The organism is Mycobacterium sp. 1465703.0, from assembly GCF_001672975.1.
Lineage (GTDB): Bacteria > Actinomycetota > Actinomycetes > Mycobacteriales > Mycobacteriaceae > Mycobacterium.
Genome location: NZ_LZKU01000163.1, coordinates 1 through 57,671, shown reverse-complemented (window position 1 = coordinate 57,671; position 57,671 = coordinate 1). Strand labels below are relative to the sequence as shown.

Annotated in this window: 54 protein-coding genes (1 of these 54 running past the window's edge); 22 read left to right on the top strand and 32 right to left on the bottom strand. The window is 65.7% G+C overall.

What is annotated here, in order from left to right; all coding sequences use genetic code 11:
* Positions 1-7: the start of a cytochrome c oxidase subunit I gene (gene ctaD / locus A5625_RS14385; RefSeq protein ID WP_066994818.1), read on the bottom strand. Its footprint begins 1,739 nt before the window's first position; the window shows 7 of its 1,746 coding nt (coding positions 1-7); it begins with the start codon at positions 5-7; its stop codon lies beyond the left edge, outside the window.
* Positions 8-384: 377 nt separating this feature from the next.
* Between ctaD and A5625_RS14380 the strand changes: the two genes are divergently transcribed.
* Complete coding sequence (locus A5625_RS14380; protein ID WP_197516108.1) at positions 385-1,464, top strand: iron-siderophore ABC transporter substrate-binding protein; 1,080 nt, start codon at positions 385-387, stop codon at positions 1,462-1,464.
* 118 nt (positions 1,465-1,582) lie between these two features.
* Positions 1,583-2,623: an NAD(P)-dependent alcohol dehydrogenase gene (locus A5625_RS14375; RefSeq protein ID WP_066994724.1), complete on the top strand. Its 1,041-nt coding sequence runs from the start codon at positions 1,583-1,585 to the stop codon at positions 2,621-2,623.
* Positions 2,624-2,638: 15 nt separating this feature from the next.
* On the opposite strand, the gene A5625_RS14370 is transcribed toward A5625_RS14375, so the two are convergent.
* Complete coding sequence (locus A5625_RS14370) at positions 2,639-3,064, bottom strand: DUF3349 domain-containing protein (RefSeq protein WP_066994720.1); 426 nt, start codon at positions 3,062-3,064, stop codon at positions 2,639-2,641.
* Positions 3,065-3,318: 254 nt separating this feature from the next.
* Entirely contained in the window at positions 3,319-4,293 is a 975-nt protein-coding gene (nrdF, locus tag A5625_RS14365) for a class 1b ribonucleoside-diphosphate reductase subunit beta (RefSeq protein ID WP_197516102.1), read from the bottom strand.
* A 183-nt stretch (positions 4,294-4,476) separates the two neighbouring features.
* Here nrdF and A5625_RS14360 point away from each other — a divergent pair, with 183 nt between their 5' ends.
* Positions 4,477-4,923, top strand: coding sequence for an SRPBCC family protein (locus A5625_RS14360; RefSeq protein ID WP_066994717.1), 447 nt, complete (start codon positions 4,477-4,479; stop codon positions 4,921-4,923).
* Positions 4,907-5,461, top strand: coding sequence for a TetR/AcrR family transcriptional regulator (locus A5625_RS14355; protein ID WP_066994714.1), 555 nt, complete (start codon positions 4,907-4,909; stop codon positions 5,459-5,461). The genes A5625_RS14360 and A5625_RS14355 overlap by 17 nt, the downstream gene beginning before the upstream one ends.
* 15 nt (positions 5,462-5,476) lie before the next feature.
* Here the strand turns inward: A5625_RS14355 and A5625_RS14350 are convergent, their stop codons facing one another.
* The 4 genes from A5625_RS14350 to A5625_RS14335 all read right to left on the bottom strand — a co-directional run bounded on the left by A5625_RS14350 (position 5,477) and on the right by A5625_RS14335 (position 9,911).
* Positions 5,477-7,018, bottom strand: a complete 1,542-nt coding sequence (locus A5625_RS14350; RefSeq protein ID WP_066994711.1) for an NAD(P)/FAD-dependent oxidoreductase — start codon at positions 7,016-7,018, stop codon at positions 5,477-5,479.
* A 149-nt stretch (positions 7,019-7,167) separates the two neighbouring features.
* On the bottom strand, positions 7,168-7,896 hold the full coding sequence (locus A5625_RS14345; protein ID WP_156748225.1) for a TetR/AcrR family transcriptional regulator: 729 nt from the start codon (positions 7,894-7,896) through the stop codon (positions 7,168-7,170).
* 87 nt (positions 7,897-7,983) lie between these two features.
* Complete coding sequence (locus tag A5625_RS14340; RefSeq protein ID WP_066994706.1) at positions 7,984-8,958, bottom strand: AraC family transcriptional regulator; 975 nt, start codon at positions 8,956-8,958, stop codon at positions 7,984-7,986.
* Positions 8,955-9,911, bottom strand: coding sequence for a TIGR03619 family F420-dependent LLM class oxidoreductase (locus tag A5625_RS14335; RefSeq protein ID WP_066994703.1), 957 nt, complete (start codon positions 9,909-9,911; stop codon positions 8,955-8,957). Before A5625_RS14335 ends, A5625_RS14340 begins: the two co-directional genes overlap by 4 nt.
* 233 nt (positions 9,912-10,144) lie before the next feature.
* Between A5625_RS14335 and A5625_RS14330 the strand changes: the two genes are divergently transcribed.
* Positions 10,145-10,945, top strand: coding sequence for an alpha/beta fold hydrolase (locus tag A5625_RS14330; RefSeq protein ID WP_066994700.1), 801 nt, complete (start codon positions 10,145-10,147; stop codon positions 10,943-10,945).
* Here the strand turns inward: A5625_RS14330 and A5625_RS14325 are convergent.
* The 9 genes from A5625_RS14325 to A5625_RS14285 all read right to left on the bottom strand — a co-directional run bounded on the left by A5625_RS14325 (position 10,923) and on the right by A5625_RS14285 (position 22,253).
* Positions 10,923-11,846 (bottom strand): NADP-dependent oxidoreductase, encoded by a 924-nt coding sequence (locus A5625_RS14325; RefSeq protein ID WP_066994697.1) that lies wholly within the window; start codon positions 11,844-11,846, stop codon positions 10,923-10,925. The two genes, A5625_RS14330 and A5625_RS14325, sit on opposite strands and share 23 nt — an antisense overlap.
* A 114-nt stretch (positions 11,847-11,960) precedes the next feature.
* A complete protein-coding gene (locus A5625_RS14320) occupies positions 11,961-14,795 on the bottom strand; it encodes an MMPL family RND transporter (RefSeq protein ID WP_156748229.1) in 2,835 nt (944 codons plus the stop codon).
* A gap of 20 nt (positions 14,796-14,815) precedes the next feature.
* Positions 14,816-15,259, bottom strand: coding sequence for an MmpS family transport accessory protein (locus A5625_RS14315; protein WP_066994691.1), 444 nt, complete (start codon positions 15,257-15,259; stop codon positions 14,816-14,818).
* A 111-nt stretch (positions 15,260-15,370) separates the two neighbouring features.
* The gene (locus tag A5625_RS14310) at positions 15,371-16,270 is read right to left on the bottom strand and encodes an SAM-dependent methyltransferase (RefSeq protein WP_066994688.1); all 900 of its coding nucleotides are present in this window, start codon (positions 16,268-16,270) and stop codon (positions 15,371-15,373) included.
* 243 nt (positions 16,271-16,513) lie between these two features.
* Complete coding sequence (locus A5625_RS14305) at positions 16,514-17,950, bottom strand: FAD-binding oxidoreductase (protein WP_066994684.1); 1,437 nt, start codon at positions 17,948-17,950, stop codon at positions 16,514-16,516.
* 394 nt (positions 17,951-18,344) lie between these two features.
* A complete protein-coding gene (nrdE, locus tag A5625_RS14300; RefSeq protein ID WP_066994681.1) occupies positions 18,345-20,510 on the bottom strand; it encodes a class 1b ribonucleoside-diphosphate reductase subunit alpha in 2,166 nt (721 codons plus the stop codon).
* On the bottom strand, positions 20,480-20,926 hold the full coding sequence (gene nrdI, locus A5625_RS14295; RefSeq protein ID WP_066994678.1) for a class Ib ribonucleoside-diphosphate reductase assembly flavoprotein NrdI: 447 nt from the start codon (positions 20,924-20,926) through the stop codon (positions 20,480-20,482). Before nrdI ends, nrdE begins: the two co-directional genes overlap by 31 nt.
* Positions 20,927-20,953: 27 nt before the next feature.
* The gene (locus A5625_RS14290) at positions 20,954-21,193 is read right to left on the bottom strand and encodes a redoxin NrdH (RefSeq protein ID WP_066994675.1); all 240 of its coding nucleotides are present in this window, start codon (positions 21,191-21,193) and stop codon (positions 20,954-20,956) included.
* Between the two features lie 505 nt (positions 21,194-21,698).
* Entirely contained in the window at positions 21,699-22,253 is a 555-nt protein-coding gene (locus tag A5625_RS14285) for an NAD(P)H-dependent oxidoreductase (protein WP_066994672.1), read from the bottom strand.
* 90 nt (positions 22,254-22,343) lie between these two features.
* Between A5625_RS14285 and A5625_RS14280 the strand changes: the two genes are divergently transcribed.
* Together A5625_RS14280 and A5625_RS14275 are read left to right on the top strand one after the other, a co-directional pair.
* Positions 22,344-22,952 (top strand): TetR/AcrR family transcriptional regulator, encoded by a 609-nt coding sequence (locus A5625_RS14280; protein ID WP_066994669.1) that lies wholly within the window; start codon positions 22,344-22,346, stop codon positions 22,950-22,952.
* On the top strand, positions 22,949-23,986 hold the full coding sequence (locus A5625_RS14275) for a DNA polymerase IV (protein ID WP_066994812.1): 1,038 nt from the start codon (positions 22,949-22,951) through the stop codon (positions 23,984-23,986). The genes A5625_RS14280 and A5625_RS14275 overlap by 4 nt, the downstream gene beginning before the upstream one ends.
* Here A5625_RS14275 and A5625_RS14270 read toward each other — a convergent pair.
* Both A5625_RS14270 and A5625_RS14265 read right to left on the bottom strand, forming a co-directional pair.
* Positions 23,921-24,853: an SDR family oxidoreductase gene (locus tag A5625_RS14270; RefSeq protein WP_066994809.1), complete on the bottom strand. Its 933-nt coding sequence runs from the start codon at positions 24,851-24,853 to the stop codon at positions 23,921-23,923. The genes A5625_RS14275 and A5625_RS14270 overlap by 66 nt on opposite strands.
* Positions 24,854-24,884: 31 nt before the next feature.
* Positions 24,885-25,520 (bottom strand): TetR/AcrR family transcriptional regulator, encoded by a 636-nt coding sequence (locus A5625_RS14265; protein ID WP_066994665.1) that lies wholly within the window; start codon positions 25,518-25,520, stop codon positions 24,885-24,887.
* Positions 25,521-25,634: 114 nt separating this feature from the next.
* On the opposite strand from A5625_RS14265, the gene A5625_RS14260 reads away from it, so the two are divergent.
* A complete protein-coding gene (locus A5625_RS14260; protein WP_066994660.1) occupies positions 25,635-27,113 on the top strand; it encodes a cytochrome P450 in 1,479 nt (492 codons plus the stop codon).
* Positions 27,114-27,166: 53 nt separating this feature from the next.
* Here the strand turns inward: A5625_RS14260 and A5625_RS14255 are convergent, their stop codons facing one another.
* The 4 genes from A5625_RS14255 to A5625_RS14240 all read right to left on the bottom strand — a co-directional run bounded on the left by A5625_RS14255 (position 27,167) and on the right by A5625_RS14240 (position 31,721).
* On the bottom strand, positions 27,167-27,673 hold the full coding sequence (locus tag A5625_RS14255; protein ID WP_066994658.1) for a homocitrate synthase: 507 nt from the start codon (positions 27,671-27,673) through the stop codon (positions 27,167-27,169).
* A 254-nt stretch (positions 27,674-27,927) separates the two neighbouring features.
* Positions 27,928-28,920, bottom strand: a complete 993-nt coding sequence (locus tag A5625_RS14250; protein ID WP_066994655.1) for a sensor histidine kinase — start codon at positions 28,918-28,920, stop codon at positions 27,928-27,930.
* 131 nt (positions 28,921-29,051) lie between these two features.
* A complete protein-coding gene (locus A5625_RS14245) occupies positions 29,052-30,509 on the bottom strand; it encodes a FadR/GntR family transcriptional regulator (RefSeq protein WP_066994652.1) in 1,458 nt (485 codons plus the stop codon).
* 18 nt (positions 30,510-30,527) lie between these two features.
* Positions 30,528-31,721 (bottom strand): thiolase family protein, encoded by a 1,194-nt coding sequence (locus tag A5625_RS14240; protein WP_066994649.1) that lies wholly within the window; start codon positions 31,719-31,721, stop codon positions 30,528-30,530.
* A gap of 59 nt (positions 31,722-31,780) precedes the next feature.
* On the opposite strand from A5625_RS14240, the gene A5625_RS14235 reads away from it, so the two are divergent.
* Entirely contained in the window at positions 31,781-32,128 is a 348-nt protein-coding gene (locus tag A5625_RS14235) for a Zn-ribbon domain-containing OB-fold protein (protein WP_066994645.1), read from the top strand.
* Here the strand turns inward: A5625_RS14235 and A5625_RS14230 are convergent.
* Both A5625_RS14230 and A5625_RS14225 read right to left on the bottom strand, forming a co-directional pair.
* On the bottom strand, positions 32,125-34,299 hold the full coding sequence (locus A5625_RS14230) for an acyl-CoA dehydrogenase (RefSeq protein ID WP_066994644.1): 2,175 nt from the start codon (positions 34,297-34,299) through the stop codon (positions 32,125-32,127). The genes A5625_RS14235 and A5625_RS14230 overlap by 4 nt on opposite strands.
* A 176-nt stretch (positions 34,300-34,475) precedes the next feature.
* Positions 34,476-35,234 carry an SDR family NAD(P)-dependent oxidoreductase gene (locus A5625_RS14225; protein ID WP_066994641.1) on the bottom strand — a complete coding sequence of 253 codons (759 nt, stop codon included), beginning with the start codon at positions 35,232-35,234 and terminating at the stop codon, positions 34,476-34,478.
* Positions 35,235-35,345: 111 nt separating this feature from the next.
* Between A5625_RS14225 and A5625_RS14220 the strand changes: the two genes are divergently transcribed.
* Positions 35,346-36,875, top strand: coding sequence for an ATP-dependent DNA ligase (locus tag A5625_RS14220; protein WP_066994638.1), 1,530 nt, complete (start codon positions 35,346-35,348; stop codon positions 36,873-36,875).
* An 11-nt stretch (positions 36,876-36,886) separates the two neighbouring features.
* Here A5625_RS14220 and A5625_RS14215 read toward each other — a convergent pair whose 3' ends face one another.
* Positions 36,887-38,164, bottom strand: coding sequence for an ATP-binding protein (locus A5625_RS14215; protein WP_066994635.1), 1,278 nt, complete (start codon positions 38,162-38,164; stop codon positions 36,887-36,889).
* 92 nt (positions 38,165-38,256) lie between these two features.
* On the opposite strand from A5625_RS14215, the gene A5625_RS14210 reads away from it, so the two are divergent.
* The 5 genes from A5625_RS14210 to A5625_RS14190 are packed head-to-tail and all read left to right on the top strand — an operon-like array spanning position 38,257 to position 44,491.
* Positions 38,257-40,521, top strand: coding sequence for a carbon starvation CstA family protein (locus tag A5625_RS14210; RefSeq protein ID WP_066994632.1), 2,265 nt, complete (start codon positions 38,257-38,259; stop codon positions 40,519-40,521).
* A 9-nt stretch (positions 40,522-40,530) separates the two neighbouring features.
* Positions 40,531-42,048, top strand: a complete 1,518-nt coding sequence (locus tag A5625_RS14205; protein WP_066994629.1) for an Hsp70 family protein — start codon at positions 40,531-40,533, stop codon at positions 42,046-42,048.
* A gap of 14 nt (positions 42,049-42,062) precedes the next feature.
* On the top strand, positions 42,063-42,728 hold the full coding sequence (locus A5625_RS14200) for a nitroreductase family protein (RefSeq protein WP_197516106.1): 666 nt from the start codon (positions 42,063-42,065) through the stop codon (positions 42,726-42,728).
* Positions 42,729-42,759: 31 nt separating this feature from the next.
* Entirely contained in the window at positions 42,760-43,638 is an 879-nt protein-coding gene (gene ppk2, locus A5625_RS14195; protein ID WP_066994623.1) for a polyphosphate kinase 2, read from the top strand.
* Positions 43,639-43,657: 19 nt separating this feature from the next.
* Complete coding sequence (locus tag A5625_RS14190; protein ID WP_066994619.1) at positions 43,658-44,491, top strand: oxidoreductase; 834 nt, start codon at positions 43,658-43,660, stop codon at positions 44,489-44,491.
* Here the strand turns inward: A5625_RS14190 and A5625_RS14185 are convergent.
* Positions 44,488-45,444 carry an LLM class F420-dependent oxidoreductase gene (locus A5625_RS14185; RefSeq protein ID WP_066994617.1) on the bottom strand — a complete coding sequence of 319 codons (957 nt, stop codon included), beginning with the start codon at positions 45,442-45,444 and terminating at the stop codon, positions 44,488-44,490. The two genes, A5625_RS14190 and A5625_RS14185, sit on opposite strands and share 4 nt — an antisense overlap.
* Positions 45,445-46,002: 558 nt before the next feature.
* On the opposite strand from A5625_RS14185, the gene A5625_RS14180 reads away from it, so the two are divergent.
* From A5625_RS14180 to A5625_RS14165, 4 genes are read left to right on the top strand one after another with little or no spacing between them, the layout of a single operon-like run.
* Positions 46,003-47,226, top strand: coding sequence for an acetyl-CoA C-acetyltransferase (locus A5625_RS14180; protein ID WP_197516105.1), 1,224 nt, complete (start codon positions 46,003-46,005; stop codon positions 47,224-47,226).
* A 2-nt stretch (positions 47,227-47,228) separates the two neighbouring features.
* Entirely contained in the window at positions 47,229-48,005 is a 777-nt protein-coding gene (locus A5625_RS14175; protein WP_066994611.1) for an enoyl-CoA hydratase/isomerase family protein, read from the top strand.
* Positions 48,002-49,144 (top strand): CaiB/BaiF CoA-transferase family protein, encoded by a 1,143-nt coding sequence (locus tag A5625_RS14170; RefSeq protein ID WP_066994608.1) that lies wholly within the window; start codon positions 48,002-48,004, stop codon positions 49,142-49,144. The genes A5625_RS14175 and A5625_RS14170 overlap by 4 nt, the downstream gene beginning before the upstream one ends.
* Before the next feature lie 3 nt (positions 49,145-49,147).
* A complete protein-coding gene (locus A5625_RS14165; protein WP_066994605.1) occupies positions 49,148-50,443 on the top strand; it encodes an acyl-CoA dehydrogenase family protein in 1,296 nt (431 codons plus the stop codon).
* A gap of 13 nt (positions 50,444-50,456) precedes the next feature.
* Here the strand turns inward: A5625_RS14165 and A5625_RS14160 are convergent, their stop codons facing one another.
* A complete protein-coding gene (locus tag A5625_RS14160; RefSeq protein WP_066994805.1) occupies positions 50,457-51,140 on the bottom strand; it encodes an MspA family porin in 684 nt (227 codons plus the stop codon).
* 168 nt (positions 51,141-51,308) lie between these two features.
* Here A5625_RS14160 and A5625_RS14155 point away from each other — a divergent pair, with 168 nt between their 5' ends.
* Positions 51,309-51,557, top strand: a complete 249-nt coding sequence (locus A5625_RS14155; RefSeq protein ID WP_066994602.1) for a hypothetical protein — start codon at positions 51,309-51,311, stop codon at positions 51,555-51,557.
* An 8-nt stretch (positions 51,558-51,565) separates the two neighbouring features.
* On the opposite strand, the gene A5625_RS14150 is transcribed toward A5625_RS14155, so the two are convergent.
* The 4 genes from A5625_RS14150 to A5625_RS14135 form a co-directional block, all read right to left on the bottom strand.
* Entirely contained in the window at positions 51,566-52,525 is a 960-nt protein-coding gene (locus A5625_RS14150) for a phosphotransferase family protein (RefSeq protein WP_066994600.1), read from the bottom strand.
* The gene (locus A5625_RS14145) at positions 52,526-53,323 is read right to left on the bottom strand and encodes an SDR family NAD(P)-dependent oxidoreductase (protein ID WP_066994591.1); all 798 of its coding nucleotides are present in this window, start codon (positions 53,321-53,323) and stop codon (positions 52,526-52,528) included.
* A gap of 89 nt (positions 53,324-53,412) precedes the next feature.
* Positions 53,413-53,877, bottom strand: a complete 465-nt coding sequence (locus tag A5625_RS14140) for a DoxX family protein (protein WP_066994588.1) — start codon at positions 53,875-53,877, stop codon at positions 53,413-53,415.
* A complete protein-coding gene (locus A5625_RS14135; protein WP_082984407.1) occupies positions 53,874-54,797 on the bottom strand; it encodes an alpha/beta hydrolase in 924 nt (307 codons plus the stop codon). Before A5625_RS14135 ends, A5625_RS14140 begins: the two co-directional genes overlap by 4 nt.
* An 87-nt stretch (positions 54,798-54,884) precedes the next feature.
* Between A5625_RS14135 and A5625_RS14130 the strand changes: the two genes are divergently transcribed.
* On the top strand, positions 54,885-55,208 hold the full coding sequence (locus A5625_RS14130; RefSeq protein WP_066994583.1) for a multidrug efflux SMR transporter: 324 nt from the start codon (positions 54,885-54,887) through the stop codon (positions 55,206-55,208).
* A gap of 54 nt (positions 55,209-55,262) precedes the next feature.
* Here A5625_RS14130 and A5625_RS14125 read toward each other — a convergent pair whose 3' ends face one another.
* Positions 55,263-56,762 (bottom strand): MFS transporter, encoded by a 1,500-nt coding sequence (locus tag A5625_RS14125; RefSeq protein WP_232003688.1) that lies wholly within the window; start codon positions 56,760-56,762, stop codon positions 55,263-55,265.
* 304 nt (positions 56,763-57,066) lie between these two features.
* Here A5625_RS14125 and A5625_RS14120 point away from each other — a divergent pair.
* Positions 57,067-57,671 (top strand): glycogen/starch/alpha-glucan phosphorylase (locus A5625_RS14120; RefSeq protein WP_197516104.1); only part of this gene is annotated, 605 nt, incomplete at its 3' end.

The window sequence follows — 57,671 nt, the reverse complement described above, 5'->3', positions numbered from 1 at the left end:
CTGTCAACAGCTTCTCCAAACATCCAGTCGGACACTGGCCCAAAAATCGGTATTGAGACGAATCTTAGCCGCCGATCATGGCGACGTCAGGGCTGGTCCTACAAACTGTCGTAAATGGCTCACCGGTGCGGCGCGTTCGTCGGCGCGGCGCCGCCACGCTGCCCGAATGGTGGCGACCCGCTTCGCCCGGCTCCGCCGCGCTCCCGATCGCCACGCCGCCCGAATGGTAGCGACCCGCTTCGCCCGGCTCCGCCGCGCTCCCGATCCCCACGCCGGCCGAATGGTGGCGACCCGCTTCGCCCGGCTCCGCCGCGCTCCCGATCGCCACGCCGGCCGAATGTTAGCGTCTGACGCGTGCTGTTCGGCGTGATCAGACCGGCCCGGTTGGCCGCGGCGACGACCGCGGTGACGGCGACCGTCGTCCTGGCCTGCAGCGGCTGCGGGTCCGACAAACCCGCTGGCCAGCCGTCGACCCGTCCACTGATCACGCCCACCACCCAGATCGCCGGTGCCGGCGTGCTGGGGAACGACCGCCGGCCGGACGAGTCGTGCGCGCGAGATGCCGCCGAGGCCGATCCGGGTTCGTCGAAACGGCAGGCCCACAACGCGGCGGGCGTCGACCCGAACGTCGTGCAGGTACCCGCTGATCCGCAGCGCATCGTGGTGCTCTCCGGCGACCAGCTCGACACGTTGTGCGCGCTGGGTTTGCAATCGCGGGTGGTCGGCGCGGCGGTGCCGGACGGCTCCTCGAATCAGCCCGCCTACCTGGGCGGCGCGGTGCACGGCGTCCCCGGTGTTGGCACCCGATCCCACCCCGACGTCAACGCGATTGCGGCGGCTCACCCGGATCTGATCCTGGGCTCGCAAGGATTGACGCCGACGTTGTACCCGCAGCTGAGCGCGATCGCCCCGACGGTGTTCACCGCCGCGCCGGGCGCGGCGTGGCAGGACAATCTGCGCGCTGTCGGTGCCGCCACCGGACGGGGCGCGGCGGCGGACGCGTTGATCAGCGGCTTCTCAAAGCGGGCGACCGACATCGGCGCCCGCCATGACGCCTCGCACTTTCAGGCCTCGATCGTGCAGCTGACGGCCGGCACGATCCGGGTGTACGGCAGCCACAATTTCCCGGCCAGCGTGCTCGGCGCGGTCGGCGTGGACCGGCCGGCTTCCCAGCGGTTCACCGACAAGCCCTACATCGAGATCGGCGCCAGCGACGCGGATCTCGCGAAGAACCCGGACATCTCGAGCGCCGACGCCGATGTGGTGTATGTGTCATGCGCCACTCCGGCCGCCGCGGATCGGGCCGCCACGATCCTGGACAGCAACCCGTGGCGCAAGCTGTCGGCCAACCGGGACAATCGGGTCTACGTCGTCAACGACGAGATATGGCAAACCGGCGAGGGCCTGATCGCGGCCCGCGGCATCGTCGACGACCTGCGCCTGGTGAACGCCCCGATCAACTGATCACGGCCAGCCGATACGCACACATCGTCATAAGGTGATATTCGCCCGCGCATTGGCGGAAGAACTTTTACCTTAGCTAAACTTCTTGATGACGCATCGACTCAAAAGAGGGATATCCATGAGCACAGTTTCGGCGTACGCCGCCACCTCCCCGACCGCACCACTGACCAAGACCACCATCGAGCGCCGCGACCCGGGTCCGCGCGACGTGGCGATCGACATCAAGTTCGCCGGCATCTGCCACTCCGACATTCACACCGCCAAAGGCGAATGGGGCACTCCGGATTACCCGCTGGTGGTGGGCCACGAGATCGCCGGCGTGGTGACCGCGGTGGGCTCCGAGGTCACCAAGTACAAGGTGGGCGACCACGTCGGGGTGGGCTGCATGGTGAACTCCTGCGGTCAGTGCAGCAGTTGTGAGGCCGGCCTCGAGCAGTACTGCAAGCGGGGTACCACGTTCACTTACAACGCCACCGACAAGGACGGCACGACGACGCAGGGCGGCTACAGCCAGGCGATCGTCGTCGACGAGAACTTCGTCTTGCGCATCCCCGACTCGCTGCCGCTGGACAAGGCGGCCCCGCTGCTGTGCGCGGGCATCACGCTGTTCTCGCCGCTGCGGCACTGGAAGGCCGGCAAGGGCACTCGCCTGGCGATCGTCGGCCTGGGCGGGCTGGGCCACATGGGCGTCAAGCTGGGCGCGGCGATGGGCGCCGAGGTGACGGTGCTGTCGCAGTCGCTGAAGAAGATGGAGGACGGGCTGCGCCTAGGCGCCAAGCACTACTACGCCACCGCCGACCGCGAGACCTTCAAGCAGTTGCGCAACAGCTTCGACCTGATCCTGAACACCGTCTCGGCGAACCTGAACCTCGACGACTATCTGAGCCTGCTCGACGTCGACGGCACGCTCGTCGAATTGGGCATTCCCGAGCACCCGATGGAAATGGGCGCGTTCTCGCTGGCGCTCGCCCGTCGCAGCCTGTCCGGCTCGAACATCGGCGGCATCGCCGAAACTCAGGAGATGCTGGACTTCTGCGCCGAGCACAACGTGACGCCGGAGATCGAGGTCATCGAGCCCGACTACATCAACGAAGCCTACGAGCGCGTGCTCGCGAGCGACGTCCGCTACCGCTTCGTCATCGACATTTCGAAGCTGTAGGGCGGCTGACCCGCCCTACAGCGCTACGCCCGGAGCGCTTTTCGGTGCGGCGCTGCGGGCGGCGAGTTCTGCCGCCTCGCCCCACTCGTCACCCGGAATGACCTCGCTGACGTCGATGCCAGCCAGCGGCCATCCCACAGCGGCCAAGGTGGCGGCCACCCGGATGATGTTCTCCGGCCCGGCGTCGTAGTGAGTCATGTCGGAGATGAAATGGGCGATTTCGTCGCGGCCGATCACACCGTCAGCGACGGCGGGAGATCCGTCCGCGGTGATGTTGTGCACCACCTCGGCGATCTGCTCTTCAGTCAGCGGGGTGCTGCGCAGCAGCGCCAGCAGCGGCACGCGGTCTGGCCCGGGGACGCCCTCGGGGTAGCCGGCGCGCAGCCAGCGCAGCACCGAACGGCAGAAGTTGGCGGTCTGTGAGGCGGCGGTATTCGTCACCCCAACAGTGTCAGGGCAGCTGCGTCATCGCCGCCAGCGGGCGGTCGCGCCACACCGACAATTCATGCCCCGTTCATGAACCGCTCAGAGGTCCCGGGGTGGGTTGAAAACGGGAGGTGAATTCACCGCTACGTGGCATTCAGCGGGAACAAAACCGGTCTCGCCGGTGTCGGAACAATTGATCGGGCCGGCCCCAGTCCCTCCCCCCCGACTAGAGCGGCCGGCCCGGTTCCCATTGATGACGGTGCGTGGGTTTAGAAGTCCCAGTCCTCGTCTTCGGTGACGACGGCCTTGCCGATCACGTAGCTGGACCCCGAGCCGGAGAAGAAGTCGTGGTTCTCGTCGGCGTTGGGTGACAGCGCGGACAGGATCGCGGGGTTCACGTCGGTCTCGTCGCGCGGGAACAGCGCCTCGTAGCCGAGGTTCATCAACGCCTTGTTGGCGTTGTAGCGCAGGAACTTCTTGACGTCTTCGGTCAGCCCGACCTCGTCGTAGAGGTCCTGGGTGTATTCCACCTCGTTGTCGTACAGCTCGAAGAGCAGCTCGTAGGCGTAGTCCTTGAGCTCGGCGCGCTTGACCTCGTCCACTAGCGCCAGGCCGCGCTGATACTTGTAGCCGATGTAGTAGCCGTGCACGGCCTCGTCACGAATGATCAACCGGATCATGTCGGCGGTGTTGGTCAGCTTGGCCCGGCTCGACCAGTACATCGGCAGGTAGAAGCCGGAGTAGAACAAGAAGCTCTCCAGCAACGTGGAGGCGACTTTGCGCTTAAGCGGCTCGTCGCCCTTGTAGTACTGCATGACGATCTCGGCCTTGCGCTGCAGGTTGGGGTTCTCCTCGGACCAGCGGAAGGCGTCATCGATCTCGGCAGTCGAGCACAGCGTGGAGAAGATGTTGCTGTAGCTGCGCGCATGCACCGACTCCATAAACGCGATGTTGGTGTAGACCGCCTCCTCGTGCGGGGTCAGCGCGTCGGGAATGAGGCTGACCGCGCCGACGGTGCCCTGGATGGTGTCCAGCAGCGTCAGGCCAGTGAATACCCGCATCGTCATCTGCTTTTCGTGGGCGGTCAGGGTGCCCCACGACGGCAGGTCGTTGGACACCGGCACCTTCTCCGGCAGCCAGAAGTTACCGGTCAACCGGTCCCACACCTCGGCGTCTTTTTCGTCTTGCAGCCGGTTCCAGTTGATCGCCGAAACGCGGTCGATCAGCTTCATGTTGTCGGTCACCAGAACCCCACTTCACACACCGTTTTGGCCGGATTGATCCCAGGCCCCAGACACTACCCCTGGGGTCCGACAACGCCGCGCAACACAAGAGGTTGTGTTTACGTGTCGTGCGCCGTGTCCCGGAAGCCCCGGATTCACGTCCGCTCTCCAGTATCCCGCGTTTTACGATGTACCATTTGGTACATGATTACCGAAGACAGCGTCGAGATCGACGCACCGCCGCAACTCGTCTGGGATGTCTTCACCGACGTCGAGCACTGGCCCGACTGGACCGCCTCGGTGACCTCCCTGGTCGGGCTGGACGGGCCCGTCCTCGCCGTCGGCAGACGGTTCGCGATCAAACAGCCCGGCATGCCGAAGCTGGTCTGGAACGTCACCGAGCTCGACCCGGGTGCGTCGTGGACCTGGGTGCAGAGCTCACCCGGGGCGCGGGTGACCGCCCGCCACGATGTCATTGCGCAGCCCGGCGGTCGCACGCTGGTGCGTCAGCAACTCGATCAGAGCGGTGTCCTGGGCGCGCTCGTCGGTCGCCTGATGATCAACAAGACCAAGCGATTCCTCGACCTGGAGGGCCAGGGACTCAAGGCCCGATCCGAGCAGGCCAGCCGCGCCGATGGCGCGAACTCCTGACCCCGAGCGGCGCCGTCAACTCCTCGACGCACTCGTCGCTGAGTTCTCCACCGGCGGCATCGGCGACCGGTCGCTGCGCGAGGTGGCCGCCGCGGTCGGCACCAGCCACCGGATGCTGTTGCACCACTTCGGCTCTCGAGAAGACTTACTCGTGGCGATCGTCGAGGAAGTCGAGCGCCGTCAGATGGAGCTGTTGGCCGAATTGCCGGCCGATCCGGCTCAGAGCTTTGCCGCGATGTGGGCCGACCTTCGTCGGCCCGAGCTTCGCCAATCAGAGCGGCTCTTCTTCGAGTGCTATGCCCGCGCCGCCCAGGGCGAAAAGCCTTTCGCCCGAATGATTCCCGGCGCCGTCGACCGCTGGCTGGCCGAAGCCGAGGCCCTAAAGTACCTCGCCGACGGCCCGGTCGACCCCGCGTTGGCCCGCCTTGGACTGGCTGTCGTACGCGGCCTGCTACTGGATCTGGTGGCCACCGATGATGATGCCGGAGTGGACGCGGCCGCGCAGGCCTTCGCCGAAATCATCAGGCGCCAAGGATGATACGAGCGCCCGCCGTCAGGAGGCGGCCGCGTGCCGGCCCATGTTCACGCCGTAGAACTGGTATTCGTCCGGCTTGACCGAGCGGGTCGACCGCCAGTACTCCCAGGTGTAGCCGCCCCAGAGCACGGTGTTCTTGCCATGCTCATCCAGATACCAGCTGCTGCATCCACCGCTGTTCCACACCGACGGGCCCAGCCTGCGCTGCAACTCGTCGTTGAACTTGTCCTGAGCGCCGCGGGTGGGGGCCAGCGCCTGCGCGCCGAGCTTGTCGCAGGTCGCGATCGCGTCTGCGACGTAACGGATTTGGGATTCGATCATGAACACCACCGAGTTGTGTCCCAGCCCGGTGTTGGGCCCCAGCAGGAAGAACAGGTTGGGCACATCGGCCACGGTGATCCCGCGGTGCGCACCGATGCCCTCGCGGTTCCAGCGGTCCACCAGGTCCTCACCGTGCAGTCCCTTGATCTGGACGTAGGTGTAGGAGTCGGTGACGTGAAATCCGGTGGCGTACACGATCACATCGGCCTGCCGCTCGGTGCCGTCGACGGTAACGATGCCGTCGGGCGTGATCCGGGCAATGTGGTCGGTGACCAATTCGGTCTTCGGGTCGGCGACCGCGCCGTAGTAGGTGGATGAGTTCAGGATTCGCTTGCAGCCAACGCGGTAGTTCGGGATCAGCTTGCGGCGCAACTCCCGATCCTTGACCGAGCGCCGAATGTTGTACTTGCAGTAGGCCTCGATGACCTTCAGCAGGTTCGGCCGCTTGGTCATGCCGAACGCCAGCGCTTCCTGTCCCCAGTAGATGACGAGACGGACCAGCGCACGCAGGCCGGGGACGTTCTCCATCGCCCCGCGTACCGCCGGCGGAATCTCGGGGTTCGATCGCGGCACCACCCACGGCGGAGTGCGTTGGTAGAGCTGAAGTTCGGCGACCTGCCCGACGATCTCCGGCACGATCTGGATCGCGCTGGCACCGGTTCCTATCACCGCCACCCGCTTGCCGGTCAGGTCGACGCTGTGGTCCCATTCCGCGGAATGGAAAGCGGCACCGCGGAATTCGTCGCGGCCCTCGATGTCGGGCATGGACGGGATGTGCAGGGCGCCGGCACCCGAAATCAGGAACTGGGCGACATATTCGCGCCCGTCGGCGGTGAACACGTGCCAGCGGTTCTCGTCATCGTCCCAGTGGGCACGGTCCACCAACGAGTTGAACTCGACGTAGCGGCGCAGCCCGTACTTCTCGGTGATGCCCTTGAGGTAGTCCCAGATCTCGGGCTGATAGGAGAACGGGTTTTTCCAGTCGGGTTTGGGCTCGAATGAGAACGAATACAGGTGTGACGGGATGTCGCAGGCGCACCCGGGGTAACTGTTGTCTCGCCAGGTGCCGCCGATGTCGTCGGCCTTTTCCAGGATGACGAAACCGATGCCCTGCTTCTGCAGTGCGATCGCCATCCCCAGACCGGAGAACCCGGTCCCGATGATGACGGCGCGCGTGTGCACGGGTTGCGAGGCCTTGGCCCCGGGGATCGTCTCGGTTTGTGTCACGACGTCGGTCACGGTCGGTCTTTCTCTCCAAAGCTGTCTCGGGTCGGCGTTAGCCGGCGTCTTCGACTTCGGACCCGGCTCACGCAGATACCCAGTACCCAGGGTATCGGTTCGGACGAGTGTTATCGATGGCCGCGGCGATTGTCAACGCCGCGGCTTGCTCAGCTCGCGGCCGGGTTGCCGGCCGCCATTTCGTGAATCGGCAGGTCAGGATTCATCGTGATGCCCAGCGCCTCGGCGGTGCCGACGATGACCCCCATCATGATGGTGGTCAGGTGCGCGACGAACTGCTCACGCGACATCAGGCGGGGGCTCTCCGGCTCAGGACCCAGCCACCACTCGGTGGCCGACGCGGCACAGCCGAATGCCGCATGCCCGGCCAGTTCGACCGCGGCGTGGTCGAGATCCATCTCCCGCAGCTCGTTGTCGAACATGTCGGCCACCGCCAGGGTGATGCCACGTCCCTCGGCCAGGATTTGGGGGCTGGCCGCCGACCGGCCCTGGATGAACACCCGCAGCACGTTGGGGTGCTTGTCGACCAGGATGACGTATTCTTCGACGCTGCGCCGGATGACCTCGCGGGCCGAGTCGGTTTTCAGGTCGATGGACGGGAAGATCGCCGCCCACAGCATGTCGCGCAGCCGCTCCCCGATCGCCTGGAACAGGTCGGACTTGTCATGGAAATGCCGGTAGATCTTGGGTTTGGCGGTGCCGGCCTCTTCGGCGATTTCGCGCACCGAAAGCTCGGGTCCGAGCCGGTCAATGGCGCGGAACGCCGCGTCGACGATCTCGCCGCGCACTTTCTTGCGGTGCTCGCGCCAGCGTTCGCTGCGCGCGTCGACCTTGGCCCCCGGCTTCACGCTGGGATGCGGTCGCGGAATTCTCACCACCTCAAGCACCTTACCCCGTCGCGCCTTCTGACCTGGGCAGACTCCACCTTTGCGGCGCGGCGTCGTGATGGACTTGTCTCGGCCCCGTCACAGCGACCCACGCAGTACCTCGCTCGGAGAGCGGCCGAATTCCCGCCGGTAGTCGGCCGCGAACCGGCCGAGATTGCCGAAGCCCCACCGGTATGCGACGGCTGCCACGGTCGTCCCGTCCTCGACAGATGACTGCCGCAGGTCCGCGTGCGCCCGAGCAAGCCGGATCGACTTCAGGTAGGCAATCGGAGTCGTGTCCAGGTGCTTACGGAAGGCTTCCTGGAGGGCACGAGTGCTCAACCGCGCGGCAGCCGCCACGTCGCTGATCCGGACGTCCTCGGCCGCGGCGTCCTCGAGGTAGGCGACCGCACGCCGCACCGCCGGCGGCCGAACGGCACCACTGGGGCCCGCGTCCGTGTGACTAAACCCGGGGTAGGCCTCGACGATGCTCGCTACCAACATCCGACGCATCTGGGCCCGCAGTAGCGGCCCGGAAGTCAGAAGGCCGTTCCGTCCGGCATTACGCAGCAGGAATTGCATCACCTTCGCGACGGCCACCGTTCCTGGCTTCGATGGTCGCGAGCTCAACGGGAATCGAACCGCGTCCGACTCACCCGCGCCGGTGAACTCAGCAACCGCCGTCTCGAATTCGGTACGCGGAATCCGCGCGTGGAAAAGCTTGCAGTTCTCTTCCCAGCGCAGCTGATACGCCGTGTGCGCATCCAGCACCACGTGTTCGCCGGGCACCAGCAGCCGTTCCCCGCTGTGCGCACGGGCCGCAAAGCGGCCGCTGATCTGTTGGGACACCAGGACGAAGTCGTCGAGTCTCCCGGATTCCAGCAATGTGGTAGCCGACCCATAAGACAGGAAGTAAACGCCTAAACCACTGGCGCCTCCCTCGGCGTGCTGTGCACGGAACTTCGACAAGCCGCGCTGGACAGTGAGGCGGTGAGGACAGTAGACGGAAGCGATTTGGGTACGCGCCTCTTCTGGATCCGAAGTATCGGTCAGGATGCGCAGACCTTCGATCACGAGACTGCCGCTCGTTCGCGTATCAGCACCGCCGTCTCCAGCATTTGCGCAGTGCTGGTGAACCAGTCCTGCAGATTGAGATCCACGATGAGCTCGTCGGCGCCCGCCTCCGCGGCGGTCCGGACATCGTCGAGAACCTGGTCCAGCGTGCCGACGAATGCGGTTCGGTCAGGTCCGGCCGTCCGGTGGGTGAAGGTGACGTTGCCGACCACGATCATCTCCATCCGGCTCGTGTCACGCCCGTATTCGCAAGCCATGCCCCGGATGCGGTCCCAGTCGGCCCGCAATTGCGCAGCTCCCGCCGGGCCCGGCGTGCCCAGCAGCGGTAGCCAGCCGTCGGCGCGTTTGGCGATGCGCTGCAACGCTTTCGAACTGGTGCCACGGCCCAGGTTTTGGCCGCCGCCACCCAGCATGACGGGTATTTTCGCCACCGGCTTGGGCAGGACCGCGGCGTTGTCGACCACCACCCGCGGTCCCCGGAAGCTCACCGGGTCGGGGCCCCACACCGCGTCGAAGACATCGAGCGTCTCGTCGAGGAAGCGGCCGCGATCGGCCCGGGTGGCGCCGGTGGCCTGCAGTTCGTCGGTGGCCCAACCGGTGCCCAGGCCCGCGATCACTCGGCCGCCGCTGATCTGATCGATCGTGGCGAGCGCCTTGGCGAGCTGGACCGGAGTGTGCAGTGCCGCGACGAGGACGGAGGTACCGAGGCGGACGCTTTCGGTCGCGACGGCCGCGGCGGTGAGGACGGCCAACGGGTCGGCGGCCTGGCGCGAGTGTTCCGGCCACGGCACGTTGGATCCGGCGTAGGGCTCGACGGGCGTCCGCGGGAAGAGCAGTCGCTCGTATGTCCACACGCTGGAATATCCGGCCGCCTCGGCTGCCCGGGCCGCTTCGACCAGATCGTGTTGCAGGTCGACGCCCAATCTCTGGGGCAGGCGAAGTCCAAGTCTCATTCGGTACCTTCCATCGAATCGTGACGCTCGCGAGAAGAGAACAACCATTCCGCGCCGCCAATGCCGTTGATGGCCAGAGCCGTCCTATTCTGTGGAGCGGATGGCGCATTGTGAGCGGTGTGCGCTGCTACCAGAGTGTTTTGCAGTCAACTGATTTGGAGCATGGCAGTTTCTGTGGGCAACATGACGCGTTTGTCAACTGGGAACGGGCCCGGGGCGGTGTTGCAATCAGCATGACAACCGTGATTTCTCCCGACGGGACCCGCATCGGTTATGAATCCGTTGGCGCCGGTCCGCCGCTGCTGCTGGTGCATGGCAGCACCGGCACGCGTGCTCGCTGGTCCTCGGTGACGCCGGTGCTGGCACAGCGTTACACCGTCCACGCGATGGACCGCCGTGGTCGGGGACTGAGCACCACCGAGGTCGAGCCCTACAGCCTGAGCCGGGAAGCCGAGGATGTGGCGGCCGTCGCCGAGGCCGTCGGCGGCGACGTCTACGTCGTCGGGCATTCCTACGGGGCGTTGGCGGTCCTGGAAGCAGCCCTGATCACATCCGCATTCGTCCGGATCATGCTGTACGAGCCGCCGATCCCGTCGCCGGGCCATGACGTCGGGTCGCCCGAGGGCCTCGCACGCATCACCACGATGTCGGACCCGCGCGAAATACTCGAAGCGTTCTACGACGACACCCTGCATCTCCCCCGGCCGGCCATCAAAGACCTTGCCAATCGCGAGTTTCCGTATCTGGCCGACTCGATCGGGCACACCGCCGGCCGCGAACTCGCCGCGGCCCGCGCCTACCGAGCCACCGAGCGGCTAGCCGGGATCACCGTGCCGGTGCGTATGTTGTTCGGCACCCAGAGTCCCGCGTATTTCCGGGCGGCCGCCACGGCCGTAGCCGACTTGGTACCAGGCGCGACGGTTGCCGAGTTGCGCGGCCAAGGGCACCAGGCGGTCGATTACGACCCACCACAATTCGCGCGGGCGGTACTGGATTTCGACGCGCGCTCGGCTAGCCCGCTTCGGCGACCGTGATGACGGTCTTGCCGCCGCCACGACGCGCCGGGTCGAATGCCGACGCAGCGTCGGCCAGTGCACATACCGTTTTGACGACTGGGCGCAGTCGGCCGTCGCGAACCCTGCGTTCCAGCACGGTAAGGGCTTGCCGGTCGGGTTCGACGACGAAAAAGACAGCGCGTGCGTGCTCGGGTTGAACCCGCGGCGGCTCGGCGATGGTGATCAGCGCGCCGCCCGGACGCACCAATTGCGCTGAGCGATCCAGGATTTCACCACCGATTACGTCGAATACCACGTCGGCCGTGCCGGCCTCCTCGAGGCGATCCGATCGCAGGTCCAGAAAACTGTCGGCGCCGAGGCCCAGCACCGCCTCGCGGTGCTCGGCACGCCCGCTCCCGATGACGCAAGCGCCCGCGTCGCGGGCAAGTTGCACCACCAGGGAACCGACGGCACCGGCGGCGCCATGAACCAGAACGGTCTGGCCGGCGACAAGGTGGGCATGAGCGAACAGCCCCTGCCATGCGGTCAGTCCGGGCAACGCCAACGCAGCGGCCACCACGTGGTCGACGTCGGCTGATAACGGCGCGAGATTGCGGGCCTCCACCGCGACGTACTCCGCGAGCGAGCCGTCGCGGGCCCAGTCGGTGATCCCAAAAACCCGCTGCCCTAAGGTCAGCCCTGTTGTGCCGTAACCTAATTCGGCCACAACTCCGGAGACTTCATGCCCTGGAATGACGGGCGTGCGATCGCGCCCGGAGCGGTCGGTCCACGTGGCCGGCCAGTCGAGCTCGTTCGCGGTGAAGCTGGCGGCATGCACGCGGACAACGACGTCGTTTTCGGCGGCATGCGGGTGGGGCGCCTCGGCCAGAGCGAGTCCACGGAAACCGGCGGCGCGGTCGCGCGCGGTGATCGCTTGCATGTCGCGTCACTTCCTATCCACTTCGTGGGGGCCCGCCGATAACGTTTGCACCTCCGCGGTGCGAGCACCAGGGCCATCAAGCCATGCGGCCCACACAACGCGACACGGCGCCGGTCACCGAACGCCGGCGTATACGGCCGGCGCTACCCGCCGCGCGGCACGCGCCGGTCGGGCGCGAATCAGGCGGGGCCACCAGAAGAATGGCCCGAGCAGACGAGCGAGGGCGGGCGTGATGAACGAACGCACAATCAGCGTGTCGAGCAGCAGACCGATCCCGATCGTGGATCCCATTTCACCGACCGAGACCAGCTTGCCGGAGACCATGGCCATCATCGTGACGGCGAACACCAGACCGGCGGTGGTGACCACTTTGCCGGAGTTGGCGACCGCTCTGATCAGGCCGGTGTTCAGCCCAGCTTTGCTTTCCTCCAGGTAGCGGGCTATGAGCAGCAGGTTGTAGTCCGAGCCGACCGCCACCAGGATGATGAAGGTGAGCGGCAGACCCAGCCAGCTGATCGGGATGCCGAGCAGGTGCTGCCAGATCAGGACCGACAGGCCGAACGCTCCCGAATACGAAAACGCTACGGTTCCGATTATGACCAGCGCCGCGATCATGCTCCGGGTGATGAGCAGCATCACCAGGAAGATCAACGCGAACGCCGCGGTGGCCGCGATGATCAGGTCGGTTGCGGCCGCATCCTGGATATCCCAGTACGTCGTCGCGGCGCCGCCGAGGTAGACATGGGCGCCGGCGAGCGTGGTGCCTTTCAACGCCTCCTCGGCGGCGGGCAGATAGACCTGGTCGTGGCGAATGCCGCGTTCCGTGAGTGCTTCGCCGTCGTGGTAGATCATGTATCGAGCGGCTTTGCCGTCGGGGGACATGAAGAATTTCAGATCGATGCGAAACGACGGATTGCTGAACGCATCTGGTGGTAGATAGAAGAATTCGTCGTTCTTCGCACTGTCGAACGCATAGCCCAGATCCGTCATCTGCCGGCTCAGCTCGTCCAACTGGGCCAGCTGGGGCGCAATCGTACTGTGCTCGGCCATGATCACCTGGTGTAGCTGCTCGAGCTGGTCGACATTGCGGCCGAGGAGTTCGACCAGCTGCGGCATCACCGAGTCCTGAATTATCGCAGCCTTCAGGTTCTTGTCCATTTGCTCGTCCAGCTGGTCGAACTTGTCCGTCAGCTCGAATAGCGAACGCAGCGACCAGCAGAGCGGGATGTCGAAACAGTGCTTCTCCCAATAGAAGTAGCTGCGGATCGGCCGCCAGACATCGTCGAAGTCGGCGATGTCGTCGCGCATCGCGTCGGTGACGTCCTTCATGCCCTGGGCCGCTCCGGCGGCAATATGAGCCGCGCCGGCCTGTTGAGACGTCAATTCTTGTTGATGGCGCATCAGCCCCGTCATGCGATCGGTGATGCCGGCCATCTCGGTGAGCCGGGTGTTGAGGTCGGTGAGGAACGGCAGGATTTCCTTGATCTTCGTTCCCATTGAGCCCATGGTGTAAGTGAACGACGAATGTTCAAGCGGAGTCCCCAACGGCCTGGTGACGCTCTGGATCAATCCCACACCGGGAGTGTGAAACACACTGCGGGCCACTCGGTCCAGCGCGATCATGTCGGTGCTGTTGCGCATATCGTGGTCGGATTCGACCATCATCATGTCACCGTTGAGCCTGCTGACCGGAAAGTGCCTGTCGGCCGCGGCATATCCGAGCTTCGACGGGCTGTCATTGGAGATGTATATCCGGTCGTCGTAGTTGGGATGGTAGGTGGAGAGCGTGAGCGATCCCACCAGCACCACCACGCAGCTGGCCAGCAGGACCCGGCCGGGCCACCGCACCGTCACCGTGCCGACTTTGCGCCAAATCCCCGCTCCGCCTTTGCGTTTCGGCTCGAAGATCCCCACGCGGCTGCCCAGCGCCAGCACAGCCGGACCGAAGGTCAGGGCCGCCGCGACTGCGGTGAGCATAGCCACAGCGCAGGGGATCCCACAGGTATTGAAGTAGTTGAGGCGGGTGAACTTGAGGCAGAACGTTGCGCCGGCGACCGCGAGACCAGATCCGAGGATGACGTGGGAGACGCCGTTCACGGCCGAATAGTAAGCGGTTTCCCGGTCTTCACCCGCGTGGCGTGCTTCGTGGTAGCGGCCGATCAGAAAGATCGCGTAATCGGTACCGGCACCGAGGATCAGGGATACCAGAAGGTTTGACGCGAACTCGGATATCCCGATGAACTTGTGGAAGGCGAGGAAGGAGACGATGCCCCGCCCGCAGTTCAATTCCAGCATCACCATGAACAGCACCAGGAGCGCGGTCGTGATCGAGCGGTAGACGACCAGCAGCATCACCGATATGAGAACGATGGTGACGAACATGATCATGATCAGGCTCTCGTTGCCGGCTTCGAGCATGTCCGCCGACAGCGGTGCCGAGCCCGAGACGTAAACCTTCAGTCCAGGCGGGGTTCTGTTCTGCGAGACCACGTTTCGCACCGCCTTGATTGATTCGTCCGACACCGCCGAGCCGAGATTGCCGGCAGTCCGAACCAGTGTGTAGGACGCCTTTCCATCGTTACTCTGCACCCCCGCGGCGGTTGTCCCCTGCCCCCACAGATTCATGACGTATTGGACGTGCTTGTCTCGCTGTAGTTTTGCCACCAAGTCGTCGTAGAAGTGGTGGTCGGCTTCGCCGAGCTTGTGATCGCCTTCCAACACGACCATCACCAGGCTGTTGCTGTCCGACTCTTTGAACACTTCCCCGATGTGGATGAGCGCCCGCGACGAGGGCGCATCGACCGGGACCAGCGGTCCCCGGTTCGCTTCGGTGACGGGCTCCAGCTGAGGGACGGCCACGTTGAGCACGACCATGAGCCCGACCCACGCCAGAATCACGGGCACGGCGAACCTGCGGATGGTCCGCGCAAGGAACGGTTTGCGCACCATGATGTCGACGCTGTTATGCCTCATGCGGACAGCACCTGGCACCAGACCCCGGCGTGCTCACCCGTGGCGGTGTGTTCGGAACGCACCTGGCCGTCGACGATGATGCGGCAGCCGACATTGCCTCCGGCGACCTGCGCGGTGATGTCAGCGGTCGCGGTCGTCAACACCGTGACTTCGGTATGCGTCCAGGGCAACGTCGCCAGGTCGACGGCGATTGCGTGCGAGTTCACATCCCAATAGCTGACCCTCCCCCAGCCTGCCAAATCGCCGAACACGTCGTATTCGATGCGTTTGGGATTGAACTGAGCTATCGAGAATTTGTCGCCCGGGCTCCGGGTTCGATCCTGGGAACCGAAGATCCTGTGCGCGGAATCGATGACGGTCCCCGCCAAGACGGCAACGACGACCACCAGGGTAGGTAGCCACAGCTTGCTGACCAGTCGCCGGCGTAGAGACGTGACCATGACGATGACCCTCCTCGGGCACTCACAACGAGAAATCGAAACAGGTGGACCACCGTGGCCGCATGAGCGATGGGTGGTCGCGACGATGGAGTTGAGCCGCCGCAGGACGCGTTAAATGCGCACTGCGCTCAGCATCCGCGTGAAACTCAACTCGACTAAGCCGTCGGCACTGAGAGCGGGCCGTCCGGCCGCGTTGAAGACGTCGGCGATCTCAGCACTGCGCGTCGTCCAGTCGCGTTCGGCCAGATACTTGGCGGTGTCTGTGTGCTGTCCGGCGAAAGTTACACTGCGCAGGTCGATCTCGGGGTCTAATTGATTCCATACCGCGTGGCGTTTTCTCAGAATTTCGCCGAGCGCATCGGTTCTGGGAGTCTCGACGTAATCCGCCCCAAGTTGGCTACCGGGAGCACTCAAATTGGTGATCGCGTCGAGAATCTGGTCGTGTCCCTCCGGCGGAAGATATCCGATGAGAAGCCCCTCGACGATCCAGACGGTCGGCTGCGTGGCGTCGAAACCGTTTTGCCGCAACGCTGTCGACCAGTCCTGACGCAGATCGATGCCCAAGCAATGGTGTCCTTCGGCAGGTGCCCAGCCCAAGCCGGTCAAGACGCGCCGCTTCCACCCGATGACCTGGGGTTGATCGATCTCGTAGATGGCCGTCGCCGGCGGCCAGTCCAATCGGTAAGCCCGACAATCCAGTCCAGAGGCCAAAATCACCGCTTGGCGGATGCCGGCTCGACACGCTTGGCGGGCAAAGTCATCGAGGGTTCTGGTCCGCACGCCGAAGTAGTCCGGCATCCAGTCGGCTTCGAGGTCAGAGAAATTGATTGCGCCGTCGACAATTTGGGTGAACAGTTTCAGTCCGACCGCCCTGACCAACACTTCGGCGAACGGGTCGCGGATCACCGGATCGGGTTGCCTACTGGCGACCGCCCGCGCCGCAGCGACCAGTGTGGCGGTCGCGCCCACCCCCGTCTTGAGGTCCCAACTATCGTCATGGGTCCGTGGCATTGTTCGCCCCTTTGAATCACCTTGCGCCCGAACGAGTCACCCTCGTTCAGGCCGCTTTCTGGTGCAAAGTTAGGGCTACGACGACGGCCAGTCTACTCGAATGGCGCGGTCGGTAGCCGGAAAGCGCGGAGGTTCGACGCCCACAGTGCGTGATACCGCGCACAGGGAAAGTCGATGCAGATGCATCGCGATCCAGGCAGCCAATTGACGCCCAAATCACGAACCAAAGCCCGGATGGTGGGCCTATGGACGAGCCTGGGGCAGCCGACTGTCGGTCCGGGCGGCCGGCAGCACGTTGTGGTTGAAGCGAAACATGTTGCTCGGGTCGTAGATCTTCTTAACGTGCGCCAGGCGCTCGTAGCATTCCGGACCGTAGATCGCGACGACGTCGGCCGCTTCTTCAGGGGCAAGGTTGTTCACCAGCCGCCGGTCGGCCTGCCAGGCTGCCATCCCGTCGAGCAGCGCAGCGACCGACTCCTTGAGCCGCCGTTCCTCTGACTTCGGACCGACCTCGACGCCCAACAAGACATACGGCAGACCTCTGGTCGCTACGGCGTTGGGCACCAACGGCTCTCGGTCCCAGGCTCCGCCAAGGGCACGCAGTTCGGCGATCCACATGGAGGTTCGGGAGTTCGGGCCGACGAGTTCCACCAGCCTGTCCTGCGACTCTGCGGGGAATTCCCGCAGCATGACGCTGCGCTCGTAGTATGGCAATGGTTCGGTCGGCTCGGCGTGGATCGATGCGACTGCCGTGTACGGCATGTCCGCTACGGTGTCCAGCACGGTCGGCGCGACTGCCCGGAGCGGCGCGATCATCCGTTCGCCGTCCTCGGCCGTGCCGTTGTAGGCGATCCGCAGCGCCACCGTGAACACGCCGCGCAGCGGCTCGGGGATTTCGGGCAGCGGCGGTAGTCGCAGGGCCGCGAACGACGAGACCATGGATTCCGGCGTGTTCGGGTGCCAAGCAGTCCAGGCGCGCAGCACGTCGGCCATGTGCTCCCCTGGGAAGTAGAGGGCACCGCCGTAGATGCGGGAAACCGGAAACAACGCAAACTCCAGCCTGGTGACCACGCCGAAGTTGCCTTTGCCACCGCGTAGCGCCCAAAACAGCTCGGGATCGGATTCGGCGTCGACATGCCGCAATTCGCCGTCTGCCGTCACCACATCGAGCGAGCGCACGTGGTCCGCGGCGTAGCCGTGGGAGCGGCCGAGGGTCGGGCTCAGACCGCCGCCCAGGGTGTAACCGGCGACCCCTACCGTGGGGTTGGCCCCGTTCAACGGTGCCAGCCCAGCCTCGGCCGCCTTCTCGACCACCTCTCCCCATATCGCCCCGGCGCCGACCCCTGCCGTGCGGCCGACGGCGTCGATCTCGACGTCGTTCATCCGGCGGGTATTGATCAGAACGGCCCCTTCTGCCGTGCCGACGATCTGGTGGCCGGTGGCCTTCACCGCAACCGGGCGACGCTGTCTCGCCGCGAAGGCAACGGCCGCCTCGACATCGGTCGGACACTGCGCCACCACGATCACAGCGGGCTGGAGCTCATGGTTGAGGTTAAAGACGGCGCGTTCGTCGTCGTATCCCACGTCACCCGGCAGCAGAACCGAACCCGACACCACCGCAACCAGGGCTGCGACATCCTCCGGCTGGACGGGCGAGAGACTGGAACAACCGAAAACCACGGCTAAATCCTCTTTTCGTAGTGCGATCGGGGGGCGGATACCACGGAAGAGACCGTCGAGCCGACGGTGTTCGGGACGGTCACCTGACGGCTGGTGTCCCGGTGGGCACGACTGTCGATCGGTCCAAATGGCTTGCGGGCTTACCAGCCGCCGTTTTGCGGCGGCCACGGTCTGCTGCAAAGTTAGGGATACCGCCACCACCGGTCTACCCAGATAACGCGGCGCTTGTCCGCAGAGCGCGGACAGCCAGGGCCCCGCCGCTTCTGGCACGACGACGTAACGATCGGGGCGATGAGAAACATCAAGCCGCACCCGGCCGTGTGACTCGGGCAGCAGGTATCCGCGGGGAGGTGTTATCCCGCGATCGGCCTCGGCGATGCGAAGCCCGCGTGTCCTAGAGCATGCAGGACACGCAGCCCTCGACCTCGGTGCCTTCCAGCGCCATCTGGCGTAGCCGGATGTAGTACAGCGTCTTGATTCCCTTGCGCCAGGCGTAGATCTGCGCCTTGTTCACATCTCGGGTGGTGGCGGTGTCCTTGAAGAACAGCGTCAGCGACAGCCCCTGGTCGACGTGCTGGGTGGCCGCGGCGTAGGTGTCGATGATCTTCTCGTAGCCGATCTCGTAGGCGTCCTGGTAGTACTCCAGGTTGTCGTTGGTCAGATACGGCGCCGGGTAATAGACGCGGCCGATCTTGCCTTCCTTGCGGATCTCGATCTTGCTCGCCACCGGGTGGATGGAACTGGTCGAGTGGTTGATGTAGCTGATCGACCCGGTCGGCGGGACGGCCTGCAGGTTCTGGTTGTAGATGCCGTGCTGCTGCACGGACTCCTTCAGCCGCTGCCAATCCTCTTGGGTCGGAATGCGAATGCCCGCCTCGGCGAACAACTCCCGCACCCGCGGGGTGGCCGGTTCCCACACCAGCTCGGTGTACTTGTCGAAGAATTCACCCGATGCGTACTTCGACCTCTCGAACCCGCCGAACTTAATCCCCCGCTCGATCGCGATGCGATTCGACGCACGCAACGCATGGTAGAGCACGGTGTAGAAGTACATGTTGGTGAAGTCGACACCTTCTTCGGAGCCATACAGGATGCGCTCGCGGGCCAGGTAGCCGTGCAAGTTCATCTGGCCGAGCCCGATTGCGTGAGACTCGTTGTTGCCCTGCTCGATTGAAGGCACCGACCAGATGTGCGTCTGATCGCTCACCGCCGTCAGCGCGCGGATCGCGACCTCGATGGTCTGGGCGAAGTCGGGCGAGTCCATCGTCTTGGCGATGTTCAACGACCCCAGGTTGCACGAGATGTCCTTGCCCACTTTGGCATACGACAAGTCATCGTTGAACACCGACGGCGTGGACACCTGCAGGATCTCCGAGCAGAGGTTCGAGTGGGTGATCTTGCCGTCGATCGGGTTGGCCCGGTTCACCGTGTCTTCGAACATGATGTAGGGGTAACCGGACTCGAACTGCAGCTCGGCCAGCGTCTGGAAGAACTCCCGCGCCTTGATCTTGGTCTTGCGGATGCGGGCGTCGTCGACCATCTCGTAGTACTTCTCGGTGACCGAGATGTCGGCGAACGGCAGACCGTAGACCCGCTCGACGTCGTAGGGCGAGAACAGATACATGTCCTCGTTCTTCTTGGCCAGCTCGAAGGTGATGTCGGGAATCACCACGCCCAGGCTCAGCGTCTTGATCCGGATCTTCTCGTCGGCGTTCTCGCGCTTGGTGTCCAGGAACCGGTAGATGTCCGGGTGATGCGCATGCAGGTACACCGCGCCGGCGCCCTGCCGGGCCCCCAGCTGGTTGGCGTAGGAGAAGGAGTCCTCGAGCAGCTTCATGATCGGGATGACACCCGAGGACTGGTTCTCGATGTTCTTGATCGGGGCACCGTGCTCGCGAATGTTGCTCAGCAGCAACGCAACTCCCCCGCCGCGCTTGGACAGCTGCAGCGCGGAGTTGATCGATCGCCCGATCGACTCCATGTTGTCCTCGATGCGCAGCAGAAAGCAGCTCACCGGCTCACCGCGCTGCTTTTTGCCCGAGTTCAGAAACGTCGGGGTGGCCGGCTGAAACCGGCCGTCGATGATCTCGTCGACCAGCTTTTCGGCCAGAACGGTGTCACCGGCGGCCAGCGTCAGCGCCACCATGACCACGCGGTCCTCGAAGCGCTCCAGGTAACGCTTTCCGTCGAACGTCTTCAGCGTGTAGGAGGTGTAGTACTTGAACGCGCCCAGAAACGTCGGGAACCGGAACTTCTTGGCGTAGGCGCGGTCCAGCAGTGTCTTGACGAAGTTGCGGCTGTACTGGTCGAGAACCTCGCGCTCGTAATAGTTCTCCTTGATCAGGTAGTCGAGCTTCTCGTCCTGATTGTGGAAGAAGACCGTGTTCTGGTTGACGTGCTGCAGGAAGTACTGATGCGCAGCCTCGCGGTCCTTGTCGAACTGAATCTTGCCGTCCGCGTCATAGAGGTTCAGCATCGCGTTGAGCGCGTGGTAATCCGTCTCCCCCGGCAACGCGTGGGCTCCGGTGGTTACAGGCTCTGCAGCGACGGTTGGTGACACGTCTGTTCCTTCCAGAAATTGGCTAAGCCCGCGCGGACGGCATCCACGTCGTCTTGGGTTCCCATTAGTTCGAAGCGGTACAGGTACGGCACGCCGCACTTGCGCGAGATCACGTTGCCCGCGTAAGCGAATTCGGCGCCGAAGTTGTTGTTGCCCGCGGCAATGACGCCGCGGATCAACGACCGGTTGTGCTCATTGTTCAAAAAGGCGATGACCTGCTTGGGGACGTAACCGCCCGCGTTCAGGTCCGGAGTGGCCCGCCCGCCGCCGTAGGTGGGCAGGACCAGGACGTAGGGGTCGTCTACCTCGATGCCGCCATGCAGCGGTATCCGCGTGGCGGGGATAGCCAGCTTCTCGACGAAGCGATGGGTGTTCTCCGACACCGAGGAGAAATAGACCAGGTTGCGCGACTGCACCGCAACCTCCTTACCTAACGTCTTGCCTTACGCGCTCAGTTCCGCCGTGGCGAGCGCCCTGATGCGATCGGGACGGAAACCCGACCAGTGATCGTTGCCTGCCACCACGACCGGAGCCTGCAGGTACCCCAGGGCCATCACGTAATCACGCGCCTCGGCGTCCAGCGAGATGTCGACCGTCTCGTAGGCGATGCCCTGCTTGTCCAACGCCTTGTAGGTCGCGCTGCACTGCACGCACGCCGGCTTGGTGTACACGGTGATGCTCATAGAATGCCGCTCCTTTGCGGAAGAGGGGACCCAACGGACTGGCAACTACTTTGGGAATGCGTCTTTGCTATGTTCAGCGATCCGTCAGGCCCCCTGATTCCCGTCGCTCGGCGGTTCAGGTCGAATGACCCGTCGGCGCCGATTTCGGGGGGTTCACCGAGCCTGGCTGGCTTGGCGGTCCTGGGATCTGCCGGTGCTCGAAACACTACACCTAGTGGCTGACAAGATGTCGAGATACAAGATGTTCTGAATAACATTTTTGAAATTCCCTGGTCGTGAGCGCTGCCGCGAACAAATCCGAACGCCCGCTCGGCGTGTCGCAGATCACACGCGCCGGCGTAGGCTCCCCTGTGCATTGGTATAGCAGCGACCACCGACATCACCGGTCGAGGACGACTGGCCCGCCTACAGCTAGCAAAGCCGCCAGGCGGAGCTGGCGGCTTCTGCTATTCGATTGAACTAACCACCCTGGTCGCCTGACGGGCGACCTATTGACTTCTGCTAATCAGCCGACTTCGGCGGCCAGCTTGCCCACCACATCACGCACCTTTGCCGGCAGCTCGGAATGCTCGGCGGGCGTCTTGCCCTCCAGGGTCTTGAACGGCACGGAGAGCTTGAGATCCTCGACCACCCGCGCGCCGGCGATCCCGAAGGACTTGCGGGTCTCGTCGTGCGCCCACACCCCGCCATACCGGCCAAAGGATCCCCCGATCACCGCCAACGGCTTGCCTTTCAAGGCACTGTCGCCAAACGGGCGGGACAACCAGTCGATCGCGTTCTTGACGACGGCCGGAATGCTGCCGTTGTACTCGGGAGTGACCACCAGGGCGGCGTCCGCGTCGGCCGCCGCGGTGCGCAGCGCGGTCACCGGGGCCAGCGGCGGCGCGTCGGTGTTCATCGCCTCGTCGATCTCCTCGTTGTAGAACGGCAGTTCAGCGAGGCCTTCGAAGATCGTGACGGTCACGTCGTCGGCGGCGACCTCCCGCGCCAATTCGGCGATCTGGCGGTTGATCGATGCGGCCCGCAGACTTCCCACTAACGCCAAAATGTTGATTGCCACTGCTTCAAGTCCCTCCGGTTGTCGTGTACATCCTCGCACGGCCTAACCGGACTATAGTCCGCTTTATTCCGGCGGCGTTAAAGTGCACTAATGAACGAGCGCTCGGGCGAGTTGCGGGTGTTCACCCCACAGGTGGTGCACCAGGAGCGGGGTGACGCGGCACGCAACCGCGCCCTGCTCCTCCAGGCTGCCCGAAACCTGGTCGCCGAGCGCGGCGCCGACGCCGTCACCACCGACGACATCGTCGCCGCCGCCGGAGTCGGCAAGGGCACGCTGTTCCGCCGCTTCGGCAGCCGGGCCGGCCTGATGATGGTGCTGCTCGACGAGGACGAACAGGCCGTTCAGCAAGCGTTCCTGTTCGGTCCGCCGCCGCTGGGTCCCGGCGCGCCGCCGACCGAGCGACTGGCGGCGTTCGGCCGGGAACGCATCCGTTTCGCTCACGACCATCGGGAACTACTGTCTGCGGCCAACCGCGATCCGCAGAACCGGCACAACGCGCCGGCCATGGTGCTGCACACGCACGTGCGGATGCTGCTCAAGGCGGCCGATTGTTCCGGCGACCTCGATATCCAGACCGACGCGCTGCTCGCGCTGCTGGACGTGGACTACGTCGAGCATCAATTGGCCGAGGGCGGTCACACGCTGGCGACGTTGGGTGACGCGTGGGAGAGCCTGGCGCGCAAGCTCTGCGGGCGGTGACCACCACGAACTGGATCCTGCACGTCGACCTCGACCAGTTCCTGGCATCGGTCGAGTTGCGCCGACATCCCGAATTAGCCGGTCTGCCAGTCATCGTCGGAGGCAGCGGTGACCCGAGCGAGCCGCGCAAGGTCGTCACCTGCGCCTCGTACGAGGCCCGGAAATTCGGTGTGCGCGCAGGCATGCCGCTGCGCGCGGCCGCGCGCCGCTGCCCCGAAGCGACCTTCCTGCCCTCGGACCCGGCCGCCTACGATGCGGCGTCCGACCAGGTGATGGGGGTGCTGCGCGATTTGGGGCACCCGGTGGAAGTGTGGGGCTGGGACGAGGCGTACGTCGCGGTGACCGCGGCGGACCCGAGCGAGGTGGCCCAGCAGATTCGCAGCGTCATCTCCTCGGAAACCGGGCTGTCCTGCTCGGTCGGCATCAGCGACAACAAGCAGCGCGCCAAAGTCGCCACCGGCTTCGCGAAGCCGGGCGGCATTTTTCTGCTGACCGATGCGAACTGGATGCCGCTGATGGGCGACCGTCCGGTCGACGCGCTATGGAGCGTCGGACCCAAGACCGCGAAAAAGCTTGCTGCTCTTGATATCACAACGGTGTGGCAGCTGGCCCACAGTGATGCGGAGTTGCTGACGGCCACGTTCGGCCCACGCACCGGGCTGTGGCTGCTGCTGTTGGCCAAGGGCGGTGGCGATACCCAGGTCAGCGCCGAGCCCTGGGTGCCGCGTTCCCGCAGCCACGTCGTCACCTTTCCGCAAGATCTCACCGATCGGTCCGAGATGGACACGGCCGTAACGGCTTTGGCCGAACAGGCGCTGACGGATGTGCTGGTGGCGGACCGAGTCGTGACCCGCGTGGCGGTCACCGTCCGAACCGCGACCTTCTACACGCGCACCAAGATCCGCAAGCTCGATGCACCCAGCACCGATCGCGATGTCATCGTGGCCGCGGCCCTTCGCGTTCTCGACCTATTCGAGCTCGACCGGCCGGTCCGGTTGCTCGGAGTGCGTCTCGAGCTGATCATGCCGGACTAGCGGGACGGGGGCGGGCCGCAGCGCGCGGGTGAAGATCTGGTTCACCTGGCGCATCGCCACGCTGTAGGGCCACCAGGCAAGCCTTTTGAACGCGTACAACGCGCGGATGTCGGCCGAGGTGTAGATCAGGTATCGGTTCTTGGCCACCCCGGCCAAGATCTTCTCGGCGGCCTTCTCCGGCGATACGGCATGGCCGGCGAATCGCCTCACCCACCGCGCGACGTCGGGATCTTCACGATCCACCCCGGCGATCTCCACGGTGTTCACCAGCGGGGTGTTCACCGCGCCGGGCACCACGACCGATACCCCGATACGGTGCCTGGCCAGGTCGAAGCGCAGCACTTCGGACAGGCCACGCAGTCCGTACTTGCTGGCGCTGTAGGCGGCGTGCCATGGCAGCGCCACCAACCCGGCCGCCGAGGACACGTTGACCAGATGACCGCCCCGCTTGGCCGCCACCATCGGCGGGACGAAAGTCTCGATGACGTGGATCGGACCCATCAGATTGATGGCGATCATCTTGCTCCACTGCTCGTGGGTCAGCCGGTCGACGGTGCCCCACGCAGAGACGCCGGCAATGTTGAGGACGACGTCCATGCTCGGGTGGGCGGCGTGGACATCGGCGGCGAACGCGGCCACTTGCGCATAGTCGGCGATATCCAGCGCCCGATGTTCGGGCACTTGGGCACCCAGCGCTCGCGCGTCGGCCACGGTCTGTTCGAGGCCGTCGCGGTCGCGGTCGGTCAAATAGAGTTCAGCGCCCTGGGCGGCCAGCCGTAATGCCGTGGCGCGGCCGATGCCGCTGGCCGCGCCGGTGACCAAGCACCGTTTTCCTGCGAATGAAAGCCCGGATCCCCTGTGCGCCATGGCCGTGACGATACCGGCGGTAAACACCGCCTCAGGGACGGCCGGCCCACAGCGCGTGCAACCACAACTGCTCGAGAACTCGCACCCGTCGGTCCCGGTCGCTGTCGCGCCCGGTCAGGATCGGGTCGCCGGTCAGCACCAGCGCGGTGGTGCCGGCCAGGGTGCGGATCAGTGTCGGCAGGTCGTCACTGATTGGACTGGCCGTCCCGGCTTTCATCTCGGCCTCGACGATTCCGACGATCTGGCCCAGCACCACCTCGAACTGCTGATCCAGCAAATCGCGAATCTCGACGTCGGTGTTGCGGGCCTCGTTGCAGGCGGTCACGACGGGGTCGTTGTGCGCATAGACGGCCGCGGCGCTGCCGACCATCCGCTTGGCGAACTCCTCAGGCGATTCGCCCGCCTGGCGGGGGGCGAAGTACTCGGTGAGTTCCTCGAGTTCTTCGGCGGCCTCGGCCATGAGTTGTGCCAGCACCGCATATTTGGAGTCGAAGTAGAAGTAGAAGCCGGACCGGGCCACCCCGGCTCGCAGGCTGATGGTGCTGACCGACAACTCGGCAAATGGCTTTTCCTGCAGCAGTTCGTGCACCGCCTGCACGATCGCCTGGCGTTGCTTGTCGCCACGCCTTCGTGCGCCCGGCTCCGGAGTGGCGGGGTGGCTGGTCACTCCCTGACCTTGCACCACGCCGGGCAAAAAGCAAACTTGACAGCCGTCAAGTTTGTCAGCGAAGGTAATAAATCAGTGACGGCCGTCACCGGGAGGGCACGCAAAGGAGCGTTTATGACCGCCACCATCAGCACCCCGCAGTACCTGCTGGATCAGGCGCGGCGCCGGTTCACCCCGACGCTGCAAACCATCCCGGGCATGGGCGCCATCGAGAAGCGCCTGCTGGCCCACGAGTGGGAAACCAAGGTCCTGGCGCAACCGCCGGCCGGCAGCGACCTCAAACCCGTGCTGGGCGATGCCGGGCTGCCGATTCTCGGCCACATCATCGAACTGTTCCGCGGCGGGCCGGACTATGCGTTGCATCTCTACCGAAACCACGGCCCGCTGATCTATCTGGATTCGCCGATCATGCCGGCGGTTACGGCGCTGGGGCCGGACGCCACCCAGGCGGTGTTCTCCAACAAGAACAAGGACTATTCGCAGAAGGGCTGGCACCCGGTGATCGGGCCGTTCTTCAACCGCGGCCTGATGATGCTGGACTTCGACGAGCACATGTACCACCGCCGGATCATGCAGGAGGCCTTCACCCGAAGCAGGCTGACCGGCTACGTCGAGCACATTGATCGGGTCGCGACCGACATCGTCGCTAACTGGCCGACCAACGACGCGCGGTTCCTGTTCCACCCGGCGATGAAGGAACTCACCCTGGACATCGCGTCGCTGGTGTTCATGGGACACGAGCCGGGGTCCGACCATGACCTGGTCACCAAGGTCAATCAGGCGTTCACCACGACGACGCGCGCCGGTGGCGCGATCATCCGGCAGCCGATTCCGCCGTTCAAGTGGTGGCGCGGCCTACGGGCCCGCAAGTTGCTGGAGGACTACTTCGCCGAGCGGGTCAGGGATCGCCGCAACGCCACCGGCAACGACATGCTCACGGTGCTGTGCCACACCGAAGATGACGATGGCAACAGCTTCACCAACGAGGACATCGTCAACCACATGATCTTCTTGATGATGGCCGCTCACGACACCTCCACCTCGACGACCACCACGATGGTCTACAACATGGCCGCCCACCCGGAGTGGCAGGAGCGGGCGCGCGAGGAGTCGGCCCGGCTCGGAGACGGACCGCTGGACATCGAGTCGCTGGAGAAGCTGGAAACGCTCGAACTCATCATGAACGAGTCGTTACGCATGGTGACCCCGTTGCCGTTCAACATGCGAATGGCGGTGCGCGACACCGAGTTGCTGGGCCACTACATACCGGCCGGGACCAACATCACCATCTGGCCCGGCATGAACCACCGGCTGCCCGAATTGTGGACGGACCCAGACAAATTCGACCCGGATCGATTCGCCGAACCGCGCTCGGAACACAAAAAGCACCGGTACGCGTTCGCGCCGTTCGGCGGTGGTGCGCACAAGTGCATCGGCATGGTGTTCGGTCAGCTGGAGGTCAAGACCGTCGTGCACCGGCTGTTGCGCCGCTACCGCCTGGAGCTGGCGCGGCCGGGCTACCAGCCGCACTGGGACTACGGCGGCATGCCGATTCCGATGGACGGCATGCCGATTGTGTTGCGCCCGCTCTGAGTTCCCCGACGACGGTGACACTCCCCGTCGTCGCGGTGGGGGGCTGGCGAGCGTCACTCGACAGCGAATAGCCGGTTGGCGCAAGCGATTACCGCGCGCAACGCCGACTGCGTCGGCTCGTCTGACCAACCCATAGCCCACTCGGCGCGCAGGCCGTCACTGCCGCGGATGAAAGTGGCGATGCCGGTTGCCGATCGCATCTGATGGAACTTCACGATCTCGACGGTGATTCCGCGCTCATGCAGCATCGCGGTCAAAGCCGCGACCGGTCCACCCGCGGCCGCGGTGGCGGTGTTGATGCGATCGCCCACGGCGATCACCGCCCGAAAGTCGCGGGCCTGCGGCCCCATTCGGGTCGTGGCACGGTCAGCGTCAATGCACTCCCAGTGGCCTAGCCGCAGTGGACCGGCGGTGCGCCGGTAGGTCGCGACGAAGTTCTCCCAGGACATCGCGTCGGCCTGCTCCCGCAGCCCGCGGGGTAACGCGACGCCGAAGCGTTCGCCAAACCACGCACTGGCGGATTCGAAATTTTGGAGCTGATTGCGCTCGGGAAGAGTCATGGTGCCGGTCTTTTCTGGTCAGCAGGAGTGACCGACGGCGGTAGCTTCCGACCCACAGCGGGGGGTCGGTCAGGATCAGACCCCGCTGCGGGTGCTAGCTACTACGCCACGCTCGAAAAGACGCACGAGCGTCGACATTAGACCCCTCGGCGCGATTCCTGCAACTGCTGCCGGCGCGGGGCCACCGCCGTTGAGCGGCATAAACGGACCGCTGGGACGTGTCTTCTCAGCGAGTCACTCTGTTCTTCCAACCGTTATCCGGCCGGATTGGCCGCGAGCTCAAACCGCAGGTATGCCTGAATCGTCGTACCGGTCCTTGCGGTATGGGTGCGCACCAAGTCCGAGATCGCGTTGACCAGATATAGGCCGCGACTCGCCGGACCGCGCGGACCCGGATCCAGCCGGCCCACCAACGGGTCGTCGAATCGTCCGGTGTCGCGTGCCTCGCAGACCAGATGCCCGTCGTCTTGCCAGAAGGCCAACCGGCAGGCGCCCCCGGTGTACATCAGGCTGTTGGTGGCCAACTCGGTGGCGACCAACTGCAGATCCTCGATGGTCTCCTGGGACAGCCCCATCCAGCCGGCGTAGTCGACGGCGAAGGATCGAGCAGGCCGAAGGTCCGCGGACTTGCGGACCATGTAGGTCACGGCTCCGGGACCGGCGGTCAGCGGCTGGTTGCAGCGTTCCAGGACGTCACGGGGGGCATAGGCCGGACTGCGCTGCAGTGCACCGGATTCCCACAGCATCGGATGTGTGGCCCGCGCGTCGGCTATGACGCCGTCGTCGAGCTGGCTCGCGTCGTAGAGGCACAGGCTCGTCGCTGGATAACCGTCCATCGCCTCGTTGACGATCGCTTCGTGCTCGATGCAGGAGATGAACTCCTCCTCGGTGCGGCCGGGCCAAGCGAGTTGGCTGACGATCCGCACCCGCCGATCCGGGTGCTCGTCGATGAACGCACCTTCCATCGCCATGAACCGGCTCGGATTTCGTGCGGCCTCGGTGATATCGACCATGCGCACCTCGGCGCCCAGGTCGTTGTCGGGATACACCTCACCTTGGAGCAGCGCCAACGATTCCGGAGGCATGGCGAGCAGCACCGCCTCGTCCAGCGCCAAACCGTCGGCGACAAACCGCCTAACCAGGTCCAACAATTCCTGCTGAGAGTGATAAATCAATGCGGAGTGGACGAAACCGTATTGTCTGGTTTCGTTAGCCGCCGTCACTTCAGCGCTCTCGCTTTCAATCACTTATGCCAACCCCCTGCAGGGTCGGCTGTCGCCTTCCCTCCCCTTTCCAATACCCCAGACGGTGCTTCGTTATACCGCGCGACAAATCACATTTACGCTCACTTCTTCGGGGCTGCCTTCGAATCGCTTGCCTACAGCCACCAGGAGGCGGCCGCGTCGAGATGGCGGCGGAGGCGATGGCAGGCGACGCCCTCGTCGCCGGCCCCGACCGCGTCGACGATCCGCAGGTGAGCGTGGTGCACAGCCTGCACATCCGACCAGGTCGGTAGCGCCTGACCGGTGCTCGACCAGTGCCGGCGGAATAACTCGACGATGATCCGGAGGAACAGATCCAGCAGCGCGTTGCCGGCGAGCTGGGCGAGTCCGATGTGGAAGTTGAACTCCTCGGCGATGGCGTGCCGCACGTCGTCGGGGGTGTGTCGGGAGTTTTCCGGCAGGCCGGACCGGTGGGTGGCCAGAAACTCCGCCACTTCCGCTTCGCCGAGCCGCTTGACGACCTTGGCGACGTTGTCGATTTCGATGGCGTCGCGGACGCAGCGCAGGTCTTCCCGGCTCGGGTCGCGGTACTGCAGGTACAAGGCGATCGTTTCGATGCTGGCCTGTGCGGCAGGTTCGGCGATGACGAGTCCGCCGCCGGGTCCGCGGCGCATGTGGGCGATCGAGTGATACTCGAGCAGCCGCACCGCTTCGCGCAGCACCGCGCGGCTCACCCGGTAGCGCTCCAGCAGGGCCGTCTCGGTACCGAACACCGAACCCACCCGCCGACCACTGGCGGCGATGTCGTCGCCGATGGTGGCGGCCAGCAGTTCAGCAAGCTTGCCGCGCGGTGCCTCGGAATCGAGCCGTCGAGGCGTCGTACGCCCGCGGCTTTTGCTGCCGGCGTGGTGCTGTTGCAGCCAGCCGGTCACCGCCTCGACATGCCGCTCGGACAGCGTCTTGGCGCGCGCTGAGTCACCGGCCGTGACGGCGGCGACGATCTTCGAATGGTGTGCGTGCAGATGATCGACCGCCTCTAAGGCCTCGGTTGCCGAATCCGCTCTCGACGCCAAGGCGTAGCGGGTGGTCAGCCGCATCAGAATGTTGATAAACAGTTGCAGCACCGGGTTTTTGGACTGCTCGGCCAGCGCGATGTGGAACTCGTCGCGCGGTACCGGTAAACCGGGCTTCCACTGCTCCTCGGCATGCAGCACCGCCCGCAGCCGTGCGATGCCGGCCTCGTCGATGCGCTCGGCGGCCAGCGAGGCCGCCAGCGGCTCGAGCACCAGACGCGCGTTGAGCAAATCGCCCAGTGTGGTGCCGACGTATTCGAGATAGATGACTACCGCCCGGGTGGCGGGCCCGGCATCGGGCTCGCAGATGTACAACCCGCCGTTGGGGCCGCGGCGCATCCGGGCGACCTGGTGGTGTTCCACCAGGCGAACGGCCTCGCGCAGCACCGACCGGCTCACTCCGAAGCGCTGCTGCAGAGCTTGCTCGGAGCCCAGCGATTCGCCGATCGCCCAGCCGCGGCGGACGATATCGGCTTCGATGTCCCGGGCGAGGATCGAAGCGAGCTTGTCCGCCTGGCCGGTCCTTGGCTCCTCACTCATCTGGGCTCAATCGCTCGACTAGCAGGTGAGTAGCATGCACCCCGCGACGGGCCCGCCGCCGACGGAGACGACGCCGACCTCCGGGCGCCGCGATATCTGCCGCTCCCCCGCGTCGCCGCGCAGCTGCAGGCAGCCTTCGTGCAGCGCCCAGTAGCCGTGCATGCGTCCGGCCGAGAGTTGACCGCCGTAGGTGTTCAGCGGCAGGTCGCCGTCCCGGGCGATGCGGGTGCCGCCCTCGACGAAGGGTCCGGCTTCGCCGTCGCCGCAGATGCCAAGGGCTTCCAGCCAGGCCAGCGTGAGATAGGTGAATCCGTCGTACAGCTGAGCGGTTTGGAGGTCGGCGGGTGTCAGCTCTGTCCGCGACCACATCTGCGCCGCGGCATCCGACATCGCCATCTTCGGGTAGTCCTCGCGGTGAAACCAGCCGCCGGCGCCGTCGGACCCGCCGATGGCTTCCACCTTCACCGCGCGGTGTGGACAGTCGGCGGCATAGTCCCGATGCGACACCACCACCGCGATCGAGCCGTCGATCGGGACGTCGCAGTCCAGCAACCCGAGCGGGGTGGATACCAGCCGCGCGCCCAGGTAGTCGGCCATCGTCATCGGATCCCGGTAGACCGCACGAGGATTCAGTGCCGCGTTGCGCCTGCCGTTCAGCGCGATCCAGCCCAGCTGTTCTTTGGTGGTCCCGTACAGCTCCATGTGGCGGCGGCAGTTGAGCGCCAGCCAGTTGGCGGCCGAATATGCGTGTGCCGCAACCAGATCGTTGACGTCGTCCATCGCACCGACGGCCGGCTTCGGCTCGCCTTCGGGTGTCTCGAACATCCGCGCCAGCGGCGGGGCGGGCGCGTTCTCTTCCTGCTTGACTGGCACGGTGCCGCCGAGCATCTGAATGGTCCGATACACCACGACATGGCGGGCACGGCGTTCGGCCACCGCGCGGCATGCCGACATCACCGGTGAAAGCAGGCCGCCAGTGCCGAAGCCCGACCCGCAGTCCGCGGCATCGATACGCAGTTGGGCGTTGACGTCCGCCGCCGGTGTGTCACCGAGCGTGGCGATACCGTCGATGTCCGTCGCCGCCAGGCCTGCGTCGTCGATGGCGGCGCGCACCGCCTCCATGGTCAGCTCCAGGCCCGGGATGCCGGTGCGGCGGCCGATGCGTGAAATCCCGATGCCGGACAAGATCGCGTCTTTTTCGAAATGCGTCATACACACCGCCCGTCAGACCACATCCCTGCATCGAATCAATTGAGTGTACTGTATTCGTCGTGTCAGACGGGGCGCTGCTCATCGAGTACTGCGACGACTGTGCGCGCTGGGTGCATCCGGCGAGCGGCGAATGCCGCGAGTGCGGGGGCTCGCTGGTCGCGCGAGCGGTTTCCGGGCGGGGCACCGTGTTCACCTATACGGTCAACCATCACCCGTACAACCCGGAGATCCCCACCCCCTACGTGATCGCCATCGTCGAGCTCGTCGAGCAGAGCGGTCTGCGGGTGGCCGCCAATATCGTTGACTGCGAACCGGATTCGGTGACCTGCGGAATGCCCGTCGATCTCCGGCCGGAACGAGGTAGCGGCGGCGCGGCGCAATTCGCGCCGGCCTGGCGCGCGGGTTAGTTGATCAGCGGATCACGCGGCATACCCAGGATCCGCTCGGCGATTTGATTGCGCGTCACTTCCGATGTGCCGCCGGCGATCGCCATGCCGCGGGCTCCCATCATCAACCGGCCGGACAGTGCGCCGGGACCGTCGGTCAGCGCGACCTCGGGACCCAGCAGCGCCGCCATGATCGCGGCGCCTTCCACCATGTGTTCGGCCAGCTTCAACTTGGTGACGTTGCCCTCCGGGCCGGGACCCGCACCCTCGACGCTGCGTGCGGCGCGCCGCAGGTTCAGCAGTCGCAGCGCGGTCTCATCGGCGAGATATGACCCCACTCGAATTCGCCCGCCCGCCAATCGGTCCGGCCGTTCGTTGGTGAGCTGCACCAGTTGGTCGGCCAGGCCCTCGTAGAACGAGCCGCTGCCGCCGATGCTGACCCGTTCGTTGCCCAGCGTCGCGCGCGCGACGGTCCACCCGGAGTTGGGCGTCCCGACGACGTCCTCGTCGGGGACGAACAAGTCGTTGAAGAAGACCTCGTTGAAGTCCGAGCCGCCGGTGATCTGCCGCAGTGGCCGCACCTCGACCTCGGGTGCCTTCATATCGACGATCACCGTGGTGATGCCGGCGTGCTTGGGAGCGTCGGGGTCGGTGCGCACGGTGGCCAGACCGCGCGCGCAGTAGTGCGCACCGCTGGTCCACACCTTCTGACCGTTGATCTTCCAGCCGCCGTCGACCCTGGTGGCTTTGGTCTTGATGGACGCCGCATCCGATCCCGCGTCGGGCTCGGAGAACAGCTGGCACCAGATCTCGTCCTTGCGCAGCGCCTTCTCCACGAACCTTTCTATCTGCCAAGGAGTTCCGTGCTGGATGAGTGTCAGGATCACCCAGCCGGTGATTCCGTAGTCGGGCCGCTTGATGCCGGCCGCGCGGAACTCCTCCTCGATCACCAACTGCTCGACGGCGTCGGCGGCGCGCCCCCACGGCTTAGGCCAGTGCGGCATCACGTAGCCGGTCTCGATCAGCTTGTCGCGCTGAGCCTCCTTGTCCAGGGCGGCGATCTCGGTGGCGTCGGCGCGGATGGAGGCGCGCATTTTTTCTGCTTCCGGCGGCAGGTCGAGGCTGTTTTCCCGGACGGCGCCGGCGGCGGTGCGTTCGAAGACGTCGGCGGCCGGTGCCTGAGGGCCACTGCCGCCGAACAGCGCCGTGGTCACCACCGCCCGGCGCAGGTGCAGATGCGCGTCGTGCTCCCAGGTGAAGCCGATGCCGCCGTGTACCTGGATATTGAGCTCGGCATTGCGAACATAGGCGGGGAAGGCCAACGCCGCGGCCACCGCGGCGATCAGCCGGAACTGCTCCTCATCCTCGGACGCCGCACGGGCAGCGTCCCAGACGGCGGCGATCCCGGACTCCGCGCCGACCAGCATGTTCGCGCAGTGATGCTTGACCGCCTGGAAAGTGGCGATGGTGCGCCCGAATTGCTGGCGCACCTTGGCGTACTCGACGGCGGTGTCGACGCAGTCCTGCGCCCCGCCCACCGCCTCGGCGGCCAGCAAGGTGCGGGCCCGCGCCAGTGCCGATTGCCGCGCCCCCGCCAGGATGTCGTCGTCGGAGACACGCACGTTCTGTAGCCGAACGCGTCCGGATCGCCGCGTCGGATCGAAGTTCCCCGGCACCTCGACCGAGACGCCGTCGCGGCCGCGCTCGAGCACCAGCACATCGTCGCCCGCGGCGATCAGCAGCAGCTCGGCAAGCCCGGCGCCCAAGACGATTCCGCCCTCACCCTCGGCCACGCCGTCGTTGACCTGCACCCGGCTGTCCAACCCGATGCCCGCCGTGACGGTTCCATCGATCAGGCCGGGCAGCAGCCGCGACTTCTGTTCGGCGGTACCGTCTTTGGCGACCACCGCGGACGCGATCACGGTGGGCACGAATGGCCCAGGCGCCACCGAGCGACCGAGTTCTTCGATCACCACCACCAGTTCCGGCAGCCCGAAGCCCGACCCGCCGTACTCTTCGTCGACGTGCAGGCCCAGCCACCCCAGCTCGACCAGGTGCTGCCAGAACCCGGGGCGAGGCTCGTCCGAGGCGTCGAGCAGCGAGCGTGCCGCCCAGCGCACCTTCTGCGAGGTCAAGAACCCGCGGGCTACTTCGGCGAGTTCACGATGGTCGTCGGTTATTGCGATACCCATGAGGGGCCCTCCTCGCGCCGCATGCCAGCCGGGTGTGATTGCCCCGCCACTCCCCGGACCGCTGCGCGGTCCGCATCGTCGGAGCTGAAGCTGGGTGGCCTGCCCCGCTTCGAGGGGAAGCGGGGCGGCTGCCTAAAGAGTGTACTTAATGCGAGGAGGGCCCCAACGGGGGGCGTCTATTTGGGCGCGAACCGCTGTCCGGCGTCCAGTCGCAGGCATTGGCCGTTGAGCATCGGGTTGTCCACGATGGCGGCGGCCAGCTTCGCGTACTCCTCGGGGCGGCCGAGGCGCTTGGGGAAGGCCGCGTCCTTGGTGAGCGCCGCCGCGAACTCGTCCGGAATGCCCTGGGTCAAGCCGGTGGCGAACAGGCTGGGCGCGATCGCCAGCACCCGGATACCCAGCGAGCCCAGGTCACGCGCCATGGTCAGGCACATGCCCGCGATGCCCGCCTTGGCGGCGGTGTAGGCGACCTGCCCGATCTGGCCCTCGAAGGCCGCGATGGAGGCGGTGTTGATGATGACGCCGCGCTCCTCGTCCTCGGGCTCGTTCTTGGCCATATGCGCGGCGGCCAGCCGGCTGATGTTGAAGGAAGCGACGAGGTTCAGGTCGATCACCGACTGGAAGGATTCGAGATCGTGCGGACCGGACTTGGTCATCGTCCGCTTGGCGATGCCCCCGCCGGCGGTGGTGACGATCGCGTGCAGGCCGCCGAGCTTGTCGACCGCGGTCTGCAGCGTCTCCTCGGTGCCGGTGAAGTCGGTGACGTCGACGGGGTAGAACGCACCGCCAAAGCCCTCGGCAACCGCTTTACCGTCGGACCCCTCGCGGTCGAGGACGGCGACATCCGCACCACGCGCGGCGAAAAGTTCCGCCGTGGCGCGCCCCATGCCCGATGCGCCGCCGATGACGACGGCCTTCTTCCCGTTGATCTCCATCCGGACGTCTCCCTTTCGGTTGTCAGATCCCTAGCAATCTGTAACGTTACGTAGGCACGCTAGCGTGTCCGTTCCCAAGGGCTGTCACCGAGCCATGCCAAGCTGACAACCGTGCTCCTTCTCGACGTGGCAACGACGTCAACCGACGTCGGGAGCACGTCGTCGCGGCTTTCCAAAGTCGCCCACATCGCCGGTCTGCTGCAGCGCGCGGCGCCGGACGCCACGTTGGTGGCCATCATCGTGTCGTGGCTCTCCGGTGAGTTGCGGCAACGCCAGATCGGCGTCGGCTGGGCGGCGTTGCGTTCACGCCCGCCGGCCGCCTCAGCGGCCACGCTGACCGTCACCGGGGTCGACGCCACCTTCTCCGAAATCGGCGCGGTGTCGGGCAAGGGCGCTCAGGCGCGCCGCGCCGCGCTACTGAACACCTTGTTCGCCGCCGCCAGCGACACCGAGCAGACCTTCCTACTCCGACTGCTCAGCGGCGAACTGCGCCAGGGTGCACTGGCCGGGATCATGACCGACGCGGTGGCCAAGGCCGCCGGAATGCCGGGCGCCGCGGTTCAACGCGCCGCGATGCTGGGCGGCGACCTGCCGTCGGTGGCAGCGGCAGCCCTGTCCGGTGAAGCCGCCGCGCTCGACGCCTTCACCCTGCGGGTCGGACGGCCGGTTGGTCCGATGCTGGCGCAGACAGCCACCAGCGTGGCCGACGCGATTGAACGCCATGGCGGGCAGGCGATTTTCGAAGCCAAGCTGGACGGGGCGCGAGTGCAGATCCACCGCGCCGGTGACCAAGTCACTGTCTATACCCGCAGCCTGGACGACGTGACCGCCCGGCTGCCCGAGGTGGTGGAGGCGACGCTGGCCCTGCCGGTCGACCAGCTTATCGCCGATGGTGAGGCGATCGCGCTGCGGCCGGACAACCGACCGCAGCGCTTCCAGGTCACCGCCTCACGGTTCGGCCGCTCGGTCGATATCGCTGCAGCCCTTGCCGCGCAGCGACTTTCAGTGTTCTTCTTCGACATCCTGCACCGCGATGGCGTTGACCTGCTCGACGCTCCGACCACCGACCGGCTGGCGGCCCTGGACGCGTTGGTGCCCCCGGCGCAGCGGGTCGACCGGCTGCTCACCTCGGACCCCGAGCAGGCTCGCAGCTTCCTGGACGCGACCCTGGCCGCCGGCCACGAGGGCGTGATGGCCAAGGCGCTGGACGCGCCATACCAGGCGGGTCGCCGCGGGGCGGGCTGGCTGAAGGTCAAGCCGGTGCACACGCTGGATCTGGTGGTGCTGGCGGTGGAGTGGGGTTCGGGGCGGCGCCGCGGCAAACTGTCCAACATCCACCTGGGCGCGCGTGACCCCGCTACCGGCGAATTCATCATGGTGGGAAAGACTTTCAAGGGCATGACGGACGCCATGCTGGATTGGCAGACCGCCCGATTCAGCGAACTCGCGGTCGGCGGGACAGACGGTTACGTCGTGCACCTGCGACCCGAGCAGGTGGTGGAGATCGCGTTGGACGGCGTGCAGAAGTCATCGCGCTACCCCGGCGGTCTGGCGTTACGGTTCGCCCGCGTGGTGCGTTATCGCGACGACAAGAGTCCCGCAGAAGCCGACACCATCGACGCCGTGCGCGCGCTTTATTGATCATGCGGCAACTAGAGTCTTGCGAATCTTGCTTTGTCGTCGGCGAATTCGGCCAGGATCGTCGCTGTCAACGTCGGCCGGACATCGCCGATGGCCTTCAGGTAATCGTCAGTGGTCGCGGGCTCTCCCCGGCCATGCGCCATTTCACGATCGAAGGCCACCTGGGCTCCCTTGCGGGCGGCGAATTCGATGTCGGCGGGAGTGAACAGCTCCGTCGCCGCGACCAGCTGGTCGACATCGATCGCCGAGTCGCCGTCGCCGAGATAGCGTTTCCACACAGCCGCGCGGGCGGGCTCATCCGGTGGGCCCACCGGAATGACATAGTCGAAGCGCCCGGGCCGCAAGAATGCCGAGTCCAGTGACTGGACCGAATTGGTAGCACACACCAGCAGACGCCCGTCGTGTTCACGAAATGACGGGATGAGTTTCAGCAGTTCGTTAGTGACGCCGGTTTCGGTGTTGCTCGCACCGGTGCGCGCGACCGCGATCTCCTCGACTTCGTCGATGAACAGCACCAGCTCATCGAGTTCGGCCAGTTCCCCGAACACTTCGCGAAGCGACGCCGCCAAACCGCCATCTGCAACCGCCGCCAGCCGGGACGGAAAGAGCTCGATGAACGGCCAGCCAAGCCGCGACGAAATACCTTTGGCGAAGCTGGTTTTCCCGGTCCCGGGCGGGCCGAACAAAATGACGGCCTTGGGCGGACGGACCCCATAGCGGTCGGCGATATCGGGGTGGGCCAGCGGGGCGATGATGCATTGTTCGATGATTTGCTTCTCTTGCTCCATCCCGGCAAGTTCCTGCCACAGGCCTGTCGGCAGCAACCGCCCGCCCAGCGCGGCAAGCATATTGGCCTGATCGGGCCGCAGGTGCTCGACCATCTCGTAGTACACAAGCCCGTCACGGCGGGTGTAGCCAGAATTTTCCAGAGCCGTCGAACCGGTCGCGCCCTCTGGAAGGATGGTGCAGATTTTGCGCACCCCCACCGAGCGCAGCCGCCGTTCCAGATCGGCCAGCAGTGCGCTGCCGATACCGCGATGACGCCACCGCGACGCCAGGGCCACCAACAGCACCCACGCCCGTTCGCCGTCGGTCCGCGCGACGGCCATGCCGACGACTTCGTCGCCCACCTCGGCGACCACCGCCGGCTGGCCGGACCGGGCGGCCGCCACCACCTCGGCGACCGCAAACACCGGCTCCGCCGACCCCGGATTGCGGCTTTGGTCCCAGATTTGAATGGCCTGATCCAAGTCGTCGTCGTCGTAGTCGCGCAGTCGCCACAACGGCATCAGACAACGGTAATGCCCGGGTTTCGTTGTGACCATGGGTGCGCTGTATCCACAACAGGCGCAGTTCGTTCAGCGCGCGTAGGGTTTCCGCCGTGGCAGTCACAGAGCAACAAAAAGACGTCAGCTACATCCACACCCACGACGACTTGCCACCCGTCGCAATCATCGACCGCTCCCCCATCACCCTGCGGCACAAGGTCGTGTTCGCGGTCATCGCGGTGCTCGGTGCCGTCGCCTGGGCGATCATCGCGTTCGCCCGCGGTGAGACGGTGAACGCGGTGTGGTTTGTGATCGCGGCGATCTGCACCTACCTGATCGGTTTCCGCTTCTATGCCCGGCTGATCGAGTTGAAGATCGTCCGCCCGCGCGACGACCACGCCACGCCCGCCGAGGTTTTCGACGACGGCACCGATTACGTGCCGACCGACCGTCGGGTGCTGTTCGGTCATCACTTCGCCGCCATCGCCGGGGCCGGACCGCTCGTCGGGCCGGTGCTGGCCGCCCAGATGGGCTACCTGCCGTGCAGCATCTGGATCGTCATCGGAGCGGTGTTCGCCGGCGCCGTGCAGGACTACCTGGTGCTGTGGATCTCCACTCGGCGGCGGGGACGCTCCCTGGGCCAGATGGCCCGCGACGAGCTCGGGGCCATCGGCGGCGTGGCCGCGATGGTCGGCGTTCTCGTCATCATGGTGATCATCATCGCGGTGCTGGCGCTGGTGGTGGTGCGCGGACTGGCCCAGAGCCCGTGGGGCGTGTTCTCCATCGCGATGACGATCCCCATCGCCCTTTTCATGGGCTGCTATCTGCGGTTCCTGCGTCCCGGCCGGGTCGCCGAAGTGTCGCTGATCGGCTTCGCGCTGCTGCTGCTCGCGGTCGGTTCTGGCAATTGGGTCGGCGAAAGCTCGTGGGGCGCCTCGTGGTTGAACCTGTCCCCGGTGACCGTCTCCTGGTTGATCGTCGGCTACGGCTTCGTGGCATCGGTGCTGCCGGTGTGGTTGCTGCTGGCGCCGCGCGACTACCTGTCGACGTTCATGAAGGTCGGCGCCATCGCGCTGCTCGCCGTCGGCATCTGCGTCGCGCGGCCACTCGTGCAGGCGCCCGCGGTGTCGCACTTCGCCTCTCGCGGCGACGGACCGGTGTTCGCCGGCTCGCTGTTCCCGTTCCTGTTCATCACCATCGCGTGCGGCGCGCTGTCCGGATTCCATGCGCTGATCTCGTCGGGCACCACGCCGAAGCTGCTGGAGAAGGAAAGCCAGATGCGCTTCATCGGCTACGGCGGCATGCTCACCGAATCGTTCGTCGCGGTGATGGCGCTGGTCAGCGCGGTGATCCTGGACCAGCACGTGTATTTCGCGCTCAACGCCCCGGCCGCGCAGACCGGCGGTACCGCCGCCACCGCCGCGCACTACGTCAACGGACTCGGGTTATCGGGCTCCCCGGCGACCGCGGATCAGCTCACCGCGGCGGCCACCAGCGTCGGCGAGAAGTCGATCGTGTCACGCACGGGCGGCGCGCCGACGCTGGCGGTCGGCATGTCGGAGGTGCTGTACCGGGTGTTCGGCGGCGCCGGTCTCAAGGCGTTCTGGTACCACTTCGCGATCATGTTCGAGGCGTTGTTCATCCTGACCGCCGTCGACGCGGGCACCCGGGTCGCCCGCTTCATGCTCTCCGATGCCCTGAGCAATCTGGGTGGCCCGTTCACCAAACTGCGCAACCCCAGTTGGCGCCCGGGCGTCTGGCTGTGCAGCCTGGCCGTGGCCGCGGGATGGGGCAGCATCCTGCTGATGGGTGTCACCGATCCGCTGGGCGGCATCAACACGCTGTTCCCGCTGTTCGGCATCGCCAACCAGCTGCTCGCCGCGATCGCGCTGACCGTCATCACCGTCATCGTCATCAAGAAGGGCCTACTGAAGTGGGTCTGGATCCCCGGCATACCCCTACTGTGGGATCTGGCGGTCACCCTGACCGCCTCGTGGCAGAAGGTCTTTTCCGAGGATCCGGCCGTCGGCTATTGGACGCAGCATTTCCAGTACCTGGCCGCCAGGACCGCCGGTAAGACGTCGTTCGGATCGGCCAAGAACCCCCATCAGCTCGACGACGTCATCAGGAACACCTTCATCCAGGGCACGCTGTCCATCCTCTTCGCATTGACCGTCATCATCGTGTTGATCGCCGGAGTCGTGGTCGCACTCGGGGCAATTCGCGGATCCGGCCGACCGTTGACCGAGGACGACCCGGTGCCGTCGAAGTTCTTCGCGCCGTCGGGTCTGATCGCCACCGCCGCCGAGCGTGAGTTGCAACGGCGTTGGGACGCGCCGGGCCAAAAGGTCGTGCCCAAGCCCGCGTCGCGGTCCTAAACTTGCGCGATGAGAGTCGGCATCGACTTCGGCACCACCCACACCGTCGTTGCGGCCGTCGACCGAGGCAACTATCCCGTCGTCTCCTTCGACGGAGTGGACGCGTGGCCGTCGATCATCGCCGCTAATGCCGCCGGGGAATTGCGCTTCGGCCCCGACGCTGCCGCCGTCCGTCACGAACCGGGATGGTCGGTGCTGCGCTCGTTCAAACGCTTGCTCAACGACGCCGGACCGCAGACCGAAGTCACCCTGGCCGGGCGTGACTATCGGCTGGCCGATCTTCTCACAGGTTTTTTGGCCCAGCTGAAAACCGATCTGCAGCGGCACTCGAACGCCACGGTGGCCCCGGGCGAAGCCATCGAAGCCGCCATCAGCGTGCCGGCCAACGCGTCGAGCGCCCAGCGCCTGCTGACGCTGGATGCCTACGTGGCAGCGGGATTCCATGTCGTCGCACTGCTCAACGAGCCCTCGGCGGCGAGCCTCGAGTATGCGCACAGGTACCGCTCCACGATCACCGCCAAGCGGGAGTACGTACTCATCTACGACCTCGGTGGCGGCACCTTCGACGCGTCGCTGCTGAAGATGACCGGGCACGCTAACGAAGTCGTCATCAGCGAGGGCATCCAGCGTCTCGGTGGTGACGACTTCGATGAGGCGATCCTCGAGCTGGTGCTGTCCGGGGCGCAGCTGTCCGGCGTCGATGCTGCCAAGCGCAACCTGCTGGCCGAGGAATGCGCCGCTCGCAAGGAGGCCGTCGGCCCGCAGACCCGCCGCTTTCTGGTAGACCTGTCCGCGGTCGACCGCCCGCCGTTCTCCTGCCCCATCGACGACGTCTACGAGGCGTGCGCGCCGCTGGTCGACCAGACGATGGAGTTGCTCAACCGGGTCCTGCACGACCCGGCGCGAGGCCGCAACGAGGTGAAGTGGTCGGAGGTGGCGGGCATCTACGTCGTCGGCGGCGCGGGCGGTTTCCCGCTGGTGTCCCGCATGCTGCGCAGCACCTTCGGCGACAAGCGGGTGAAACGCTCGCCGCACCCGTTCGCCGCCACGGCCATCGGTCTTGCCGTCTTCCTCGACAAGGAGTCCGGTTTCGCACTGTCCGAACGCTTCTCGCGCAACTTCGGCGTTTTCCGGGAGGCCGAGGCCGGCGCCGGCGTCGTCTTCGACCCGATCGTGTGCAAGGACGTTTCGCTTCCGGCCGACGGGAAATCCCCGCTGGTGGTGAGACGGAAATATCGAGCGGCACACAACATCGGACACTTCCGGTTCGTCGAATGCAGCCGCCTGGTCAATGGGCGGCCCGACGGCGACGTCACGCCCTATGACGCGGTGCTGTTTCCGTTCGACCCGGCCCTCTACGACCGGGAGGACCTCAGGCGACAGCCGGTCGGCCGCTGGCCGGACGGGCCCGACGTGGAAGAGCGCTACGTCATCGCCCCCAACGGTGCGGTGGAAGTGACGTTGACGACGCAGCCGGCCGGGTTCGAACGAACATTCCGCCTGGAGCGGTGCGCGTCCGCGAGTTGATGAGCCAGCCCACCATGCAGCTTTATGACGTGATGCGAACAACTTTCGCGGCACGCGAATTCACCGACGACCCGCTGCCCGACGAGGTGCTGGGACGCATTTTCGACAATGCCCGGTTCGCGCCCAGCGGCGGCAACAGACAAGGCGCCCACGTCACCGTGGTACGCGACGAACAGATTCGGCGCGAGCTGGCCGAACTCGGCAAGACCGCCGCTCGCCGCTATGTCGCACAGCTGCGGGCAGGTGAAAACCCTTGGAATTCAGTCCATCCCAGCGCGGTCCCGCAAGAGGTCATCGACGCGACCGAGATTCCCGACACGTTCGTGGCGCCGATTGCGAAAGCTCCTGTGGTCCTTGTTGTTTCGGTGGACCTATCCGTTGTCGCCGCGATCGATCAGAATCTGGACCGGGTCGGCGTCGCCGGCGGGGCATCGGTGTATCCACTGATTTGGAACATCTTGCTCGCCGCGCGCAGCGAGGGCTACGGCGGCACCCTCACCACGATGGCGATCGCGGCCGAAGAACAAGTCCGCCAACTGTTGGGCATCCCCGACCTGCATGCGGTGGCCGCCGTCGTGCCGCTCGGTAGACCGGTGCGCCAGCTGACCAAGCTGCGTCGCCGGCCGGTCTCAGAGTTCATCACTCGTGATCGATTCGACGGTCCGGCCTTTGAGGGGTGAGGGCCCACCACAACAGCGATAGCGTCGAACTATGACCGACATGGATTTGGACGCGCTGTCGACCCCCGACCACGGGTACACGGTCGACGACCGCGATGACGACGATCCTGTGCTACTGGACCGAGACGGCAAGCACATCGAAACGTGGCGCGAACGGTACCCCTACGACCACCGGATGCCGCGCGACGAGTACGAGCGGCTGAAACGGCGATTACAGGTTGAGTTGCTGAAGCTGCAGAAGCACAACAAGCGCACCGGCGGCCGACAGGTGATCGTGTTCGAGGGGCGCGACGCCGCTGGGAAGGGCGGGACAATTCAGCGGTTCATGGAGCACCTCAACCCGCGCAACGCGCGGGTGGTGGCGCTGGAGAAACCGACCGACCAGGAGAAGACGCAGTGGTATTTCCAGCGGTATATAAGCCATCTGCCGTCCGGCGGGGAGATGGTGTTGTTCGACCGCTCGTGGTACAACCGGGCCGGTGTGGAGCGGGTGATGGGATTTTGCACCCAGGACCAATACACCGAATTCATGGAGCAGGCACCGCTTTTCGAACAGATGCTGGTCGACAATGGGATAAACCTGACCAAGTTCTGGTTTTCGGTGTCGCCGGCCGAGCAGCGCACCCGGTTTGCCATCCGGTTGGTCGACCCGGTGCGGCAGTGGAAGTTCTCCCCGATGGACATGGAGTCGGTGAATAAGTGGGACGACTACACGGCGGCGAAGGAAGCGATGTTCGAGGCGACCGATACCGACGACGCCCCCTGGGTGGTGGTCCGAAGCAACGACAAGAAACGTGCCCGGATCAATGCGATGCGCTACGTGCTCGCCAAAGCCGACTACGCCGACAAGGACGATGAGGTGGTCGGCGAGCCCGACCCGTTGATAGTGGGCCGGGCACTGACCGACTGATCGAAAGGAGACGGCTGTTATGTCCACGTGGCTGATCACCGGATGCTCGACCGGTCTCGGGCGTGCGCTGGCCGAGGCTGTCATCGGCGCCGGCCACAACGCCGTCGTCACCGCGCGTGACCCGGCCGCGGTCGCCGACCTGGCCGAGTCCGCGCCCTCGCGGGTGCTCGCCGTTGCCCTCGATGTCACCGACCCCGCCCAGATCGCCGCGGCCGTGCAGCAGGCGCTGCAGCGTTTCGACCATATCGACGTGTTGGTCAACAACGCCGGCTACGGGTATCGCGCCGCGGTCGAGGAAGGCGACGACGCCGACGTGCGCGCGTTGTTCGAGACGCATTTCTTCGGCACCGTCGCCATGATCAAGGCCGTACTCCCCGGCATGCGGGCACGCCGCAGCGGGGCGATCGTGAACATCTCCTCGATCGGCGCCCAGTTGACGCCGGTGGGGTCGGGTTACTACTCGGCGGCCAAGGCCGCGGTCGAGGGCATGAGCGGAGCCCTTCGCGGTGAGCTTATGCCGCTGGGTATTTCGGTCACCATCATCGAACCGGGTGCGTTCCGCACCGATTTCGCCGGACGCTCACTGATCCAGTCGGCCACCGTCATCGATGACTACGCCGGCACCGCCGGGCGGCGGCGCAAAGAGAACGACACCATGCACGGCAACCAGCCCGGCGACCCCGCCAAGGCAGGCAACGCCATCATCGCCGCGGTCGAATCGCTTGAGCCCCCGGCGTTTCTGTTGCTCGGGCCCGATGCGCTGGCCGCCTATCGTTACACCGCGGACGCGCGGGCCGACGAGATCCGGCGGTGGGAAACGCTCACCAGCGGCACCGACTTCGCTGACCTCTAGCCGCGCAGCTGGGGCAATACGGCCTGTTCCCAGGCCGCGAAGAAGCCCTCCATGTCGGGACCGATCTGCTGTACATAGATCTCGTCGATGTCGGCGTCGATGTACTTGCGGACCTGGGCGATGTGCTGGTCGGGGTCCGGGCCGCAGGTGACGCTCTCGGCCACCGTCTCGGGTGGCACCAGCGACATGAGGGTCGCGAAATCCTTGGGGCGGGGCAGGATTTGCGATGTCTGACCGGGCAGTCCTTCGTTGCCCCACAATCGGTGCGCCGTCTTCAGCGCGGCGTCGGGGTCTTGGTCCCAGCACACCTTGGTGCCCGCCTGCACCGGCTTGTCACCGCCGCCGGCCTCCCGGAACTGCTTGACCAACTCGCCGTCGGGCATGGCGATGCTGTATCCGTCGCCGATGCGGGCCGCCAGTTGCACGGCCTGCGGGCCGAACGCGGAGACGTAAATCGGCACCGGCTGCTCGGGCCGGGTGTAGACCTGCGCTTCCTGCACCTCGTAGTGCTTGCCATGGTGACTCACCTCGCCACCTTTGTGCAGCTTGCGGATGACGTCGACCGACTCCTCCAGCATCTCGAGCCGGACACCGGCCGACGGCCACGGATCGCCCAGAATGTGTTCGTTGAGGGCCTCGCCGCTGCCGACTCCGAGTACGAAGCGTCCGTCGAGCTGCACGGCCGCGGTGGCCGACGCCTGCGCGATGATCGCCGGGTGGATTCGGATGGTCGGACAGGTGACGGCGGTGCTGACCGGCAGTGACGTCGCTTCCGACAGCGCACCGATCACTCCCCATACGAATGGGCTCTGGCCCTGTTCGTCGTTCCAGGGGTGATAGTGGTCCGAGATCCACAGCGCGTCGAATCCGGCATCCTGGGCGCGCTTGGCCTGGTCTACCAGCTCCTTGGGGCCGAATTGCTCGCAGGAAAGAAAGTATCCGATCTTGGTCATGGCGCCGGGCTACCCGCTCAACGCCTGCTTATGCATCGTCGACAGCGGACCCGTCACGGATACTGAAACCGGCCATCTGCTCAGAGATTTCGCCGACCGGGGGTTTGCCGCTTGGCGGCACCGGGACGCCGGCATCTGGGAACTGCCGGCCACCTCGCATTGATCGGGGCGGTGCTTGATCTGGAGTCATGAAGGCGCACCGGTTGCGCTTGGCGCCGCGGCAGGACGGTACGCCGCGGACGAACAGTGCGCCGCGGAAGGACAGTGCGCCACGGAAGGACAGTGCCTTTTGCCCGCCTCACAGCGACACCTCCGTGCTGCCACCGCGCGCCCGCGCCATTGTCGCTGCGAGGCGGGCAAAAGAGCGAATCCTTTCCAGCCGGTACAGGCGGGACTGGCGGGATAAATGTGGCCGCAGAAACGCCATCCGCCACACCCCTGCGTCGGCCGAGAACAGCTTCGCCGATTCGGAGAAGGCGGTTCTCCGCAGTCGAGAGACAGATTACGATCGCTGGTGACCTGTCACGGTCACGCCCCGAACCTTAACGATCGGAGTCCATCATCGACGCCTGGATTCTCGACGCGGTCCGCACGCCCCGCGGGCGTGGCCGCCCGGACGGGGGCCTGCACGCCGTCCATCCACAAGCCCTGCTCGCCCGCTGTCTCACCGCGCTGGCCGAGCGGGTCGATTTCGATCCCGCCGACGTCGACGACGTGATCGCGGGCAACGGCATCCTCAGCGGCGACCACGGCGACGACATCGCCCGCCTGTCGGTGCTGCTGGCCGGTTGGCCGGAGAGCGTTCCAGGGATGACGCTCAGCAGATTCTGCGGCTCGGGCCAGCAAGCGGTCACCGTTGCGGCGTCGGCCATCGCCGCCGGCAGCGAGGATCTGCTGATCGCCGGCGGTGTCGAGTCGATGTCGCGCTGGGACGTCACCGCCGGAGTCCCCACCATCGACGGCAACAACCCGGACCTTCGTGCACTGTATCCGACTGTCCCGCAGGGTATCTCGGCCGATCTCATTGCCACCTTGGAGGGATTCAGCCGCGAGACCGTCGACGCCTACGCCGCGCAGAGCCAACGCCGCGCCGCCGCGGCCATCGAACAGGGGCGCTTCGCGCGCTCGCTGGTGGACGTTCCGACACCGGACGGTTGCGTTGAACGTGACGAGCATCCCCGCCCCGGCACCACCACCGAGTCACTGGCCCGCCTCAAACCGGCCTTTGCCGCGATGGGTGCCGCGTGCGCCGAGGGTGAGCATCGCACGTTCGACGAGATCTGCCTGCAGCGCTATCCCGACATCGACCGCATCGATCACGTGCACCATGCCGGCAATTCCTCCGGGGTTGTCGACGGCGCCGCCGCGGTGGCGCTAGCCTCCTCGAACTGGATGCACACCCATCGGGTGACGCCACGAGCGCAAATCCGGGCCACCGCGGCCATCGGCACGGAACCGATCATCATGCTCACCGCGCCCGGGCCCGCCGCTCAGCGATGTCTGGAACGCGCGGGCATGACCGTGGCCGACATCGATCTCTGGGAAATCAACGAGGCCTTCGCCGCCGTTCCGCTCAAGACGATGCGCGATCTCGACATCGACCCGGAGCTGGTCAACGTCAACGGCGGCGCGATCGCGCTCGGCCACCCCATCGGAGCCACCGGCGCCATGCTGATCGGCACCGTGCTGGATGAGCTCGAACGTCGTGATCTGACAACGGGATTGGTGACCATGTGCACCGGCGGCGGGATGGGTACGGCAACGATCATCGAGCGGGTGTGACCATGCCCGACACTGTGGAGCTCGAACGGCCCCGAGACGGCGTGGTCATTCTGCGGTTGAACCGGCCACAGCGGCTCAACGCCATCGACGAGGCGATGCAGACCGAATTGCGCTATGTGCTCGGCGATCTGGCCGTCGACGCGGCAGTGCGCGCTGTCGTGCTGACCGGCGCCGGGCGCGGGTTCTGTGCGGGCATCGACATGCGCGACTTCGGACCCTCGATGCTGGAGGCGAGCGCACCCGCGCTGGACCGGATGCGCTTTCAAGAGAGGATGGCCGCACTCGCCGAAGCGGTGCGCGCGCTGCCGCAACCAGTCATCGCCGCGGTCAACGGCCCGTGCGTGGGGGCCGGACTCGCACTATGCCTGGCGGCCGACATCCGTATCTGCTCTGCGGCAGCTTCTTTCGGTAACGCCGCCATCCTGCTCGGGCTCTCGGGCGCCGAGATGGGGATGAGCTATCACCTACCGCGGATCGTCGGCACCAGTGTGGCGGCCGACTGGATGCTCACCGGCCGCACCGTATCGGCTACCGAGGCCGATCGCCGCGGTCTGGTCAGCGAGGTTGTCGAACCGGACGAGCTGGCCGACCGCGCGGTAGAACTGGCAGCGCTGATCGCGAGCCATGCTCCGCTCGGCGTGCAACTGACCAAGCGCACCATCCACGTCAACACCGACGCCCCGAACCTGGCATCGGCCATGGAACTGGAAAACCGCAATCAGGTGATCTCACACGCGACCGACGAAGCGGCCGAACGCCGCAAGAAGTGGTCTTCATGACCGGTCCCCTGCACGGCGTGCGCATCATCATGATGGGCGGGTTGGGGCCCGCGCCGTTCTGCGGAATGTTGCTGGGAGACTTGGGCGCCGACATCATTCGCATCGATGCGGTGGCCGGAGTCGACGGTCCGCTACCCGTCGACTACACGGTCCGCCGCAGTCAGCGCTCACTCGCCGCCGACGTGAAAGATCCTCGCGGCCGGGACCTTGTCCATCGACTGGCCGACGACGCCGACGCGTTCGTCGACGTATACCGGCCCGGGGTGGCCGAACGCCTCGGCATCGGTCCGGACACGCTGTGCCAGCGCAATTCCCGCCTGGTCTATGCCCGCATGACGGGCTATGGACAGGACGGGCCTATGGCCGGCCACGCCGGCCATGACATCAATTACCTGGCGCTGACGGGTGCCTTGCACGCTATTGGCACCGCCGAATCACCCGTTCCGCCACTGAATCTCGTCGGCGACTACGGCGGCGGCGGAATGCTGTTGGCGGTCGGGCTGCTGAGCGCGATCCTCGAGGCCCGCGAGTCGGGCAGGGGTCAGGTCCTCGACGTGGCGATGGTCGACGGCGTCGCCGCCCTGCTGACACCGTATTTCGGGATGCTGCCCGCCGGCACTTGGCGCGACCGGCGTCAGGACAATCTGCTCGACGGCGCCGCGCACTTCTACGGTACGTACGCCACGGCCGACGGCGGCCATATCGCCGTCGGCGCCATGGAACGAAAGTTCTACGCCGAACTGTGTGATCGGCTCGACGTGGATGTGCCCCACGACGATGACGAGCCGGCGGCGTGGGCCGCCCACCGCGAGGCACTGGCCGCACGCTTTGCCGAGAAGTCCCGCGCCGAGTGGGAGCGCCTCCTCGACTCGCCCGGAAGCTGTGCAACACCGGTACTTTCGCTGACCGAGGCGCCACGGCATCCACACCACGTCGCTCGGCAGACATTTGTCGAGCTTGACGACATCACGCAGCCCGCGCCGGCGCCCCGCTTCTCGCGGACCGCGCCCGGGCTGCCGGCATCGCCGTCGCTGCCCGGTGATCACACCCGGGCGCTGCTGGGTGAACTGGGCTTGGATGGCAACACCATCACCAAACTCGTCGACGCCGGCGTGGTGGCACAAAGCAAGAAGGGGTAACTGATGTCGTGGGACTTTTCCACCGACCCGCAGTGGGCAGAACAACTGGCTTGGGTCGACGGCTTCGTGCGCGAAGAGTGCGAGCCGATCGACCTGATCGTCAAGGAATCTCACGATCTCAATGACCCGGTGCGTCAGGCGCTGATACCGCCGTTGCAGGAGATCGTCAAAAAGCGGGGACTGTGGGCCACCCACCTGGGCCCGCACCTCGGCGGTCCCGGCTACGGGCAGGTGAAGTTGGCTCTGCTCAACGAGATTCTGGGCCGCTCGGAGTGCGCACCCATCGTCTTCGGCTCGCAGGCGCCCGATTCCGGCAACAGCGAAATCCTGGCGCACTACGGCACACCCGAGCTCAAGGAACGCTATCTGGAGCCGCTGCTGGACAACCGCATCATCTCGTGCTTTTCGATGACCGAACCGCAGGGCGGGGCCGACCCCAAAGTGTTTCGCACCACCGCGGAGCAAGACGGTGATCACTGGGTCATCAACGGCGAGAAGTGGTTTTCGTCGTTCGCCTCGATGGCGTCGTTCATCATCGTGATGGCGATGACCGATCCCGAGGCGCCGCCGTATCAGCGTTACTCGATGTTCGTCGTTCCCGGCGACACCCCCGGCATCAACGTGCTACGCGACGTCGGGTTGGGTTATCAGCCAATCGGCGGTGGGCGTGAGGGTTATGTCCGCTACGAAAACGTCCGCGTACCTGCCGACCACATGTTGGGGCCGCGGGGCGGGGCCTTCGTTGTCGCGCAGACCCGATTGGGCGGTGGGCGGATTCACCATGCAATGCGCACGGTGGGCCTGGTCCGCCGGATCTTCGACATGATCTGCGAGCGGGCTGCGTCGCGCTACACCCAGGGCGAGGTACTGGCCAACAAGCAACTGGTGCAGGAGATGGTTGCTGACTCGTGGATGGAGATCGAGGCGTTCCGCCTGCTGACCCTTCAAACCGCTTGGAAGATCGACCAATTCAACGACTATAAGGCCGTGCGAGCCGACATCTCGGCGGTGAAGGCAATGATGCAGAAGGTGCTGCATGATGTTTCGTCGCGGGCGCTGCAACTGCACGGGTCGTTGGGCACCACCCACGAGATGCCGTTTGTGCAGTATCTGGTGGAGTCCTTCGTGCTCGGACTGGCGGACGGTCCGACCGAAGTACACAAGGTAACGCTGGCACGGCTGTTGCTGAAAGACCGCGAACCCGCACCTGATCTGTTTCCCTCCGAACATCTATTGCGGTTGCGCGCGGCCGCGGAGGCGAAGTTCGCCGACAAGTTGGCGGGCATTCCGCGCAGCTGAGCAGCGAGCCCGATCAGACCTTCTTGGTAACACCGATGTAGGACAGCACCACGTCGGATTCGTCGGTCACTCGATTCAGCACTGCATAAGACCGGATGAACGACTCGCCCACGCACCCGTCGATCTTGACGTGGAAGTCGCTGACCATCACCCAGGGATTCGGTCCCCGGAACTGTTTCTTGACCACCGGCACCACAACCACCAGACCGGGTTTGAGCCCCACATTCAGCAAGCTCGAGGTCGGAAAAATGACCAACGGCAACAGGTCGAACGGCACACCGGTCACCGGCCCCGTCACACCCGGGGTAACACCGGCGCTCCCCCCGATCGTGACGCCATCGGAGGTGCTCATGTCGATGCCACAACCGATCTCGTACCCCACCTCGAGCACACCCTGGGGCTGTCCCGGCCCCACCAGCGAGCCGACGAATATCCCGCTGGCGAGATACTCACGCGACGACGTGGCGGTGGTCAACGGCGCCACCGGAACCTGCTTCTCGTCCTTAGCGCCCACCCCCAAGGTCCAACCGTCGGGGGTATTGAGGATTGCCGGCGGATTCGACGGCATCGCTCCCTCGACGTCCGGCGCTGCTTCCGCAGCGGCAGGAACGACGTCGGGATCTGCACCCGTCGTTGCCGCCGTGGGCAACGAAATCACCAGGCAGGCGGCAACCACCATCGCGCGACGAACCACCATGGACACGGGCCTCACGTGCGACACCGTACGCACCCGACGATTCGAGTCGCGAAATTTGCTGAACAGCCGGACGAAGTTGTTGTGTGTTTGTAACTGTTATGCGATGCGGTGCAAAGGTAGAGTTCAATTCCAAAGCCAACAATCCGGCCAGAAACCGAGGAGGCGGCGATGACGCTGCGCATGCGCGTTCGCGGATTGCTGGTTTGCGCGTCCACCATCATCGCCCTGCTGAGCTCCTCTGGCGTGGCCTACGCGAGCCCGAACGTCGATCCGCGACCCCAACCGCCGCCAGGGATGGACGAGATATGGAGCCCGTTTCCGACTACGTGGCAGAACCCATCCAATGAAGGCCAGCCCGTGAACGATACGGGCGATGTCGGAATGATCTGCGAAAATCTTCTGGTGCGCTGCCACTAATACCGGCGTTAAGCCAGCGTTGATCGGGCACGGTCGAGCAATCTCGGCAAAGTTGCTGCCATATCTTCCAACTCAGCTCGCGGCGATGATCGGCGGCGATTGTGCTTGACGATCAACGACCAGGTTGCGGCCGACTTGAAGCATGCCAGCGCGGTGAACCACGGCAAATCAGTTACCTGGCAACTCAACTCACTCTGGTAGAGCCCGGCGAGCTCGGCGATCGGCGGCACCGTGCCGTCGGGCCCCGCGACCCGGCGGTAGGTGTCAGGGTCGCTGTTGATCAGGAACCAGCCCACGTCGATGCGCGGATCGCCAATCGACCAGATCTCCCAATCGATCACGGCGTTCACCTGCGGCCCGGTCGCGAGCAGGTTGCCCAGCCGGAAGTCACCGTGCACCACCCGGGGCATCATCGCGCTCGGTGCGCAATCCAGCAGGGCATCACGCACTTTCGGCCAGTCGGGCACCAGCGCCGGGTCGACAGTCCGCAGCGTGTCGGACCACCGGTGGACTTCGGCGACCGGATCGACCACCGGTTCATCGCCCAGCCCGAGGTCCGTCGGCGCGAGTCTGTGCAGCGCGGCCATCGCCCGGCACGCATTTCGATACCGATCGGACAGACCTCCGGTCGACGGCAAACCGTCGAACAACGGTTCCACACAATCGCCGTCGACATGCGACATCACATACAACGGGGGTGTGTCGGGTGGATCCCCCGCGTCCTCGCACAGGACTGCCGGGACCGGAACACCGCTGCCGGCAAGCGCTTTGATGACACGGGCCTGGCGCAGTACGTCGCGATGCGCGACCGGTTCGACGCCCGGCGGAGCGACTTTGATCACCACACGTTCGCCATCCCTGGCGCCGGCGAAGGTCAGACCGGACGCTCCCCCGGCCAGCGGAGCGATGTCCAGGACACCAATCCGGTCGAGTCGCCGGCGCAGCTCGTCAAGATTGAGCTCGGCCATTCAGCCCGCCGGCGCCGTCCAGCCGACCTCGGCGAGGAAGGGCTGGGTGTGTGCGATGCGACCTGTCAGGGTCTTCGGATCACCCGTGCACAACCGGAACGCCGTCTCGGTGATCAGCGCGATGTCCTCGGTGTCGGTTTTGGCCAGGTCGAGGGTGCCGGCGCCGGGCGTCGCCACCGGATTGGACGGAGCGGCGGCATTGACCGCAATTCCGTCGTCGTACAGTTCAGCCGCAAGGCTTTTCGTCAATCGGTTGAGCGCCGCTTTGGCCGTACCGTAGATGCCGAAGCCCGCGGTCCGGTCGAATTCCGAGAACGGCGGCCCGGGCGGCAGGTCGCCGCCCACCGAGGTCAGGTTCACGATCCAGCCGCGGCCGCGGTCACGCATCGCGGGTATCGCCAACTGACACAGATGCAGCGGCCCGAGGACATGCATCTCCATCATCAGCCGGGCACGCCGCTCGGGGAACCCTTCCAGAGGCCGCAGGAACGTCACCGCGGCGTTGTTGACCAGGATGTCCGGGGCGCCGACGGCACTGACGACCTCGGCGAAAAGCCGTTCCCGGTCCTCGGATTGGGACAGGTCCGCTTGGACGGCGATGGCCTTTCCGCCCGCGGCGGCAATCTCGTCGCGGGTCTGGCTCAGCGACCCCTGGTATTTGGGATCGGGGTCCATCGTGCGGGCGGTCAACGCCACCGTCGCACCTTCCGAAGCCAGCCGCGCGGCGATTGCCCGGCCCAGACCCCGGCTGCTTCCGGTGACCAGAGCCACCATCCCGTCGCAGCGTCGTGCGCTCATCGTCGACCTCCTCCGAAACCGCCCGCCGTCGGAAACGGCTTCTCCGTATCAGAGAATGCCATTATCGGCGATCGAGGGAAAGCATTGCGTCACGGCTTTTCGAATCGCCCGTCATCGCCCCGACGCCGAGCGGCCCGCCGCCCGCGGCGCGCGTCCAGGGAGTAGTTGCCGGGGCCCGTAAAGACCAGCAGGAAGAAGGCGAAACAGAACAGGATCGCCAGGGCCCCGCCGTTGCCCGCCGGCGGATCGGCGACCGGCCACAGCGCCCGAGGTTGATGGATGGCGAAATAGGCGACCGCCATCTCTCCCGAGGCGACGAACGCGGCGGCGCGGGTGTACAACCCTGCGGCGATGAGCAGACCCGCGACGAGTTCGATCAGCCCGGCATACCACTCGGGCGATGCCGCGAACTCGATAGGGACCGGGGAACGGACGGGCCAATCGAACAGGCTTCTCGAGCCGTATGCGGCAAAGAGCAGGCCGTAGACGCATCGAAACAGACTCAGCGCGGCCGGGGCACAGCGAACCAGTTTTTGCTCGAGATTCTTCGTCACGATCGCGAACTCACGGTCACTGTCCAGTCCAGCAGGCGCCGCCAAAGCCGGCGCCGACTCGACGCCATGTTGTGGCAGTGCGCACTGTCGGCGATGACGAGGGTGGTGATGTCCGGGCAGCTGCGATAGAGGCCGGCCTCTGCGCGTGGGTCGGGTGAGACGTCGACGACGCCATAACCGACGAGCACCGGAATGTCGATCGATGCGGCATGCTCGGCGACGACACCGGGGATCATGGCGGTGCCGAAGATGCGCGGCACCATCGACTTTGCGGTGACGCAGTCCGCCGCGACGACGTCGGCGGGGACGTCAGCGAGGTGGAACCAACTCTGCAAATACTCGCGCGGACCCTCGAAGTACGTCTGCGGCAGTGCAGAAAGGATCTCGGAGGCCAACTCGGCGCGGCCTTGCGCGGTTGCCGCGCGGGCGATGAACGCCGGATCCAGGTTCAGCGGTGCCACGTGTTGATTGGTGCAGCCCAGAACCGCCATGCCGGCATAACTGCGAAACAGCGCTTGCTGGGTGATGGCCAAATACCCGCCCAGGGAATGCGCGATTGCGACCGGGGGCGCACAGATGCCGGTGGTGTCCGGCAAGGCGGAGACCGCGCATGCCAGCGTGGCGGCGATGTCGGTGAAATCGAAATCACCTGCGGGCTGCGAGCTTTCGCCGGTGCCCAACGGGTCGATGGTCACCACGGCGTACCCATTGCCGGTGGCGAAATCGGCAAAGCTGTATCCGTCATGGCCGGGGATGCGAAGGTCCCAGTATTCGCGACTGTAGGTACCGCCCGGCAGACAAACCAACACGGCGGGTGCCTTCGCGCCGGTGCGCACCGGATAGTAAGTCGCCGCCAGCGACGCTGTTTCCCCCATCACCTCGCTGACGTCAATCTTCAATTGATGCGCGGTAAGTGTCATCCGGCGCAATCCTTTCGAGTCAGCAGATGCCATCGGTTCCATGTCATGTAAATACGTACGTGTACACGGGTACGCAAGGAGGCGTTTTTGAGCTATTTATTTCTCTTCTGCGCCATATTCGCAGAGGTGATCGCGACCAGTCTGCTCAAGAGCACGGAGGGTTTCACACGACTGTGGCCGACCGTGGTATGCCTGGTCGGCTACGCCGTCTCCTTCGCGCTGCTCGCGTTGTCGATTTCGCGCGGCATGCAGACCGACGTCGCCTACGCGTTGTGGTCGGCCATCGGTACGGCTCTTATCGTGCTGATCGCCGTGCTGTTCCTGGGGTCCGCGATATCTGCGACCAAGATCGTCGGGGTCGGGCTGATCATCGCCGGAGTGGTCACACTGAATTTGACTGGCGCGCACTGACAGGCCGGCTAATCCGCCGTGGCAACCAACGATCCGCTGGCTCCTGTCGCAGACCTAAACCGCGTCGGGCGCGCGGTTGCCCGGTCGTCGGGTGCACGGGTCTTGACAGGCGTGGTTGATGCCCGGCACCAACTGATGCGCAAAGTCGGCGCCGGTGCGAATGGTCACCAGCGCGACGCTTCCGCCGACCACACACACGGCCGCGGCGATGATCATCGCCAACGAGAAGCCGGGGCCGAGGGGCGTCCCGGGGGCTGCGTTGATCCCGGCTGCGACCGGTAACACGGCGATTGCGAGAAGGTTCGCGATCCTCGAAACCGCGTTGTTGACACCCGAAGCGGTCCCGGCATAGCTCTCGGGAACAGCAGAAAGAACGGCTGCAGTCAGAGGCGCCACAGTGATCGCCAGGCCGACGCTGAAGATAACCACCGCGGGCAGCACTACAGCCAGGCAAGTTGCCCCGGGCACGATACGCGCCATCAACGCCAGACCGCCCGCAGCGACCAACGGGCCGACCGTCATGGGCAGCCTGGGGCCGGTCCGCTCCCCTAACGCACCGGCGAACGGGGAGCCGATCATCATGATGATCGTCATCGGCAACGTCGCCAGCCCGGCCGCGAGGGCAGAGTAGTGCAGGCTTTGTTGCAGCTGCAGCGTCAAGAGAAACAACGCACCGCCGATCGCCGTGTACACAGCCAAGGTGGTGAGGTTGGCGCCGGTGAATTGCGTCGAGCGGAAAAGCTTCGGGGGCAACAGCGGTGACCGTACGCGCCGTTCAATCATGGGAAAAGCGACCAACGCCGTCAGCCCCACAAATGCGGGGGTGACAGTCACGAACGACCAACCGCGCGAAGGCGCCTCGATCAGCGCGAAGATCACCCCCGCCAGGCCGATCGTGACGGCGGCAGTCCCGGGGATGTCGGGGCCGCCCCGTGCGGTTTGATCGTGAGATTCCGAGATATGCCGCGTCGCGATCCATGCCACCACGACGGCCAGCGGAAGGTTCAAGAGGAAAACCCAGCGCCACGACGCCGCGTCGACCAGCCAGCCGCCGATGAAGGGACCCAGCGCCGTCGTCACGCCGGACATGCCCGCCCACAGACCGACGGCACGGCCGCGGTCGCTGTCGATGATGCCGGCGTCGATCAGCGCAAGACTGCCGGGGACCAACGCCGCCGCGCCGACACCCTGCACCAGCCGAGTTCCGATCAGCCATCCGATCGTCGGCGCCAAACCGCAGCCGAGAGAAGCCACGCTGAAAACCACCAGTCCGGCAAGAAAGACCCGCCGCCGGCCGTACCGGTCGCCTGCAGCGCCTCCGCAGAGGAGCAAGGCGCTCAGCGTCAACAGGTAGCCATCGAGGACCCACTGTTGGCCGGTCAGACCCCCACCAAGCTCCCGGCCGATGGTAGGCAGCGCGACGTTGACCACGGTCGCGTCCAGCAGCGCAATTCCCGAACCGAGGACAGCCGCGGCGATGAGCCAGCGCGCACCGGCCGACGCCAACGGCAGTTGACGTGGCCCTCTCGATTCACCGCCACCAGGCCGCTCCACGGGTGAGGATTCTGCGCCATGGGGTCGCCGCCCGGTCTCACCGACCCCGGCTGGCAACGCTGTCTCGTCGCCAGTACGTGTGATTCCGTTCACGTTGCAGACGTCAATTCCGCTCCGGATGTGCAAATATCGCTGCAACACTGTCGGTCTGTCGCCACCGGGCGTGTCGCGGCCCGGGGCGTTACTGCCCGCCATCCCCTAGCGAGTAGGACCCGCCATGACCGATGTCGATCAGACGCCCTCCGATGGTCTCTCGCCCGGCATTCCCAGCCGGGCCGACTTGGTTGAGCACTCTCGCACCGGGATGAGCGCGGCCGCGTTGCAGCGGGCGATCAACGACCACTTGCGGTACTCGATCGGGCGTCCGGCGGCCGCGCGGCGGCCCGAGCACTATTACCGCGCGCTCGCGCTCGCGGTCCGGGACCGCATGCAGGACCGCCGGGTAGCCTCGACGCAGACTTCACTCGACCTCGGCCGCAAGGTGACGTGCTATCTGTCGGCGGAATTCTTGATGGGTCCGCAACTGGGCAACAATCTGCTGAACCTGCGCATGGAGCGGGCAGCACACGAGGCGCTGGAAGCGATGGGCCAAGATCTTGACACGGTTCTGGCCTGCGAGGAGGAACCGGGACTGGGCAACGGCGGCCTCGGCAGGCTCGCCGCCTGCTACCTGGATTCGCTGGCCACCCTGGAACGCCCGGCGATCGGCTACGGCATCCGCTACGAATTCGGCATCTTCGACCAGGAAATTCACGACGGCTGGCAGGTCGAGCAGACCGACAACTGGCTGTCCAACGGAAACCCTTGGGAGATCGCCAAACCCGACGTCAGCTTCCTGGTCAAGTGGGGCGGCTACGCCGAGCACTACGCCGACGACAACGGCCGCGATCGCGTCCGCTGGGTGCCGGG

What these genes read in the sequence shown, in the direction of transcription:
- A5625_RS14375 (WP_066994724.1), top strand. Translation starts at nt 1,583, where the DNA reads ATGAGCACAGTTTCGGCGTACGCCGCCACCTCCCCGACCGCACCACTG.
- A5625_RS14205 (WP_066994629.1), top strand. Translation starts at nt 40,531, where the DNA reads ATGAGAGTCGGCATCGACTTCGGCACCACCCACACCGTCGTTGCGGCC.
- A5625_RS14170 (WP_066994608.1), top strand. Translation starts at nt 48,002, where the DNA reads ATGACCGGTCCCCTGCACGGCGTGCGCATCATCATGATGGGCGGGTTG.
- A5625_RS14155 (WP_066994602.1), top strand. Translation starts at nt 51,309, where the DNA reads ATGACGCTGCGCATGCGCGTTCGCGGATTGCTGGTTTGCGCGTCCACC.
- A5625_RS14190 (WP_066994619.1), top strand. Translation starts at nt 43,658, where the DNA reads ATGTCCACGTGGCTGATCACCGGATGCTCGACCGGTCTCGGGCGTGCG.
- A5625_RS14310 (WP_066994688.1), bottom strand. Translation starts at nt 16,270, where the DNA reads ATGCCACGGACCCATGACGATAGTTGGGACCTCAAGACGGGGGTGGGC.
- A5625_RS14165 (WP_066994605.1), top strand. Translation starts at nt 49,148, where the DNA reads ATGTCGTGGGACTTTTCCACCGACCCGCAGTGGGCAGAACAACTGGCT.
- A5625_RS14225 (WP_066994641.1), bottom strand. Translation starts at nt 35,234, where the DNA reads ATGGAGATCAACGGGAAGAAGGCCGTCGTCATCGGCGGCGCATCGGGC.
- A5625_RS14260 (WP_066994660.1), top strand. Translation starts at nt 25,635, where the DNA reads ATGACCGCCACCATCAGCACCCCGCAGTACCTGCTGGATCAGGCGCGG.
- A5625_RS14330 (WP_066994700.1), top strand. Translation starts at nt 10,145, where the DNA reads ATGACAACCGTGATTTCTCCCGACGGGACCCGCATCGGTTATGAATCC.
- A5625_RS14290 (WP_066994675.1), bottom strand. Translation starts at nt 21,193, where the DNA reads ATGAGCATCACCGTGTACACCAAGCCGGCGTGCGTGCAGTGCAGCGCG.
- A5625_RS14230 (WP_066994644.1), bottom strand. Translation starts at nt 34,299, where the DNA reads ATGGGTATCGCAATAACCGACGACCATCGTGAACTCGCCGAAGTAGCC.
- A5625_RS14280 (WP_066994669.1), top strand. Translation starts at nt 22,344, where the DNA reads ATGAACGAGCGCTCGGGCGAGTTGCGGGTGTTCACCCCACAGGTGGTG.
- A5625_RS14150 (WP_066994600.1), bottom strand. Translation starts at nt 52,525, where the DNA reads ATGGCCGAGCTCAATCTTGACGAGCTGCGCCGGCGACTCGACCGGATT.
- A5625_RS14360 (WP_066994717.1), top strand. Translation starts at nt 4,477, where the DNA reads ATGATTACCGAAGACAGCGTCGAGATCGACGCACCGCCGCAACTCGTC.
- A5625_RS14325 (WP_066994697.1), bottom strand. Translation starts at nt 11,846, where the DNA reads ATGCAAGCGATCACCGCGCGCGACCGCGCCGCCGGTTTCCGTGGACTC.
- A5625_RS14135 (WP_082984407.1), bottom strand. Translation starts at nt 54,797, where the DNA reads ATGACACTTACCGCGCATCAATTGAAGATTGACGTCAGCGAGGTGATG.
- A5625_RS14175 (WP_066994611.1), top strand. Translation starts at nt 47,229, where the DNA reads ATGCCCGACACTGTGGAGCTCGAACGGCCCCGAGACGGCGTGGTCATT.
- A5625_RS14145 (WP_066994591.1), bottom strand. Translation starts at nt 53,323, where the DNA reads ATGAGCGCACGACGCTGCGACGGGATGGTGGCTCTGGTCACCGGAAGC.
- A5625_RS14315 (WP_066994691.1), bottom strand. Translation starts at nt 15,259, where the DNA reads ATGGTCACGTCTCTACGCCGGCGACTGGTCAGCAAGCTGTGGCTACCT.
- A5625_RS14215 (WP_066994635.1), bottom strand. Translation starts at nt 38,164, where the DNA reads ATGCCGTTGTGGCGACTGCGCGACTACGACGACGACGACTTGGATCAG.
- A5625_RS14255 (WP_066994658.1), bottom strand. Translation starts at nt 27,673, where the DNA reads ATGACTCTTCCCGAGCGCAATCAGCTCCAAAATTTCGAATCCGCCAGT.
- A5625_RS14245 (WP_066994652.1), bottom strand. Translation starts at nt 30,509, where the DNA reads ATGAGTGAGGAGCCAAGGACCGGCCAGGCGGACAAGCTCGCTTCGATC.
- A5625_RS14270 (WP_066994809.1), bottom strand. Translation starts at nt 24,853, where the DNA reads ATGGCGCACAGGGGATCCGGGCTTTCATTCGCAGGAAAACGGTGCTTG.
- A5625_RS14335 (WP_066994703.1), bottom strand. Translation starts at nt 9,911, where the DNA reads ATGAGACTTGGACTTCGCCTGCCCCAGAGATTGGGCGTCGACCTGCAA.
- A5625_RS14185 (WP_066994617.1), bottom strand. Translation starts at nt 45,444, where the DNA reads ATGACCAAGATCGGATACTTTCTTTCCTGCGAGCAATTCGGCCCCAAG.
- A5625_RS14355 (WP_066994714.1), top strand. Translation starts at nt 4,907, where the DNA reads ATGGCGCGAACTCCTGACCCCGAGCGGCGCCGTCAACTCCTCGACGCA.
- A5625_RS14240 (WP_066994649.1), bottom strand. Translation starts at nt 31,721, where the DNA reads ATGACGCATTTCGAAAAAGACGCGATCTTGTCCGGCATCGGGATTTCA.
- A5625_RS14160 (WP_066994805.1), bottom strand. Translation starts at nt 51,140, where the DNA reads ATGGTGGTTCGTCGCGCGATGGTGGTTGCCGCCTGCCTGGTGATTTCG.
- A5625_RS14320 (WP_156748229.1), bottom strand. Translation starts at nt 14,795, where the DNA reads ATGGTGCGCAAACCGTTCCTTGCGCGGACCATCCGCAGGTTCGCCGTG.
- ppk2 (WP_066994623.1), top strand. Translation starts at nt 42,760, where the DNA reads ATGACCGACATGGATTTGGACGCGCTGTCGACCCCCGACCACGGGTAC.
- A5625_RS14200 (WP_197516106.1), top strand. Translation starts at nt 42,063, where the DNA reads ATGCAGCTTTATGACGTGATGCGAACAACTTTCGCGGCACGCGAATTC.